Annotated in this window: 48 protein-coding genes and 1 tRNA gene (1 of these 49 only partly in view); 24 read left to right on the top strand and 25 right to left on the bottom strand. The window is 71.0% G+C overall.

The annotated features are described in order from the left end of the window. Nucleotides 1-1,077, bottom strand: partial view of a metallophosphoesterase gene (locus tag ACWDYJ_RS00745; protein WP_451563355.1) — the 5' portion only. Its footprint begins 240 nt before the window's first position; the window shows 1,077 of its 1,317 coding nt (coding positions 1-1,077); it begins with the start codon at nucleotides 1,075-1,077; its stop codon lies off the left edge, out of view. Between the two features lie 216 nt (nucleotides 1,078-1,293). After that, a complete protein-coding gene (locus ACWDYJ_RS00750) occupies nucleotides 1,294-2,409 on the bottom strand; it encodes a LacI family DNA-binding transcriptional regulator (RefSeq protein WP_451563253.1) in 1,116 nt (371 codons plus the stop codon). Between the two features lie 361 nt (nucleotides 2,410-2,770). On the opposite strand from ACWDYJ_RS00750, the gene hisC reads away from it, so the two are divergent. Beyond that, nucleotides 2,771-3,853: a histidinol-phosphate transaminase gene (hisC, locus tag ACWDYJ_RS00755; RefSeq protein WP_451563254.1), complete on the top strand. Its 1,083-nt coding sequence runs from the start codon at nucleotides 2,771-2,773 to the stop codon at nucleotides 3,851-3,853. Nucleotides 3,854-3,940: 87 nt separating this feature from the next. Here the strand turns inward: hisC and ACWDYJ_RS00760 are convergent, their stop codons facing one another. Then, nucleotides 3,941-4,309, bottom strand: coding sequence for a cyclophilin-like fold protein (locus ACWDYJ_RS00760; protein WP_451563255.1), 369 nt, complete (start codon nucleotides 4,307-4,309; stop codon nucleotides 3,941-3,943). 189 nt (nucleotides 4,310-4,498) lie between these two features. On the opposite strand from ACWDYJ_RS00760, the gene ACWDYJ_RS00765 reads away from it, so the two are divergent. The 4 genes from ACWDYJ_RS00765 (at nucleotide 4,499) to ACWDYJ_RS00780 (ending at nucleotide 12,465) form a co-directional block, all read left to right on the top strand. Beyond that, on the top strand, nucleotides 4,499-6,004 hold the full coding sequence (locus ACWDYJ_RS00765) for a cytochrome ubiquinol oxidase subunit I (protein ID WP_451563256.1): 1,506 nt from the start codon (nucleotides 4,499-4,501) through the stop codon (nucleotides 6,002-6,004). A gap of 18 nt (nucleotides 6,005-6,022) precedes the next feature. Beyond that, nucleotides 6,023-7,024 carry a cytochrome d ubiquinol oxidase subunit II gene (cydB, locus tag ACWDYJ_RS00770; protein ID WP_451563257.1) on the top strand — a complete coding sequence of 334 codons (1,002 nt, stop codon included), beginning with the start codon at nucleotides 6,023-6,025 and terminating at the stop codon, nucleotides 7,022-7,024. A gap of 80 nt (nucleotides 7,025-7,104) precedes the next feature. Then, on the top strand, nucleotides 7,105-10,704 hold the full coding sequence (gene cydD, locus ACWDYJ_RS00775) for a thiol reductant ABC exporter subunit CydD (protein WP_451563258.1): 3,600 nt from the start codon (nucleotides 7,105-7,107) through the stop codon (nucleotides 10,702-10,704). A gap of 24 nt (nucleotides 10,705-10,728) precedes the next feature. Beyond that, nucleotides 10,729-12,465 carry a GAF domain-containing sensor histidine kinase gene (locus ACWDYJ_RS00780; RefSeq protein ID WP_451563259.1) on the top strand — a complete coding sequence of 579 codons (1,737 nt, stop codon included), beginning with the start codon at nucleotides 10,729-10,731 and terminating at the stop codon, nucleotides 12,463-12,465. A gap of 37 nt (nucleotides 12,466-12,502) precedes the next feature. Here ACWDYJ_RS00780 and ACWDYJ_RS00785 read toward each other — a convergent pair whose 3' ends face one another. Further along, nucleotides 12,503-13,387, bottom strand: a complete 885-nt coding sequence (locus tag ACWDYJ_RS00785; RefSeq protein WP_451563260.1) for a Cof-type HAD-IIB family hydrolase — start codon at nucleotides 13,385-13,387, stop codon at nucleotides 12,503-12,505. Nucleotides 13,388-13,515: 128 nt separating this feature from the next. On the opposite strand from ACWDYJ_RS00785, the gene ACWDYJ_RS00790 reads away from it, so the two are divergent. Continuing rightward, entirely contained in the window at nucleotides 13,516-14,421 is a 906-nt protein-coding gene (locus ACWDYJ_RS00790) for an LLM class flavin-dependent oxidoreductase (protein WP_451563261.1), read from the top strand. Nucleotides 14,422-14,500: 79 nt separating this feature from the next. On the opposite strand, the gene ACWDYJ_RS00795 is transcribed toward ACWDYJ_RS00790, so the two are convergent. The 3 genes from ACWDYJ_RS00795 to ACWDYJ_RS00805 form a co-directional block, all read right to left on the bottom strand. Continuing rightward, entirely contained in the window at nucleotides 14,501-17,506 is a 3,006-nt protein-coding gene (locus tag ACWDYJ_RS00795) for a tetratricopeptide repeat protein (RefSeq protein WP_451563262.1), read from the bottom strand. Next, nucleotides 17,503-19,449 carry an HSP90 family protein gene (locus ACWDYJ_RS00800; protein WP_451563263.1) on the bottom strand — a complete coding sequence of 649 codons (1,947 nt, stop codon included), beginning with the start codon at nucleotides 19,447-19,449 and terminating at the stop codon, nucleotides 17,503-17,505. Before ACWDYJ_RS00800 ends, ACWDYJ_RS00795 begins: the two co-directional genes overlap by 4 nt. A 137-nt stretch (nucleotides 19,450-19,586) precedes the next feature. Then, nucleotides 19,587-20,126 (bottom strand): RNA 2'-phosphotransferase, encoded by a 540-nt coding sequence (locus tag ACWDYJ_RS00805; RefSeq protein WP_451563264.1) that lies wholly within the window; start codon nucleotides 20,124-20,126, stop codon nucleotides 19,587-19,589. A gap of 131 nt (nucleotides 20,127-20,257) precedes the next feature. Here ACWDYJ_RS00805 and ACWDYJ_RS00810 point away from each other — a divergent pair, with 131 nt between their 5' ends. Continuing rightward, on the top strand, nucleotides 20,258-21,046 hold the full coding sequence (locus tag ACWDYJ_RS00810; protein ID WP_451563265.1) for an aquaporin: 789 nt from the start codon (nucleotides 20,258-20,260) through the stop codon (nucleotides 21,044-21,046). A 104-nt stretch (nucleotides 21,047-21,150) separates the two neighbouring features. On the opposite strand, the gene ACWDYJ_RS00815 is transcribed toward ACWDYJ_RS00810, so the two are convergent. Genes ACWDYJ_RS00815 through ACWDYJ_RS00830 form a run of 4 tightly spaced genes read right to left on the bottom strand, consistent with a single transcriptional unit; the run spans nucleotide 21,151 to nucleotide 25,640 of the window. After that, a complete protein-coding gene (locus tag ACWDYJ_RS00815; RefSeq protein WP_451563266.1) occupies nucleotides 21,151-22,065 on the bottom strand; it encodes a MerR family transcriptional regulator in 915 nt (304 codons plus the stop codon). A 10-nt stretch (nucleotides 22,066-22,075) separates the two neighbouring features. Further along, entirely contained in the window at nucleotides 22,076-22,993 is a 918-nt protein-coding gene (locus tag ACWDYJ_RS00820; protein WP_451563267.1) for a metal-dependent hydrolase, read from the bottom strand. Next, nucleotides 22,990-24,765 (bottom strand): SDR family oxidoreductase, encoded by a 1,776-nt coding sequence (locus ACWDYJ_RS00825; protein WP_451563356.1) that lies wholly within the window; start codon nucleotides 24,763-24,765, stop codon nucleotides 22,990-22,992. Before ACWDYJ_RS00825 ends, ACWDYJ_RS00820 begins: the two co-directional genes overlap by 4 nt. Before the next feature lie 5 nt (nucleotides 24,766-24,770). Continuing rightward, nucleotides 24,771-25,640 (bottom strand): M24 family metallopeptidase, encoded by an 870-nt coding sequence (locus tag ACWDYJ_RS00830; protein ID WP_451563268.1) that lies wholly within the window; start codon nucleotides 25,638-25,640, stop codon nucleotides 24,771-24,773. 216 nt (nucleotides 25,641-25,856) lie between these two features. Between ACWDYJ_RS00830 and ACWDYJ_RS00835 the strand changes: the two genes are divergently transcribed. From ACWDYJ_RS00835 to ACWDYJ_RS00855, 5 genes are all read left to right on the top strand, one after another. Beyond that, nucleotides 25,857-26,837 carry an ABC transporter ATP-binding protein gene (locus tag ACWDYJ_RS00835; RefSeq protein ID WP_451563269.1) on the top strand — a complete coding sequence of 327 codons (981 nt, stop codon included), beginning with the start codon at nucleotides 25,857-25,859 and terminating at the stop codon, nucleotides 26,835-26,837. Next, nucleotides 26,827-27,714 carry an ABC transporter permease gene (locus ACWDYJ_RS00840; protein ID WP_451563270.1) on the top strand — a complete coding sequence of 296 codons (888 nt, stop codon included), beginning with the start codon at nucleotides 26,827-26,829 and terminating at the stop codon, nucleotides 27,712-27,714. The genes ACWDYJ_RS00835 and ACWDYJ_RS00840 overlap by 11 nt, the downstream gene beginning before the upstream one ends. After that, nucleotides 27,711-28,622, top strand: coding sequence for an ABC transporter ATP-binding protein (locus tag ACWDYJ_RS00845; RefSeq protein WP_451563271.1), 912 nt, complete (start codon nucleotides 27,711-27,713; stop codon nucleotides 28,620-28,622). The genes ACWDYJ_RS00840 and ACWDYJ_RS00845 overlap by 4 nt, the downstream gene beginning before the upstream one ends. A gap of 14 nt (nucleotides 28,623-28,636) precedes the next feature. Continuing rightward, nucleotides 28,637-29,356 (top strand): ABC transporter permease, encoded by a 720-nt coding sequence (locus tag ACWDYJ_RS00850; RefSeq protein ID WP_451563272.1) that lies wholly within the window; start codon nucleotides 28,637-28,639, stop codon nucleotides 29,354-29,356. A gap of 85 nt (nucleotides 29,357-29,441) precedes the next feature. Then, complete coding sequence (locus ACWDYJ_RS00855) at nucleotides 29,442-30,068, top strand: rhomboid-like protein (protein WP_451563273.1); 627 nt, start codon at nucleotides 29,442-29,444, stop codon at nucleotides 30,066-30,068. A 261-nt stretch (nucleotides 30,069-30,329) separates the two neighbouring features. Here ACWDYJ_RS00855 and ACWDYJ_RS00860 read toward each other — a convergent pair whose 3' ends face one another. The 9 genes from ACWDYJ_RS00860 to ACWDYJ_RS00900 all read right to left on the bottom strand — a co-directional run bounded on the left by ACWDYJ_RS00860 (nucleotide 30,330) and on the right by ACWDYJ_RS00900 (nucleotide 40,129). Then, nucleotides 30,330-31,142, bottom strand: coding sequence for an HAD family hydrolase (locus ACWDYJ_RS00860; RefSeq protein ID WP_451563274.1), 813 nt, complete (start codon nucleotides 31,140-31,142; stop codon nucleotides 30,330-30,332). Then, the gene (gene serS / locus ACWDYJ_RS00865) at nucleotides 31,139-32,416 is read right to left on the bottom strand and encodes a serine--tRNA ligase (protein ID WP_451563275.1); all 1,278 of its coding nucleotides are present in this window, start codon (nucleotides 32,414-32,416) and stop codon (nucleotides 31,139-31,141) included. Before serS ends, ACWDYJ_RS00860 begins: the two co-directional genes overlap by 4 nt. Nucleotides 32,417-32,937: 521 nt before the next feature. Continuing rightward, complete coding sequence (pheA, locus tag ACWDYJ_RS00870; protein ID WP_451563276.1) at nucleotides 32,938-33,873, bottom strand: prephenate dehydratase; 936 nt, start codon at nucleotides 33,871-33,873, stop codon at nucleotides 32,938-32,940. A gap of 42 nt (nucleotides 33,874-33,915) precedes the next feature. After that, entirely contained in the window at nucleotides 33,916-35,199 is a 1,284-nt protein-coding gene (efeB, locus tag ACWDYJ_RS00875; RefSeq protein ID WP_451563277.1) for an iron uptake transporter deferrochelatase/peroxidase subunit, read from the bottom strand. Nucleotides 35,200-35,204: 5 nt separating this feature from the next. Then, complete coding sequence (locus tag ACWDYJ_RS00880; RefSeq protein ID WP_451563278.1) at nucleotides 35,205-37,214, bottom strand: copper resistance CopC/CopD family protein; 2,010 nt, start codon at nucleotides 37,212-37,214, stop codon at nucleotides 35,205-35,207. 22 nt (nucleotides 37,215-37,236) lie between these two features. After that, nucleotides 37,237-37,731 carry a copper chaperone PCu(A)C gene (locus tag ACWDYJ_RS00885; protein ID WP_451563279.1) on the bottom strand — a complete coding sequence of 165 codons (495 nt, stop codon included), beginning with the start codon at nucleotides 37,729-37,731 and terminating at the stop codon, nucleotides 37,237-37,239. Beyond that, nucleotides 37,728-38,384: an SCO family protein gene (locus tag ACWDYJ_RS00890; protein ID WP_451563280.1), complete on the bottom strand. Its 657-nt coding sequence runs from the start codon at nucleotides 38,382-38,384 to the stop codon at nucleotides 37,728-37,730. The genes ACWDYJ_RS00885 and ACWDYJ_RS00890 overlap by 4 nt, the downstream gene beginning before the upstream one ends. 87 nt (nucleotides 38,385-38,471) lie before the next feature. Next, complete coding sequence (locus tag ACWDYJ_RS00895; RefSeq protein ID WP_451563281.1) at nucleotides 38,472-39,206, bottom strand: YcnI family copper-binding membrane protein; 735 nt, start codon at nucleotides 39,204-39,206, stop codon at nucleotides 38,472-38,474. Nucleotides 39,207-39,316: 110 nt separating this feature from the next. Continuing rightward, nucleotides 39,317-40,129, bottom strand: a complete 813-nt coding sequence (locus ACWDYJ_RS00900; RefSeq protein WP_451563282.1) for a hypothetical protein — start codon at nucleotides 40,127-40,129, stop codon at nucleotides 39,317-39,319. Between the two features lie 346 nt (nucleotides 40,130-40,475). Here ACWDYJ_RS00900 and ACWDYJ_RS00905 point away from each other — a divergent pair, with 346 nt between their 5' ends. Next, a complete protein-coding gene (locus ACWDYJ_RS00905) occupies nucleotides 40,476-40,925 on the top strand; it encodes an ATP-binding protein (RefSeq protein ID WP_451563283.1) in 450 nt (149 codons plus the stop codon). A 91-nt stretch (nucleotides 40,926-41,016) separates the two neighbouring features. Here the strand turns inward: ACWDYJ_RS00905 and ACWDYJ_RS00910 are convergent, their stop codons facing one another. Together ACWDYJ_RS00910 and ACWDYJ_RS00915 are read right to left on the bottom strand one after the other, a co-directional pair. Continuing rightward, on the bottom strand, nucleotides 41,017-42,483 hold the full coding sequence (locus ACWDYJ_RS00910; protein WP_451563284.1) for an aminopeptidase P family protein: 1,467 nt from the start codon (nucleotides 42,481-42,483) through the stop codon (nucleotides 41,017-41,019). 183 nt (nucleotides 42,484-42,666) lie between these two features. Continuing rightward, complete coding sequence (locus tag ACWDYJ_RS00915; protein WP_451563285.1) at nucleotides 42,667-44,229, bottom strand: PP2C family protein-serine/threonine phosphatase; 1,563 nt, start codon at nucleotides 44,227-44,229, stop codon at nucleotides 42,667-42,669. Between the two features lie 406 nt (nucleotides 44,230-44,635). Here ACWDYJ_RS00915 and ACWDYJ_RS00920 point away from each other — a divergent pair, with 406 nt between their 5' ends. Both ACWDYJ_RS00920 and ACWDYJ_RS00925 read left to right on the top strand, forming a co-directional pair. Beyond that, nucleotides 44,636-45,355, top strand: a complete 720-nt coding sequence (locus tag ACWDYJ_RS00920; protein WP_451563286.1) for a bifunctional DNA primase/polymerase — start codon at nucleotides 44,636-44,638, stop codon at nucleotides 45,353-45,355. A 224-nt stretch (nucleotides 45,356-45,579) separates the two neighbouring features. Further along, nucleotides 45,580-46,176 carry a hypothetical protein gene (locus ACWDYJ_RS00925; RefSeq protein WP_451563287.1) on the top strand — a complete coding sequence of 199 codons (597 nt, stop codon included), beginning with the start codon at nucleotides 45,580-45,582 and terminating at the stop codon, nucleotides 46,174-46,176. Nucleotides 46,177-46,359: 183 nt separating this feature from the next. Here the strand turns inward: ACWDYJ_RS00925 and ACWDYJ_RS00930 are convergent, their stop codons facing one another. The 3 genes from ACWDYJ_RS00930 to ACWDYJ_RS00940 form a co-directional block, all read right to left on the bottom strand. Next, nucleotides 46,360-47,334, bottom strand: a complete 975-nt coding sequence (locus tag ACWDYJ_RS00930) for a DUF5926 family protein (protein WP_451563288.1) — start codon at nucleotides 47,332-47,334, stop codon at nucleotides 46,360-46,362. A 131-nt stretch (nucleotides 47,335-47,465) separates the two neighbouring features. Beyond that, nucleotides 47,466-48,068, bottom strand: coding sequence for an ATP-binding protein (locus tag ACWDYJ_RS00935; protein WP_451563289.1), 603 nt, complete (start codon nucleotides 48,066-48,068; stop codon nucleotides 47,466-47,468). An 85-nt stretch (nucleotides 48,069-48,153) separates the two neighbouring features. Next, nucleotides 48,154-48,954, bottom strand: a complete 801-nt coding sequence (locus ACWDYJ_RS00940) for a glycerophosphodiester phosphodiesterase (RefSeq protein ID WP_451563290.1) — start codon at nucleotides 48,952-48,954, stop codon at nucleotides 48,154-48,156. Nucleotides 48,955-49,208: 254 nt separating this feature from the next. On the opposite strand from ACWDYJ_RS00940, the gene ACWDYJ_RS00945 reads away from it, so the two are divergent. The 9 genes from ACWDYJ_RS00945 (at nucleotide 49,209) to ACWDYJ_RS00985 (ending at nucleotide 57,049) form a co-directional block, all read left to right on the top strand. Further along, nucleotides 49,209-50,711, top strand: coding sequence for a S1C family serine protease (locus tag ACWDYJ_RS00945; protein ID WP_451563291.1), 1,503 nt, complete (start codon nucleotides 49,209-49,211; stop codon nucleotides 50,709-50,711). An 81-nt stretch (nucleotides 50,712-50,792) separates the two neighbouring features. Beyond that, the gene (locus ACWDYJ_RS00950; RefSeq protein ID WP_451563357.1) at nucleotides 50,793-51,698 is read left to right on the top strand and encodes a LysR family transcriptional regulator; all 906 of its coding nucleotides are present in this window, start codon (nucleotides 50,793-50,795) and stop codon (nucleotides 51,696-51,698) included. Between the two features lie 98 nt (nucleotides 51,699-51,796). Next, on the top strand, nucleotides 51,797-52,357 hold the full coding sequence (locus tag ACWDYJ_RS00955) for a cysteine dioxygenase (RefSeq protein WP_451563292.1): 561 nt from the start codon (nucleotides 51,797-51,799) through the stop codon (nucleotides 52,355-52,357). Then, nucleotides 52,357-53,427, top strand: a complete 1,071-nt coding sequence (locus ACWDYJ_RS00960; RefSeq protein ID WP_451563293.1) for a YeiH family protein — start codon at nucleotides 52,357-52,359, stop codon at nucleotides 53,425-53,427. The genes ACWDYJ_RS00955 and ACWDYJ_RS00960 overlap by 1 nt, the downstream gene beginning before the upstream one ends. A gap of 203 nt (nucleotides 53,428-53,630) precedes the next feature. Then, nucleotides 53,631-54,587: a trypsin-like serine peptidase gene (locus ACWDYJ_RS00965; RefSeq protein WP_451563294.1), complete on the top strand. Its 957-nt coding sequence runs from the start codon at nucleotides 53,631-53,633 to the stop codon at nucleotides 54,585-54,587. A gap of 73 nt (nucleotides 54,588-54,660) precedes the next feature. Next, nucleotides 54,661-54,747, top strand: a tRNA-Ser gene (locus tag ACWDYJ_RS00970). 146 nt (nucleotides 54,748-54,893) lie between these two features. Beyond that, entirely contained in the window at nucleotides 54,894-55,556 is a 663-nt protein-coding gene (locus ACWDYJ_RS00975; RefSeq protein WP_451563295.1) for a histone deacetylase, read from the top strand. Between the two features lie 272 nt (nucleotides 55,557-55,828). Further along, nucleotides 55,829-56,197 carry a DUF6344 domain-containing protein gene (locus tag ACWDYJ_RS00980; RefSeq protein WP_451563296.1) on the top strand — a complete coding sequence of 123 codons (369 nt, stop codon included), beginning with the start codon at nucleotides 55,829-55,831 and terminating at the stop codon, nucleotides 56,195-56,197. 540 nt (nucleotides 56,198-56,737) lie between these two features. Continuing rightward, entirely contained in the window at nucleotides 56,738-57,049 is a 312-nt protein-coding gene (locus ACWDYJ_RS00985; protein WP_451563297.1) for a hypothetical protein, read from the top strand. Nucleotides 57,050-57,185 lie beyond the last annotated feature (136 nt).

Below are 57,185 nucleotides of genomic sequence, written 5' to 3' on the forward strand. Positions count from 1 at the left end.
GCCCTCGTCGCGGAAGGCGAACCGCTTGGTGAACTTGCGGAACAGGTCCCAGGTGATGTCGGCGTCGTTGCGGTTGAGCAGCTCGTGGATGGTGTCGTTGACGTCCTCGATGGAGTCGCCGTAGTCGAGGTAAGCGGTGGTGTCGGAGTGCAGCAGCAGGTGGCCGTCCTCCAGTGTGGCGGCGTCCAGCCTTTGCATCCACTGCAGGTGTACGTCCTTCAGGCGCTCCATGTCGGTGCGCTGGCCGCCGTTGAGCAGCCAGGCGGCCTGGAAGGTGGCGGTGCCCGCGCCGGAGTGCACCGGGGTGTCGCCGAAGCGCTTGGCGCCGATGAGCAGCAGTTCGTGATTGCCCATCAGGGCCTTGCAGTAGCCGCCGGCGGCGGCGGCCTCGGCGGACAGCTGCATGACGAGGTCGATGACGCCGATGCCGTCGGGACCCCGGTCGGTGAAGTCGCCCAGGAACCAGAGGCGGGCGTTGCCGGCGGACCAGTGCCGGTCGGCGTCGATCAGGTGCTGTGCCTGGAGTTCGGTGACGAGCTCGTCCAGGTAGCCGTGGACATCGCCTACGACGTACAGCGGACCGGGGCCCGCGGCCGAGGCCTCCTGGGGGACGTACTGGACCTGGACGGTGTCGCCCGGCCCGCCGCCCGGTGCGGCGCCGCGGCCGATGACGGGCAGGTCGCGCTGCGTGGGGGTGTAGCCGTCGGGGTCGCCGTCGGCGGGCTCGTCGGCGGGGACCTCCTCGTGGGAGGCGGCCGCGCGCTGGTGCGGGACGGCGTCTGCGGCGGGGTACTCGACGGGATGGGCCACGGGGTGCCCGGCCTGTTCCGGGGCGTACGCGGGCCGCGGGGGCGAGGGAGGTGAAGGAGGTGAAGAGGGCGAAGGAGGTGAAGAGGGCAAAGGGGTGCCCTCGCCGTAGTACGCGGGGTACTCGCCGTAGACGGGCGGCTCGCCGGGCAGGCCGACGGACGCCGTGTACGGCGCGCGTTCGCTGACCGGCACCCGGAAGTCCCGCAGCGTGTCCGTCCGCATCGCGGGTCCCTGACCGGCCCCCTGAGTCATCGACCCCTCCACCACCGTCGCGCTGCCGTACACCTGCGGACCTTCCTGACCTCCTGGGCGGAGGGTCCGTGATGTCGTGCGCCCATCATAGGAATGCGGCTCGCGCTCTGTGACGCACCAGGGGTGGTGAATCCTGGCCGGAGCCGATCCTTCCTGCCACTTTCTCCCGATATCGGTGTTGCTGAAATCCTCGGCGGGGCCGTCGGCCCCGCCGAGGTGGTGGTGTGGCGGTCAGTCCTGGGCCGGTGAGCGGGGTGGACTGACGGTGGTCCGGGGCGTCCTGCGCTGCGAGGAGGTACGGATGATGAGTTCGGTCGGGACGACCTGCTCGACCGGGCGTCCGGTGTCGACTCCCTCGATCGCGTCGATCAGCAACTGCACGACGGCGGTGCCGATGCGGCGCGGCTTGAGGGACAGCGTGGTGATGGGCGGTTCGGTGCTGGCGTAGACGGTGGATTCGCTGCAGCACACGAGGAGCAGGTCCTCGGGAACGCGCAGGCCGTACCGCCGGGCGGCGGCGAGGAGGTCGGTGCCGTTGGGGTCGAAGAGTCCGTAGACGGCGTCGGGCCGGTCGGGTCGGGCGAGCAGCCGGTCCGCGGCGACGGCGCCCGCGCACGGGTCGTGGGCGGGGTAGGACTCGTAGACGGGGTCCTGGCCGACGCGCTCGCACCAGCTGAGGTAGGCGGTGGTGGAGAGCCGGGTGTAGGTGTCGGTGGTGGTGCCGGTGAGCAGCCCGATCCGGCGGGCTCCCGCGGCGGCGAGGTGGTCGAGGAGGTTGAGTACGGCGGCCTCGTGGTCGTTGTCGACCCAGGCGGTGACGGGGAGGGTGCCGGCCGGTCGGCCGTCGGAAACCACGGGCAGGCCCTGACGGACCAGCTCGGTGACCACCGGGTCGTGGTCGGAGGGGTCGATGACGACGGTGCCGTCGAGGGCCACGTTGGACCAGACGTCGTGTCGTGAGGTGGCGGGGAGGATGACGAGGGCGTAGCCGCGGGCCAGCGCGGCGGAGGTGGCGGCTCGTGCCATCTCGGCGAAGTATGCGAATTCGGTGAAGGTGAAAGGTTCATCCCCGTACGTCGTCACGGTCAGGCCGATGAGGCCCGACTTGCCGGTACGGAGGGTGCGAGCGGCGGCTGACGGGCGATAGCCCAGCCGGTCGGCGACTTCGCGAACGTGGCGGCGGGTGGCGTCCGGCAACCGTCCCTTGCCATTGAGCGCGTCGGAGACGGTTGTGATGGAGACGCCCGCCGCGGCGGCCACGTCCCTGATGCCGGCCCGGCTCTGTCGGCCGCCGGCCCGCCGGGTGGTCTCGGTCCGGCTCACCTGATGCTTCCCTGCTGCTGTCATGGCGAGCCGATAGTAGGGCTCGCGGGGGTGGGTGGTCCGGGTGCATATGCACGCGTTGACAGGCACGATTCAGCATGCTTCGCCACCCCCAATGACCTTGGAAACGAAAGTTTTTGGTCGCTCTGGGTGAGAGTCCCGGTCGTCGGCGGGTACGAGCATGCCAAAACGAGTCTGTCTCGGGACGGTCTCAACTCACCTGCACGAGGGACGCGCGCCACGGCGCAGGCCACCGGCGCGCGCATATATGCGCGCGCTCTCCCCGTGTTCCTGGCGCCCGCCGTTCTCGGATCGGCGGAATCCTCATAAGGTGAGCAGCATTGAGTCGGCGGAGACGCTGACGGACGGTCGAGGAGGACCTGCTGTGAGCGAGAAGAGCCCGAAGCTGCGCGCCGAGCTGGACGGCATTCCCACCTACAAGCCCGGCAAGCCCGCGGCGACGGGCGGGCCGGTCGCGTTCAAGCTGTCCTCGAACGAGAACCCGTACCCGCCGCTGCCGGGGGTCCTCGAGACCGCCGTCGCGGCGGCCGGCCGGTTCAACCGTTACCCGGACATGGCCTGCACGGGACTGGTGAACGAGCTGGCGGAGCGGTTCGGGGTGCCGGTCGAGCACATCGCCACGGGCACCGGCTCGGTGGGCGTGGCGCAGTCGCTGATCCAGTCGACGGCCGGCCCGGGCGACGAGGTCATCTACGCCTGGCGGTCCTTCGAGGCGTACCCGATCATCACGCAGATCTCGGGTGCGACCTCGGTGCAGGTGCCGCTGACGGACGGGGATGTGCACGACCTCGACGCGATGGCCGCCGCGATCACCGACCGGACCCGCCTGATTTTCGTCTGCAACCCCAACAACCCCACCGGCACCGCGGTGCGCCGCGCCGAGCTGGAGCGGTTCCTGGACCAGGTGCCCTCGGACATCCTGGTGGTGCTGGACGAGGCGTACCGCGAGTTCGTCCGCGACACCGATGTGCCGGACGGCATCGAGATCTACCGCAGCCGCCCCAATGTCGCGGTGCTGCGTACGTTCTCCAAGGCGTACGGGCTGGCCGGCCTGCGGGTCGGCTTCGCGGTGGCGCACGAGCCGGTGGCCGCGGCGCTGCGCAAGACGGCGGTGCCCTTCGGCGTCAGCCAGCTCGCCCAGGACGCGGCGGTCGCCTCGCTGCAGGCGGAGGACGAGCTGATGGGGCGGGTCGGGACGCTGGTGAGCGAGCGCGCGAGGGTGTACGGCACGCTGCTCGCCCAAGGCTGGACGGTCGTCCCGGAGACCCAGGCCAACTTCGTGTGGATGCGGCTGGGGGAGCGGACCGCCGACTTCGCGGCGGCCTGCGAGAAGGCCGGTGTGGTGGTCCGGCCCTTCGCGGGCGAAGGCCTGCGGGTCACGATCGGTGAGACCGAGGCGAACGACCTCTTCCTGCACACGGCGGAGGCGTTCTTCAAGGAGCTGTAGTCCCGGAGGGCCGTGGGCCGTAGTCCCGGACGGCTGTAGTCCCGGAGGGCTGTGGTGCCCGCTGGAGCCGGCGACCCCTTGGTGGGGTTACGCCGGCTCCACGCGGATGGGGTCGCCGTCGCGGACGGTGGCCAGCAGGCGGTGGTCGCCGTCGAAGGAGCCGAGGACGTTGCACGGGCTCGCCAGGCGGCACTCGTCTCCGCGTGAGATGGGCGTCGGGCCGTAGGGCAGCGCCAGGGCGTCGCCGTCGGTCCAGAACGCGACCGTGCCCGGGTCGACGACCTGCTGGGCGTCGGCCTCCAGTGCCACGGAGACGCCGGTGTCGAAGTAGACCTCCTCGCCCCAGGTGTTGGCGGAGGCCGAGATCGGCAGGGCTTCGCCGAGAGCCTTACTGGTCGGTGTGTCGGCGAGGGTCGCTGTGAGCTGGCCGGCGGGCCAGGAGATTCGTATCCGCATGAGCTGTATTCAACAATCTGTTGAAAATATTGGCTAGAGGGCACCCCGCCTGAAAGCCGCCGAAGACGGTCCGCCATAATGCTTGTGAATGTGAACGCGTTCACAAGCGTGTCCCGCTCTTCCTGATCAAAGTGGGACACACTCGGCAAACTGCCCTGTGATCCACCGCGACCCGAAGGAGACGAGGACGTGGACCAAGCTTTGGCGCCGGAATCCCTGGCGCGATGGCAGTTCGGCATCACCACCGTCTACCACTTCCTGTTCGTCCCCCTGACGATCTCGCTCGCCGCGCTCGTCGCGACCCTGCAGACCGCCTGGGTGCGGACCGAGAAGGAGAAGTACCTCAAGGCCACGAAGTTCTGGGGCAAGCTCTTCTTGATCAATATCGCGATGGGCGTGGTCACGGGCATCGTGCAGGAGTTCCAGTTCGGCATGAACTGGTCCGACTACTCGCGGTTCGTCGGTGACGTCTTCGGGGCGCCGCTGGCTTTCGAAGCCCTCATCGCCTTCTTCTTCGAATCGACCTTCATCGGGCTGTGGATCTTCGGCTGGGACAAGCTGCCGAAGAAGATCCACCTGGCCTGCATCTGGATGGTGTCGATCGGCACCGTGCTGTCCGCGTACTTCATCCTCGCGGCCAACTCCTGGATGCAGCACCCGGTCGGGTACCGGCTGAACAAGGAGACCGGGCGGGCCGAGCTGACCGACTTCTGGCTCGTGCTGACCCAGAACACGGCCCTGGCCCAGGTCTTCCACACCCTGACGGCGGCCCTGCTGACCGGTGGCGCGTTCATGGTCGGCATCGCCGCCTTCCACCTGCTGCGCAAGAAGCACATCCCCGTGATGCGCACCTCGCTGCGGCTCGGCCTCATCGCCGTGGTCGTCGGCGGCCTGCTCACCGCGGTCAGCGGAGACACCCTCGCCAAGGTCATGTACAAGCAGCAGCCGATGAAGATGGCCGCGGCCGAGGCGCTGTGGGACGGGGAGAAGGGCGCTCCGTTCTCGGTCTTCGCCGTCGGAGACGTGGACAAGGGCCACAACAAGGTCGCCATAGAGCTCCCAGGTCTGCTGTCGTTCCTCGCCGACAGCACGTTCGACTCCTTCGTGCCCGGCATCAACGACGTGAACAAGGCGGAGCAGGAGAAGTACGGCCCCGGTGACTACCGGCCGGAGATCCCCGTCGCCTACTGGGGTTTCCGCTGGATGATCGGCTTCGGCATGGCGTCCTTCGGCATCGGCGCGCTGGGTCTGTGGCTGACACGGCGCAGGTTCCTGCTGCCGCCGGCCCTGCGGACCGGTGAGGACGAGCGGCCGCACCTGGTGCTGTTCAAGTCGGCACTGAGCCCGCGGCTGACCCGGCTGTACTGGCTCACCGCGATCTGGACACTCGGCTTCCCGCTGATCGCGAACTCCTGGGGCTGGATCTTCACGGAGATGGGGCGCCAGCCGTGGGTCGTCTACGGAGTCCTGCGCACCAAGGACGCCGTCTCGCCCAGCGTCTCGCAGGGCGAGGTGCTCACCTCGATGCTCGTCTTCACGGCGCTCTACGCCGTGCTCGCCGTGATCGAGGTCAAGCTCCTCGTGAAGTACGTCAAGGCCGGCCCGCCCGAACTCACCGAGGCCGACCTCAACCCGCCCACCAAGATCGGCGGGGACGACAAGAACCCCGACCGGCCGATGGCCTTCTCGTACTGAGGCTGAGGAGACCGCACGATGCAACTCCACGACGTCTGGTTCGTACTCATCGCCGTCCTGTGGACCGGCTACTTCTTCCTGGAGGGATTCGACTTCGGAGTCGGCGTCCTGACCAAGCTGCTCGCCCGCGACCGCCGGGAGAAGCGGGTCCTGATCAACACGATCGGGCCGGTCTGGGACGGCAACGAGGTCTGGCTGCTCACCGCGGGCGGCGCGACCTTCGCCGCCTTCCCCGAGTGGTACGCCACCCTCTTCTCCGGCTTCTACCTGCCGCTCCTGCTCATCCTGGTCTGCCTCATCATCCGGGGCGTCGCCTTCGAGTACCGGCACAAGCGGCCCGAGGACCGGTGGCAGACCAACTGGGAACACGCGATCTTCTGGACCTCGCTGATCCCCGCCTTCCTGTGGGGCGTGGCCTTCGCCAACATCGCGCGCGGCGTGAAGATCGACCAGCACAAGGAGTACGTCGGCACCCTCTTCGACCTGCTCAACGTCTACTCCATCCTGGGCGGCCTGGTCACCCTCACCCTGTTCACCTTCCACGGCGCCGTGTTCACCGCGCTCAAGACGGTCGGTGACATCCGGGACCGCGCGCGTACGCTCGCGACCCGGCTGGGTGTGGTGACGGCCGCGCTGGCGCTCGTGTTCGTGATCTGGACCCAGGCCTCGCGCGGCGACGGCTGGAGCCTGATCGCGGCGGTCATCGCCGTGGTGGCGCTGGTCGGGGCCCTGGGCTTGAACGTGATGGGCCGGGAAGGCTGGTCCTTCGCCCTGTCCGGGATCACCATCGCGGCGGCCGTCGCGATGCTCTTCCTGACGCTGTTCCCGAACGTGATGCCGTCCTCGCTGAACGACGCCTGGAGCCTGACGGTCACCAACGCCTCGTCGACCCCGTACACCCTGAAGATCATGACCTGGTGCGCGGGCGTGGCCACGCCGGTGGTCCTGCTCTACCAGGGCTGGACGTACTGGGTGTTCCGCAAGCGGATCGGTACGCAGCACCTCGCCGACGCCCACTGAGCCTGCTCGACCCTGCCGAACCGGCCTGACCCGGCTGGACCCCGCCTGACCCGCCTGACCCTGCCGAGGGGATGTTTCACGTGAAACCGATCGATCCGCGCCTGCTGCGGTACGCCCGTTCCACGCGCCTCTTCCTGGGGGCGGTGGTGGCCCTCGGGCTCGCGGGGGCGGGGCTGGTCGTCGGTCAGGCGATGCTCATCGCCGAGATCGTGGTCGGTGCCTTCGAGGAGGGGCTCGACGGCGGGGCGCTGCAGACGCCGCTGCTGCTGCTCGCGGCGGTGGCGCTGGGGCGCGGCCTGGTCGCCTGGTTCACGGAGCTGGCCGCGCACCGGGCCAGTGCGGCGGTCAAGTCGGAGCTGCGGGGCAGGCTGCTGGACCGGGCCGCCGACCTGGGGCCCGGCTGGCTCAGCGGGCAGAGGACGGGGTCACTGGTGGCCCTGGCCACCCGGGGGGTGGACGCACTCGACGACTACTTCTCCCGCTACCTGCCCCAGCTGGGGCTCGCGGTCGTGGTCCCGGTCGCCGTCCTCGCCCGGATCGTCACCGAGGACTGGGTGTCGGCGGCCATCATCGTGGTCACCCTGCCGCTGATCCCCCTGTTCATGATTCTCATCGGCATGGCGACGCAGTCGCGGATGGACCGCCAGTGGCGGCTGCTGTCCCGGCTGTCGGGGCACTTCCTGGATGTGGTGGCGGGGCTCCCGACGCTGAAGGTCTTCGGTCGGGCCAAGGCGCAGGCCGAATCGATCCGCAAGATCACGGACGAATACCGCCAGGCCACGATGCGCACGCTGCGCATCGCCTTCCTGTCCTCCTTCGCGCTGGAACTGCTCGCCACGCTGTCGGTGGCGCTGGTCGCGGTGACCGTCGGCATGCGGCTCGTGCACGGCGACCTGGACCTCTACACCGGGCTGGTCATCCTGATCCTGGCGCCGGAGGCGTATCTGCCGCTGCGGCAGGTGGGGGCGCAGTATCACGCCGCCGCCGAGGGGCTGGCCGCCGCCGAGGAGATCTTCGAGGTCCTGGAGACGCCGGCCGAGGCGCCGGGCGGCCTGCTCCCCGTACCGGACTCAGGACTGCGCATCGAGCTCGACGGGGTCGAGGTCCAGTACGAGGGCAGGGGCGCCAGTTCGCCCGGGCCCGTTTCGCTCGTCGTCGAGCCCGGGGAGTGCGTGGCCCTCACCGGGCCGAGCGGGGTGGGCAAGTCCACGCTGCTGAACGTGCTGCTGGGCTTTGTGGCACCGACCGCCGGGCGGGTCCGGATCGGGTCCGCGGACCTGGCCGAACTGTCGCGGGACCAGTGGCGGGAGCGGATCGCGTGGGTGCCGCAGCGACCGCACCTGTTCGCGGGGACCATCGCGGAGAACGTACGGCTCGCACGGCCCGGCGCCCCTGACGAGGCGGTGGACGCGGCGTTGCGTGAGGCCGGGGCGTGGGAGTTCGTATCCGCTCTGCCGTTCGGCGTGCGGACCTCGCTCGGCGAGGGCGGCGTCGGGCTCTCCGCCGGACAGCGGCAGCGGCTGGCCCTGGCACGGGCGTTCCTGGCGGACCGGCCGGTGCTCCTCCTGGACGAGCCGACGGCGGCGCTCGACGGGGAGACCGAGGCAGGGGTCGTGGACGCCGTGCGACGCCTCGCGGTGGGACGGACGGTACTGCTCGTCGTGCACCGGCCGGCGCTGCTGGCGCTGGCCGACCGGGTCGTGGCGGTGGGCGAGGGAGCCGGCGGGGTATCCGCATCGGCTTCGTCCCGTGACTCCGGTGCCGTTTCCCCTTCCCCGTCCGCCTCCCCGTCCGCCTCCCCGGCCGCGTCCGCGTCGCGTACGCGGCCAGGGATGGCGGATCCGGGTGAATGGATCCTCGGAGCCGTGCCCGAGCGGGCCGGCGCCGACGGCACGTCCGTCTCCGGCGCCGGAGATCCGCTGCGGCGGGTGCGGGCCGTGGCGGCGGCGTGGCGGGGGAGGTTCCGGCTCGGGCTGCTGCTCGGGGCCCTGGCCGTCGGATGCAGTGTCGGACTGATGGCCGTCTCCGGCTGGCTGATCTCGCGGGCCTCGGAACAGCCGCCGGTGCTGTACCTGATGGTGGCCGTCACCGCCACGCGTGCTTTCGGCATGGGGCGGGCCGTCTTCCGCTACGCCGAGCGTCTCGTGTCGCACGACGCCGTCCTGCGCATGCTCGCCGACCTGCGGGTCTCGGTGTACCGGCGGCTGGAGCGGATCGCTCCCGCCGGGCTGCGCGAGCAGCGGCGCGGGGATCTGCTGTCCCGGCTGGTGGCCGACGCCGACGCACTCCAGGACTACTGGCTGCGGTGGCTGCTGCCGGTCGGCACCGCCGTACTCGTCGGCGCCGGGTCGGTGGCGTTCACCGCCTGGCTGCTGCCCGAGGCCGGGGCCGCGCTCGCGGTGGGACTGCTCGTGGCGGGGATCGTGGTCCCGCTGATCAGCGGGGGCTGCGCGCGGCGTGCCGAGCGGCGGCTGGCGCCCGCCCGGGGAGAGCTGGCGACCCGGGTGGCCGATCTGCTCACCGGGACCGCCGAACTCACCGTCGCCGGGGCGCTGGCCGACCGCAAGGCCCGGGCACGGGAGAGCGACAGCGTGCTGACCTCGATCGCCTCGCGGGGGGCCGCCGCCACCGGGCTCGGCAGCGGACTGTCCGCCCTGGTGTGCGGGCTCACGGTGGTGTTCGCCGCGCTCGCGGGTGCGGGAGCCGTCGCCGACGGACGGCTGTCCGGGGTGGCCATGGCCGTGGTCGTACTGACCCCCCTCGCCGCCTTCGAGGCGGTCACCGGGCTGCCGCTCGCCGTCCAGTACCGCCAGCGGGTACGCCGTAGCGCCGAGCGGGTCTACGAGGTCATCGACGCGCCGGTGCCGGTCGCCGAGCCGGCCGAGGCACAGGAGGCGCCCGCCTCACCCTTCCCCCTGCGGCTGACGGGACTTGCCGCCCGCCACGGCGGCCAGGAGCGGGACGCGCTGCACGGGATCGACCTGACCCTGGAGGCCGGCCGACGCGTTGCCGTCGTCGGTCCCTCGGGTTCGGGCAAGACCACGCTGGCGCAGGTCCTGCTGCGGTTCCTGGACCGGCGGGAAGGCACGTACACCCTGGGCGGGACCGACGTGCGCGGCCTGGACAGCGACGACGTACGCCGTGTCGTGGGCCTGTGCGCCCAGGACGCGCACATCTTCGACAGCTCTCTGCGCGAGAACCTGCGGCTGGCCCGCACCGGGGCGAACGAGGCGCAGTTGCGCGAGGCGCTCGCCGCGGCCCGGCTGCTGGAGTGGGCCGAAGGCCTCCCCGACGGCCTGGACACCCTGGTCGGTGAGCACGGGGAGCGGATCTCCGGCGGTCAGCGGCAGCGGCTGGCGCTGGCCCGGGCGCTGCTCGCGGACTTCCCCGTTCTCGTCCTGGACGAGCCGGCCGAGCATCTGGACCTGGCGACCGCGGACGCGCTCACCGCGGATCTCCTGGCCGCGACCGAGGGCCGGACCACCGTACTGATCACGCACCGGCTCGCCGGGCTGCAGGCCGTGGACGAGGTGCTCGTACTGGACGGGGGAGCAGTCGTACAGCGCGGTACGTACGAGGAGCTGGCGGCGGCCGAGGGACCCCTGCGGAACCTTCTGGACCGGGAACAGGAGGCGGACAGCACCTTGGCCGGCTTCCGGCAGACCGACTTTCCCTCCTAAAGGGCACTAACTAGGCTCAAGGGCATGTCAGTGCAGGAGTCTGAGGAATCACCGGAACCAACGCGGGAGACACCGGACCCGAGGGAGGCCGCCACCCAGGCCGCCCGGAGTCTGCAGGGGCTGTCCACCGAGCTGACCGCTCGGGTGCCGCAACTCCTGGAGGCCATGCGCTCGGTCGGTACCGGCCTTGAACTGCACTCCACACTCGACCGCATCTGCGAGACGGCCGCCGAACTCGCGGACGCCCGCTACGCGGCGATCGGTGTCGTCGACACGGAGGGCCGCGGGCTCTGCGACTTCGTCACCTTCGGCCTCAGTGCCGAGCTGGCGAAAGAGATCGGGCACCGTCCGGACGGGCAGCGGGGCCTGCTCGGCGCGCTGATCTCCCACTCCGGCACGGTGCGGCTCGCCGACCTGACGAAGGATGCGCGATCGGCCGGTTTCCCCGCGCACCACCCGCCCATGAAGACCTTCCTCGGTGTGCCGATCCGGGTGCAGGGAGAGATCTTCGGCAATCTGTACCTCGCCGAGAAGAACGGCGGCGGCGAGTTCAACGACTACGACCTCCACATGGTCCGGGTGCTGGCCACCGAGGCGGGGATCGCCATCGGCAACGCCCGGCTGTACGAGGCCGCCACCCAGCGCGAGCGCTGGATCGACGGTTCGGTGGCCGTCACCACCGCCCTGCTGTCGGGAGGGGACGCGGACGACGCCCTCGCGGTGGTGGCAGAGCAGGCCCGCCGCCTGGCCGCCTCCGCCGCCGGCATCGTCATGCTGCCGACCGAGGAAGGCGGGATGGAGATCGTCGCCGTCTCCGCCGAGAATCCGGCGACCTCGCTCGGTGTGGTGATCCCGGCCGAGAGCCCGGTGGTGCGCAAGCTGCTCCAGGGCGAGCCGGTGTTCGTGGAGGACGCCGCCGGTGACCCTCGCATGGTCAGCAGGCTGACCAGCCAGTACGGGCCCTGCATGATGCTGCCGCTGCACAGCGGTGGGCGGGTGCTGGGCGCGTTGGTCACTCCCAGGGCCCGCGGCGGACGGCCGTTCAGCGAGTCGGAGCGGACCTTGGCCACGCAGTTCGCCTCCCAGGCCGCCCTCGCGCTCATGATGGCCGAGGCGCAGCGCGACCGGGAGCGGCTCGCGGTGTTCGAAGACCGCGACCGGATCGCCCGTGACCTGCACGACCTGGTCATCCAGCGGCTGTTCGCCACCGGGATGATGCTGGAGGGCGCGCAGCGCCGGTCCGTCGTTCCCGAGGTCCGCGAGGGGGTCGGCAAGGCGGTGGACGAGCTGGACGTGACGATCCAGGAGATCCGCACCGCGATCTTCGCGCTCCAGCAGGGTCCGGCGGAGGCCCCGTCGGGACTGCGCACCCGGGTGCTGCGGGAGATCAACATGGCGGCGGTGCCGCTGGGCTTCAAGCCGGCGCACCGGTTCCTCGGCCCCATCGACGCGGTCGTCGGCGAACTGGTGGGCAAGAACCTGATCGCCGCTCTGCGCGAGGCCCTGTCGAACGCGTTCCGGCACGCGGAGGCGTCCCGGATCGAGGTGGTGCTCGACGCCACCGTCACCCTGGCGGACGGGCGGCCCGGCGTGCGGCTGGAGGTCGCCGACGACGGGGTGGGCATCCGGGAGGGCGGGCGGCGCAGTGGCCTGCGCAATCTGCGCCGGCGGGCCGAGTCGCTGGGCGGCGCGAGCTCGTACGGCCCCGGGATCGGAGAGGACGGCGGCGGGACCACTCTGGTGTGGGAGGCCCCGCTCTAGCGTGTGGCCACGGCTACGGCTACGGCTACGGCTACGGCTACGGCTGTCGCGCGGCGCGTTCGGCGAGGATGCGCTCGATGACGACGGCGACCCCGTCCTCGTTGTTGGCGACCGTACGGCCGGACGCGGCCGCGATCACATCCGGATGGGCGTTGCCCATCGCGTACGAGGTGCCCGCCCAGCGCAGCATCTCCACGTCGTTCGGCATGTCCCCGAAGGCGACGACCTCGGCGGGCGAGATGCCACGCTCGGCGCAGCACAGCGCCAGGGTGCTGGCCTTGGACACGCCCAGTCCGCTGATCTCCAGCAGGGAGGTCGGGCTGGAGCGGGTGATCGAGGCGTATGCCCCGGCGGCCGAGCGGGCCAGGACCAGGAACTCGTCCGGGGACAGTTCGGCGTGGTGCGCGAGCAGCTTCAGCACGGGCGCCGAACTGTCGTCGAGCTCCTCGCGCAGCAGCTTCTCGGCGATGGCGACGGCGGCCCCCGGGTCCTGGAAGAACGGCGGGTACGTCGGTTCGTAGTTGATGCCCGTGGTCAGCTCGACCGCGAAGGACGTGCCCGGGGCGACAGCGCGCAGGGTGTCCACGACCGTGAGGGCGGTGGCCCGGGGCAGGGCCCGGACCTGCACGAATTCCGGGTCGGTCCGCAGGTCGACGACGGCGGCGCCGTTCGCGCAGATCGCCAGGCCGTGGCCGTGCACGTGATCGCTGACCACGCCCATCCAACGGGCCGGGCGGCCGGTGACGAAGAAGACCTCCAGCCCGGCCTCCTCGGCGGCGGCGAGCGCGGCGATCGTGCGGAGCGAGACGGATTTGTCGTCGCGCAGCAGGGTGCCGTCGAGATCGGTGGCGATGAGCCGGGGAGCGGGGGCTGGCACGTCCGGGCACTGGGGATCCGAGGTCACGGCTCCATCTTCGCCCATGGGCCCAGGTCGCCGGACCACGGGCGGGCGCCGATGTTTCACGTGAAACATTCCCTGGAGCCCGTGGAGGCGGGCCTCACGATGAGTGATGTGCCGTTGTTCGCACGCGTCGCCGTAGGCTCGAGCGCATGAGTCTGCGTCTGAGCACTGTGATCCTTCCGGTCCGCCCGTGGCACGAAGGGGGCCGCGACCAGTGGCAGCGGGCCGAGCGTCTCGGTTTCGACACCGCGTACACCTACGACCACCTGTCCTGGAGGACCTTCCGCGACGGCCCGTGGTTCGGCGCGCTGCCCACCCTGACCGCCGCGGCCGCTGTCACCGACCGGCTTCGCCTCGGCACCCTGGTCACTTCGCCGAACTTCCGGCACCCGGTGACGTTGGCGAAGGAACTCATCACGCTGGACGACATCTCCGGCGGGCGTGTCACCCTCGGTATCGGCGCGGGCGGCATCGGCTTCGACGCGACGGCGCTGGGGCAGGAGCCGTGGACCCCGCGTGAGCGGGCGGACCGCTTCGGGGAATTCGTACCGCTTCTGGACCGGCTGCTGACCGAGGGCGCACTCACCCACGACGGCACCTTCTACTCCGCCGAGGAGGCCCGCAACATCCCCGGTTGTGCCCAGGACCCGCGCCTGCCGTTCGCCGTCGCCGCGACCGGGCCGCGCGGCCTGAAGATCGCCGCTCGCCACGGCCAGGCCTGGGTGACCACCGGTGACCCGAAGTTGTTCGAGGACGGCACGCCCGAGCAGTCCCTGGAGGCCGTCCGCGGGCAGCTGGGCAAGCTCGACATGGCCCTGGCGGAAGTCGGGCGGGAGCCCGGGACCATCGAGAAGGTCCTGCTGACCGGCTTCACCCCGGAGCGCGGCACCCTCCTGGAGTCCGTGGACGCGTTCGTCGACTTCGCGGGCCGGCATCGCGAGTTGGGCTTCACCGAACTGGTCATCCACGCCCCGGTCCCGGATTCCGACTTCGCCGCCGACGAGACGGTCTTCGAGCGGATCGCCACCGAGGCGCTCGCCCAGCTGGACGGCTGACTCAACGAAGGCGGCGCCGCGGTGCGCGGCCCCGCCCCCGTCGTCCGAAAGGGCCGGGGCGGGACCGGGGCACGCGACTTCAGGACGTCAGGTTCACGATGGTCCGCTCCGCCTGTGGCACCAGCCACTGCGGGACGGTCCCCTCGGGCAGCCCCTTGACCTCCTCGACCAGGGCCGAGATCCGGGCGGCCCCCGCCTCGGGGCGGCCCAGCTCCTGATCCGTCCAGGCGGCGTTGTTCAGACACTGGAAGCGGTCCTGGAGGTGGTCCGGCCCGAGTTCGGCGTACAGGCCGGCGGCCCGGTCCCACAGCAGGATCTCCTCCAGCCGCAGAGCCTCGATCTCCGCCGCGCTCAGCGCACCGGGGACACCGTCGGACGGGGAGTCCTCCTCCCCCTCCTCGTCGGGTTGCCGGGAGCTGACCCAGCGGTCCAGCACCTGCGCCAGCTGGTGCCAGGTCTGGGCCAGCTCGGAGCGCAGCTCCGGATCCTGCGGATCAGCGGCCAGGGCGGCCTCCAGTACGGCAGCCGCCTCGTCCATCCGGATCCGGGCGGCCGCCACCGCCGCGCGGGTGATCTCTTCGCGCAGGCCCAGCCACGCCAGCGAGCGCAGGATCCTGACCTCGGCGATCACGACTTCCCCGGTCTGCCGGTGCAGCTCCAGGGCTCGCTCGTACGCGGCGACGGCCTCCTCGACGAGTCCGGCGTCGGACAGGCAGTCGGCGGCCGACTGCGCGAAGTCCGCCTGCGGACGCGGGTCCTGCCAGTCCTTGACCAGCTCCGCCGCCAGCAGGTACTGCTCCGCCGCCGGACGTGACTCGCGCAACTCCCGCAGCAGGTCGCCCAGGAACTCCCGCGCCGATACCGCCTGGCCCTCGCCGTGCTCCAGCAGGTCGGGCAGGGTCGACTGCAGCACCTCCGCCGCGTCGGCGTTCCGGCCGTCGCGCGCGTAGGCCCGGGCCAGCACCAGCCGGGCCTGTGCCCCGCCGTCGGCGGTCAGAGCGGCCTGGTCGAACCAGTGCGCCGCCGTCAGGGCGTGCTCGGCGGCCTCCTTCGCCGCGTCGCTCCGGCGCAGCAGGATGTCGGCGAGGGTGAGCCGTACGACGCCCTGCTGTTCGGCGTCGGTGGCCTCGCCGGAATGCTCCAGGCCGGAGCGCGCCGCCTCCTCGGCCTCCTCGGGGCGGCCCAGCGACATCAGGACACCGGCCCGCAGCACGAGCGGGTCGACGGCCTGCCACGGCCGGCCCGCCGAGACCGCCCGGGTGGCAGATGCGGTGAGCAGCGGCAGAGCCTGCTCGGTGTCGCCCTGCGAGAGGGCGATCCGGCCCAGCATCTCCTCGGCCTCCGCCACCAGGTCCGGCTGCGTCTCCCCGTACGTGGCGGCGAAGGCGGTGAGCCCGGTCGCCAGTGCCTCGTGGCCGTGGTCGTGGCCGTGGTCGTGGCCGTGCTCCTGGTGGTCGTTCCCGTGCTCGCGTTCCGCCTCGACGGATCGCAGGTACGGCTCCAGGCGGATCGCCGACAGTTCCGCCAGCGCGATCCGGCGGGTCCGCAGCGGTTCGTCCGCGGCCAGCGCCTCGGCGGCCTCGACGGCCGCCGCCAGCAGCGCCCGGGTCTCCCCCGGTTCGGCCCCGGCCTGCGCGGCCGCGCTCGCGAGCCGCAGCTCCGCCAGGGCAGCGCGCTCGACCTGCCCGAGTGCCCGGTAGCCGTCACGGACCGCCGTCAGCAGGTGCGCCGCCTCCTGGGCGCCGGCCCTCGCGGCGGTCAGCGCCCGGTGGTCGGCGACGTCCGCGGAAACCAGCGGGTCCACCTCCGACGCCGGCAGCGCGTCGGCCCGTAGGGCCACCTCGGCCCACAGCGCGTCCGCTGCCGGGTGCCCCAGGTCGCGCGAGCGCCGCGCCCGGTCCACGAGCTCGGTGAACCCGGCGGCGGGGACGGCCACCGGTGCCGGCGCCGGGGTCGCGGCCGCCTTCGGCAGCGCGGCAGTGCGTACGCCCAGCGGCAGTACGCCGACCAGCGGCGCCTGGCCGATCCGGGCCAGGAACCGGTCCGAGACGCGGGTGGTGCCGTTGCGTACGTCGAAGCGCGCGGCGATGTCCACGGCCTCCGCACGCAGGATCCCGTGCAGCTCGTCGACGGTGCGCGCGGAGCCCTCGTAGTGCACCGAAGGGTCCACGCCGTGGCCCAGTTCGGCCAGTCGCCGCAACAGGACGAGGACCCCGCCGTAGAAGTCCATCTGTGTCTTGACGTCCGCCAGCGGCTTGAGGTGCGCGCTGTGCTCGGCGAGGATCTCCACGCCGCGCGCCTCATTGCCGGTGAGGGCGCAGAACTCGATGTGCTCACCGATCGAGCGCAGCAGGCTCTCCTTGCCGCGTGCCATGCGGTATCCCCGCACATGGTGTGCGCGGGCCTCGTCGGCGCGGCCGAGGCGGAGCAGGGGGCGCAGCGAACGGGCGAGCACCCGGTGCGGCTCCTCCATGCAGCTCTGACCGCCCTTCAGTACGGGCTCCCAGACGTCGATCGCCTTGGCGTCCTCGCCCCTGGTCGCCCAGAAGGTGCCCTGGGTGTTCGTCTCGCAGGCATGGCAGTCGCTCATCCGGTCGCGGTCGGCCTCACGCCAGTCGGCCATGGCCCGCTCGGCCCGCTCGTCGTCACCGATGGCGTCCGCGAGGAAGAACTCGGACTGGCGCACGGCGCGCTCGCTGTATCCGGCGACGCGATAGCGCTTCTCCATGTCGTCGAGGTAGCCGGTGACGGCCGCGACGGGGACCTCGGGGGAGTTGATGATCTGGCCGGACACCCACTTGAACCGCCAGAACAGGGAGTGCGTGTCGCCCGCGCCGAAGGCGCCCGGGTCGCGGTCGTACTCCTGGAGCAGGCGGGCGAACGGGACCACCATGCGGCTGCGCTCGGCGCTGTACTCGTAGGCGTCGATCTGGGCGACCAGCGCGCGCCGGAACACGTCCGGGTCGCCGCACACCTCGGCGGCGGCGGTCAGCGCCTCGGCCCGCGCGTTGCGCGCGGCGCCGTGGGGCAGGCCGCGGTTCTCGTGCAGCGCCCGCTGGATCTCTTCGCTCGTCATGGTGCTCACTTGTCGTCCTTCCGGGTCGGGGCGGAGTGGGTCGCCCATTCCAGAAGCCCGAGGAAGGCCCGGTTGAGCAGGGCGGAATCGGCCGGTCGTAGGGGCCGCTGGGACATCAGCAGGGCCTGCCCGTACAGCGACTCGACGGCGGTGCCGGTCAGCGTCTCGTCCGGGAGGCTCGCGATCCGCCGGATCAGCGGGTTGTTGTGGTTGAGGACCAGGCGGGCACGCGGTCCGGATCCGCGCAGTGCGCCGAGGATGCCGCTCCACAGCGAGTCGGCGTTGTCGAGTGCGGCGGTCCGGTCGCGTTCCTGCCGGGCCTGGCGGTCGTCGAGGTAGAGCGCGGGGACGGACACGGGCTGGAAGGCGCGCAGCACCACGTCGCAGGCCTGGGGCTCCAGGCGCGTACGGGCGGTGGACAGGAAGGCGGCGAGGGCGAGTTCGGCATGGGTGGGGACGGGGTCCAGCCGCTCGGTGACGGCGCCGGCGTCGAGCTCGGTGACCTTGAGCTCCGGGCGCACGGAGGGCAGCAGGGCCAGCAGGTCCGCGTCGTAGGTGTAGCCCGCGTTGATCACGCCGAGGCCGTGGGCCGCCGCGATCGGGGCGATCTGGCGGAACTCCTCGACGGTGCGGGTGAAATGGATGTCGCTGTGGGCGGCGGCGAACTCCTCCAGGCTCATCGATCCGTCACTGGTTTCGAACGGCAGCCACGGAAGCATCAGCCCGAGCAGTTCGGCGTCATGGCGGGCCAGGGATTTCACACCCAGGTGATGGACGCTCAGGAAGGCGGCCAGGCGCTCGGGGTCACTGGCGGCGAGCTCGGCCAGCCAGGACCTGATGCGGGTACCGAGTGCTTCCCGTACGGCGGCCAGCGTCTCGTCGTCGTACAGGTTCTCTCGGGAGGCCGTGGGCCGCAGTGTGTCGGTGTCCAGCACGGCGCGGACGAAGAACGCCCAGTCGGGCAGCAGGTTGTCGGCCTGGTCCGTGAGCAGCATGCCCTTGAGGTGGACGCGGTGTCCGGCCCGGTGGGCGGGGCTGGTCGGCTCCGGCAGGACGTACGCGACGCCGCGCACGCCGGCGACCGGAAGATCGAGGTCGATGCTGTCGAGCGGGGCGAAACCGAAGAGCTGCGTACAGTGCCCGGCGAGCGCGACGCGGCGGGCGGCCGGGGTGGGGAAGGAGCGGTCCCACACGGCGGGCCGGTCGGTGACCGGGCGCGGCGCGTCGCCCTGGCCGTCGTCGAAGGTGATCTCGTACGGGAGCAGTGAGCCGTAGTCGCGGGCGAGCCGCTCGACCTTGGCGGGCTCGGTCCACTCCTCGGCGCCGGGACGGGCTTCGAGGTGGACGGTGGTGCCGGGTTCCGGGCGGGCCTCGTGGGGGAGTTCGCGGACGGTGTACGAGCCGTCGTCCGTGGCCAGCCATTCGACGGGGGCGGCCTGGGGGTCTCGGGCGGACCGGGTGACGACACGGATCTGCCGGGCGACGACGAAGCAGGCGAGCAGGCCGATGCCGAACTGGCCGAGGAACTCCTGGCGGGTGGTCTCGAGGCCACGGATCTTCTCGACGGCACTGTCCCCGCCGCGCTTGGAGCTGCGGCCGATGGTGGCCAGGAGGGAGTGGGCCTCGGCGGCGGTCAGGCCGATGCCGGAGTCCTCGATGGTGACCCGGCCGCCGGACGCGGACAGGCGGATGTGGACCTGTGCGCCCGGTTCGTGGGCGTGCCGGGCGGTGACGGCGTCCACGGCGTTCTGCAGCAGCTCGCGGACGTAGACGCGCGGGCTGGAGTAGAGGTGGTGGGAGAGCAGGTCGACCAGGCCGCGCAGATCGACCTGGAAGCTGTTGACCGCGGTCTCGTCCTGTACCTCGGCCTCGTTCGCGCTACCGGAACCGGAACCGGAACCGGAAGGGGAAGGGGAAGGGGAAGGGGAAGGGGAAGGCGATGTGGGCGTCATGAGGTGACCTCGCTTGCTCGCATGGGTTGTTCGGCGATCGCGAGGTACCCCCCTCACGTCTCCCGGAGTGAGCAACAGAGTAGGGGGATGATCCGACAATCTCGCGGAGAATTCCGAGCCCTATCCGGCCGCCGCCCCTACCGGAAGCGCAGGAATCGCGGCGGCACGGCGTCCACCAGCCACACCCCGTTGGCGCTGATCCGGAACACGTGCCCGGCGGCCCGCATCGCCCCGGCGTCCACGGCGAGCACGACGGGGCGGCCCCTGCGCGCCCCCACCCGGGTCGCGGTCTCCCGGTCCGGCGACAAGTGCACATGGTGGCGCGCCATCGGGCGCAGGCCCTCGGCGCGGATCGCGTCCAGGGCGGCGGCGACGGTGCCGTGGTAGAGGTACGCGGGCGGTTCGGCCTCCGGCAGGGCCAGGTCCACCTCGACCGTGTGGCCTTGGCTGGCCCGGATGCGGGTGCCGTCGACGGCGAAGCGCTGCTTGTCGTTGGAGGCGACCACGTGGTCGAGCTCCGCCCGGCTGAAAGGAAATCCGTGGGCCTCGGCCGCGCGGAGCAGGTCCTCGATCTCCACCCAGCCCTGGGGATCGAGCGCCAGTCCGATCCGTTCCGGCTGATGTCGCAGGTGTTTCGAGACGTATTTGGACACCTTCACGGTGCGCTTGTCGTCCATGTCCCCAGCGTGCCGGGTCGAGGGGGTCTCCGGCAGGGATTTTTCGCTCCCCTCATGGGGTGGACACCTCTATCGCTCTTCCAAGATACGGAATACATTTTCCGCTGGACTGCTGCTCAGAGGGAGAAACCATGACACATGAGGCTTCACTGCTACGGCGTGCGGCTGCTGAACTCATCGGCACCGCGGGCCTGCTCGTGGTGGTGATCGGCTCCGGTATCCAGGCCTCGGCCCTCAGCCGCGACACCGGTGTCGCCCTCGTCGCCAATTCGCTCGCCACCGCCATCGGCCTCGCACTGATCATCACCCTTTTCGGGCCGCTGTCCGGTGCCCACCTCAACCCGGTCGTCACCCTCACCACCTGGTGGGCCCGCCGTACCGGCGGCGAGGGACTAGGCGGCCGTGAGGCCCTCGCCTACATGGCCGCCCAGGTCACCGGGGCCATCGGCGGAGCCGTCGTCGCCGAGGCGATGTTCGGCCGGACCCCGGGGACCTTCTCCACCCAGGTCCGCGACGGGGGTCACCTGCTGGTCGGTGAGATGGTCGCCACCGCCGGGCTGGTCCTGGTCATCCAGGGGCTCGGCCGCATCGGCCGTCCGAAGCTGATCCCGGCCGCGGTCGCCGCGTACATCGCCGCCGCGATCTGGTTCACCTCGTCCGGCTCCTTCGCCAACCCGGCGGGTACGGTCGGGCGTGCCTTCAGTGACTCCTTCACCGGCATCGCCCCCCAGTCGCTGCCCGGTTTCGTCGCGGCGCAGCTGCTCGGGGGCGTCCTCGGCCTCGTCCTCGCCACCCTCCTCTACGGCCGCGAGCGCCGCGCCCGGGTGGCGCAGAGGCCGCAGGACGGGCCGGCGGTCGGGACCGAGATCGCGATGGCCGATATGCCGCGTACCGGTCCCGAGTACGAGGCCATCGTCTGAGGCTTCCACCGGGTTGCCCACAGGCGAGCCGGACTTGTCCACAGCCGTTTCGGTGGGTTTCGGCGACAAGTGTGCGATTCGCCCTGTGGACTACTGATCGAGCACTACCGGCCGCCGCGGCGGGCCAGATCGTTCATCGTCCGGGCCTGGAGCTCCCGCTCCGTCGCGGCCCGGACGAACTCCGCCACATGGTCAGGACCCACCAGCTCCCGCACCGCCCGCACCGTCTCGGCCGGCAGGGCCACCGGCGAGGGTCCCGACAACCGCGCCGCGCCGGGGCCTCCCAGGTGCTCCTGCAGATGCCGGGTCGCGAACAGCCGCATGGCCCGCGCCAGCTCCGCGTCCACCGTCTGCTGGGCGAGCGGCCGCAGTCGCCGGACCATCGTCGCCGCCTCGGCCGCGTCCGCGTCGGTCGGCGGCACGTGCCCGAGGTAGCGGGCGAAGACGTGCTCGGTGGTGAACTCCAGGAAGCGCGAGGCGATGTGCTCCACCTGCCCGCGCAGCTCGCGCAGATGCCCGGTGATCGCTGACAGGGGCACCCCGGCCGCGTACAGCTCGGCCGCCACGGCCAGCTCCTGCGGGGAGGGCACCAGGAACTCGTCCGGGCGACCCGGAATCCGCTCCAGCACCCCCAGCTCGCAGGCCTCGTCCACCGCGTCGTCGTCGGGCCTGCCGCCGAACCGCTCGTTCAGTTCGGCCCGGTTGATCCGGGCCGCCTCCTCGTCGGTCCACGGCCCGTGCACCTCGGCGACCAGGCCCAGTACGCCGCCCAGCCCGCGCCCCGCGTCCCACGCCTCCAGCAACTCCTTGATGGAGGCCAGGGTGTAGCCGCGGTCCAGGAGGTCCGCGATCTGGCGCAGCCGCGCCAGGTGCGTGTCCCGGTAGACATTGGACCGCCCCCGGCGCTCCGGCTTCGGCAGCAGACCGCGGTCCTGGTACGCCCGGATCGTGCGTACCGTCGCTCCGCTGTGATGCGCCAGATCCTCGATCCGGTATTCGGCTACCGCCTGATCGGACAATCCCGGCTCCCTACGACATGGCGGCTCGGCCGACCGCGCCCGCGGCCACCCGGGCGGCAGGAGACGCCGCCAGGTACTCGACCGCCTTGCGCAGCGAGCCCTCCTGCGAGGGATGGTACGACCGGCGGAAGTAGCGGGGTATGGCCGTGCCGAGCTCTCTCCACGTCGGCAGCAGTCCCTTGGCCACCGCCCGGTTGTGCCCGCGCAGCGAATAGCGCAGCCGCCCGGCCAGTTCCGGGTCGTTGCGCATGAGGTACGAGGCCCCCCACAGCCACAGCCAAGCCAGCACCGGGGCCACCACGAGCATCCCCTCGACGCGTCGCGCGTACCGCAGGGGCCCGGAGCCCCCGCAGTGCTGGTACATGTCGAAGGCGACGGAGCGGTGCTCCACCTCTTCGGCCCCGTGCCAGCGCAGCAGATCCAGCATGATCTCGTCCGCGCCGGCCCGGTCGAGCCCCTCGGCGCGGAGCACCCAGTCGCCCAGGACCGCCGTGAACTGCTCGATCGCGGCGACCAGCGAGAGCCGGAAGCGCAGCCACTCCTGGGCGCTGACGGGCGCCCCGAAGGGCGGGGTCTCCCCCAGCAGCTTCTCGAAGAGGAAGTCCACGTACTTCGTGTACGCCTCGGTCGGCAGCCGCTGTTCGGCGAGGTGGTCCAGGACGTAGGAGTGCTGCACGCTGTGCGTGGCCTCCTGCCCCATGAACCCCTTGACGTCCTGGCGCAGCCGCGCGTCGGTGACCAGCGGCAGGCCCTCTTTGAAGACCTTGACGAACCATCGTTCGCCGGCGGGCAGCAGCAGGTGCAGCACGTTGATGACGTGGGTGGCGGTGGCCTCGCCGGGTATCCAGTGCAGCGGGGTGGTCTGCCAGTCGAAGGCCACCCGGCGCGGGGTGATCGGGTACGCGCCCGCCGCGCCGGCCGGGCTCACAGCCTCGGCTCCAGCTTCGCGAACGCCCGCAGGGTGCGCGGAGCGAAGCGGGACATCCACAGGGCGCCCTTCGACTCCGGAGTCACGGGCACCACGGCCTGGTTCTTCACCACGGCCAGCAGGATGGCGTCCGCCACCTTCTCCGGCGGGAAGTTGCGCAGCCCGTACAGCCGTGAGGAGCGATCCTGGCGGCGCTTCTCCTCGGTCGCGTCCACCCCGGCGAACCGGGACGTGGCAGTGATGTTGGTGTTGACGATGCCCGGGCAGATCGCCGACACGCCGATCGACTTCGCCGCCAGCTCCGCGCGCAGGCACTGGCTCAGCATCAGCACCGCCGCCTTCGAGGTGCTGTACGCGGGCAGGGTCTTGGAGGGCAGGTACGCGGCGGCCGAGGCCGTGTTGACGATGTGGCCGCCCTGACCGCGCTCCGCCATCTGCTTGCCGAAGATCCGGCAACCGTGGATGACACCCCACAGGTTGACGTCGAGGACCTTCTGCCAGTCCTCGGTGGTGGTCTCCAGGAAGGGCCCCGAGAGCCCGATGCCGGCGTTGTTGACCAGCACGTCCACGATCCCGTACTCGGCGGCGACCTTCACCGCGAGCTTCTCCATCGCCTGCTCGTCGCTGACGTCGACGCACTCGCTCCAGGCGTCGGCCGCCCCGACGAGCCGGGCCAACTCGGCGGTGCGCGCCGCGCCCTCCGCATCCCGGTCCACGGCCACCACCCGGGCGCCGGCCTCGGCGAACGCGAAGGCCGTGGCCCGGCCGATACCGCTGGCGGCGCCGGTGACCAGGACGAGCCGGCCGCCGAACCGGTCGGCGTACTTGCCCGGAGCCTTCCGCTCGGGCGCCCGCGTGGCGGGTTCCTCACGGGAGGTGACGAACTCGCCTATCCAGGCGGCCAGCTGGTCGGGCCGGGTCCGGGGCACCCAGTGCTTCGCGTCCAGGGTCCGCCGTACCAGGTCCGGAGCCCACAGCTCCAGCTCGTCGTAGAGCCGCTCGGACAGGAAGGCGTCCCCGGTCGGTGTGATCAGCTGGACCGGTACGTGCGCGTACGCGTCGGCGCGCGGCCTGCCCAGCCGGGCCCGTACGTTGTCGCGGTAGAGCCAGGCGCCGTGCGCCGCGTCGGAGGGCAGCGAGGCGGTCGGGTAGGAGGGGTCGGCGGGGACCTTCTCCAGGCGCTGGAGGATCGTCGGCCACTGCCTGCCGAGCGGCCCGCGCCAAGCGAGTTCCGGCAGTACGGGCGTGTGCAGCATGTAGACGTACCAGGACTTCGCACCCTGACCGAGCAGCTGGGCGGCGCGGCGCGGGGTCGGCCGTGCCATCCGCTTCTTGATCCAGTGTCCGAAGTGGTCGAGCGAGGGTCCCGACACGGAGGTGAAGGACGCGATCCGGCCCTCGGTACGGGCGACCGTCGCGAACTCCCAGCCCTGTACGGAACCCCAGTCGTGGCCGACCAGGTGAACCGGCCGGTCCGGGCAGACCGCGTCGGCCACGGCCAGGAAGTCGTCCGTCAGCTTCTCCAAGGTGAAGCCGCCGCGCAGTGGCGCCGGAGCCGTGGACCGCCCGTGGCCCCGTACGTCGTACAGCACCACGTGGAAGCGGGACGCGAGCCGCTCGGCGACCTCCGACCAGACTTCCTTGCTGTCCGGGTAGCCGTGCACCAGCACCACGGTCGGCCGGTCCGTCTCACCGAGCTCGACGACGCACAGCTCGATCCCGCCGGTGCTCACCCAGCGCTCACGCGCGCCCGCCAGTGCCGTACCGCTCATCGCGCTCATACCGCCTTCTCCTCAGCCCAGCGCCGCACGTGCGGCAGGTCGTCGTCCAGCCAGAACGCGCTCTCGTCCGGGTCCCGGGAGTCGGTGACCACCAGGATCTCCTCGAACTTGGCGCCCGTGCCGCGGAAGCCCAGGTGCGGTTCCACCGCCCACAGGCCGGGCTGCGGCGGGTGGTCGGAGAAGTGGTAGGGGCTCCACAGCGGGGACCAGCCCTCACGGTGCCCGTGCAGGGCGTCGGACGCCAGGCCCTTGAGGGACTGCGTGCCGAATCCGAACGCGGTCGGGGACCAGCGCCGCTCCTTGACCCGGTCCACCTTGTGCGCGATCACGCCGAAGGGGTAGGCCCGGTGCCTGTTGGCGTACCCCTGGCGGGTCATCAGCCGCTCGACGTTCTCGTAGATCTCGCGCAGGGAGCGGCGCTCGCGCACCTGCTCCAGGATCAGGTCGCGGTGCGGCCGCAGGTCCGACATCAGCCGGTCCTGCACCGGATTGAGGCCGAGGCTGCCGGAGTACCCGATGTCGGCCGCGTACCCCCGGTGGACCGGCGCCATGTCGAGGATGAAGGGCATCCCCGGCTCCAGCCTCCGGCCGGTCGGGAAGAACTGGAGGGGAATCCTGAAGTTCGCGAACGCGGTGCGGTCCCCGAACCAGGCGAAGGGCAGGTGGAACCAGTCCCGCACCCCCCGCTCGCGCAGCCAGTCGCGCTGCATGCGCGCCGCCTCGCGCTCGGTCACTCCCGGCCGCAGCTGAGCGGCCACGGTCTCCGCGCACTCGTACGCGAGGCGCTGCACCTCCCGGAAGCCGCTCAGCTCGGCGGCGAGCCGCGCGGGGTCGTGCGCGGTGCGTTGCTTGGTGTCCCCAGCCATGCCAGCCGTCCCTTGTAGCCGTACGCGCCCGTAAGTTGACACTGATGAATGTGACAATGACCGGAGATCACGTCAAGGCCCCTGCACGGACCTGTGGACAAACATGGTGTCCCCTCCGCATCAGCCTTGCGTCAGGGTCTGTAGTCCTCAAGGCGGAGACACGATGCCGCTCCAGGTCTGACGATCCGCGGCGTCTTCGCCATTAACGTCGACCGCGTGACTGTCATCGCGACCGAAAGCCTGAGCAAGCGGTATCCCCGAGTGACCGCCCTCGACCGGCTCTCCCTGGACATCGGGCCCGGCGTAACCGGGCTCGTGGGCGCCAACGGAGCCGGTAAGTCCACGCTGATCAAGATTCTGCTCGGACTGTCCCCCGCCACCGAGGGCCGCGCCGCCGTGCTCGGGCTCGACGTCGCCACGCATGGCAGCGCCATCCGTGAACGCGTCGGCTACATGCCCGAACACGACTGCCTGCCACCCGACGTATCCGCCACAGAGTTCGTCGTCCACATGGCGCGCATGTCCGGCCTGCCGCCGACCGCCGCCCGCGAGCGGACCGCCGACACCCTGCGCCACGTAGGCCTGTACGAGGAGCGCTACCGCCCCATCGGTGGCTACTCCACCGGCATGAAGCAGCGCGTCAAGCTGGCGCAGGCGCTCGTCCACGACCCCCAGCTGGTGCTTCTCGACGAGCCGACCAACGGCCTCGACCCGGTCGGCCGTGACGAGATGCTCGCCTTGATCCGCCGCGTCCACACCGACTTCGGCATCTCCGTCCTGGTCACCTCCCACCTCCTCGGCGAGCTGGAGCGGACCTGCGACCACGTGGTCGTCGTCGACGGCGGCAAACTGCTGCGTTCCAGCTCCACCAGCGACTTCACCCAGACCACCACCACCCTCGCGGTGGAGGTCACCGACTCCGACGCGCACCCGGACGGCACCGCCGCGCTGCGCAAGGCGCTCACCGAGGCGGGTGTGACCCTCCATCCCGGCGAGGAGCAGGGCCTGCCCGGCGCCGGCCACATCCTCCTGATCGAGGCCACCGGCGAGGACACGTACGACACGGTCCGCGACACCGTCGCCGACCTCGGTATCGGCCTGGTCCGCATGGAGCAGCGCCGCCACCACATCGCGGAGGTCTTCCGCGACCACGACCAGTCCGTCCAGCAGAAGGGAGCCGGTTCCGATGGCGCCTGACACCTCGACCCAGATCCACAACATCGGCTACCGGTCCTACACGGGCCCCCGGCTCGGCCGCTCCTACGCCCGCACCTCGCTGTTCTCGCAGTCCCTGCGCGGCGCGTACGGGCTCGGACGCTCGGCCAAGTCCAAGGTCCTGCCGATGATCCTCTTCGCGGTGATGTGCGTCCCGGCGCTGATCATCGTCGCGGTGGCCATCGCCATTCCCGGATCCACCGATCTGCCGATCAAGTACACGACGTACGCCCTGACCACCCAGGTGATCATCGGGCTCTACCTCGCCTCCCAGGCGCCCCAGTCGGTCTCCCGGGACCTGCGCTTCAAGACCGTGCCGCTCTACTTCTCGCGCCCCATCGAGCGGGTCGACTACGTCGTGGCCAAGTACGCGGCCATGGCCTCGGCCCTGTTCGTCCTCACCGCCACACCGCTGCTGATCATGTGGATCGGCTCGCTCCTGGCGAAGTTCGACTTCGGCGACCAGACCAAGGGATTCGGGCAGGGACTGGTGTCCGTACTGCTGCTGTCCCTGCTCTTCGCGGGCCTCGGCCTCGTCATGGCCGCGCTCACCCCTCGCCGCGGCTTCGGCGTGGCCGCGATCATCGCCCTGCTCCTGATCCCGTACGGCGCGGTCACCGCGGTCCAGGGCATCGCCTACAGCACCGGGTCCACCGGTGCCATCGAGTGGATGGGCCTGTTCTCCCCGATCACCCTGATCGACGGCGTGCAGTCCGCGTTCCTCGACGCCACCTCCGCCTTCCCCGGGGGCGAGGGCCCCACGGCCGCTGTCGGTGTCGTCTACCTGCTCGTCGTCCTCGGCCTCATCGCCGGCTCCTACGCCGCGCTGATGGCCCGCTACCGGAAGGCCGGGCTGTGACCATCATCGACATCGACCACACCTCACGCTGGTTCGGGAACGTCGTCGCCGTCAACGACGTGACCATGCGCATCGGCCCCGGTGTGACCGGACTCCTCGGCCCCAACGGCGCCGGGAAGTCCACCCTCATCAACATGATGGGCGGCTTCCTCGCCCCCTCCACGGGCACCGTCACCCTCGACGGCGTGCCGATCTGGCGCAACGAGCAGGTCTACCGGCAGATCGGCGTCGTACCGGAGCGTGAGGCCATGTACGACTTCCTCACCGGCCGGGAGTTCGTCGTCGCCAACGCCGAACTCCACGGACTCGACGACGCGGACGCCCGGCGCGCGCTCGCCACCGTCGAGATGGAGTACGCCCAGGACCGCAAGATCTCCACGTACTCCAAGGGCATGCGCCAGCGCGTGAAGATGGCTTCGGCCCTCGTCCACGACCCCTCCGTGCTGCTCCTCGACGAGCCGTTCAACGGCATGGACCCGCGCCAGCGCATGCAGCTCATGGAACTGCTGCGGCGGATGGGCGACGAAGGCCGCACCGTCCTGTTCTCCTCCCACATCCTGGAGGAGGTCGAGCAGCTCGCCTCCCACATCGAGGTGGTCGTCGCCGGCCGGCACGCCGCCTCGGGTGACTTCCGCAGGATCCGCCGCCTGATGACGGACCGCCCACACCGCTACCTGGTCCGCTCCTCCGACGACCGGGCCCTCGCCGCGGCGCTGATCGCCGACCCGTCCACGGCCGGCATCGAGGTCGACCTCAAGGAGGGCGCCCTGCGCATCCAGGCCGTCGACTTCGGACGCTTCACCGAGCTGCTCCCGCGGGTCGCCCGGGCGCACGGCATCCGGCTCCAGACCGTCTCGCCCTCCGACGAGTCCCTCGAGTCGGTCTTCTCCTACCTCGTCACGGCCTGAAGGAGCTGGCACCCATGTACAACCCCACCGTCGCCCGGCTCACCTACCGGGCCCTGCTCGGCCGCCGCCGCGCGCTGATCCTCTTCACGCTGCCCGCCCTGCTGATCGTCATCTCGATCGCCGTCCGCACCTTCACCGGGCTGGACGACAAGGTCGCCGCCGACCTGCTCGGCGGCTTCGCCCTCGCGACGATGGTTCCACTGATCGGTGTCATCGCCGGCACCGGAGCCATCGGCCCCGAGATCGACGACGGCTCGATCGTCTACCTGCTGTCCAAGCCGGTGAAGCGCCCGACGATCATCATGACCAAGCTGATCGTCGCGATCGCCGTCACGATGGCCTTCTCCGCGATCCCCACTCTGATCGCCGGGTTCATCCTCAACGGCAACGGCCAGCAGATCGCCGTCGCCTACACCGTCGCCGCCCTCGTCGCCTCGATCGCCTACAGCGCGCTGTTCCTGCTGCTGGGCACCGTCAGCCGGCACGCGGTCGTCTTCGGTCTCGTCTACGCCCTGATCTGGGAGTCCCTCTTCGGCAGCCTGGTCTCCGGGGCCAAGACCCTCAGCGTCCAGCAGTGGGCCCTGACCCTGGCCGAGAAGGTGGCCGCGCCCGGGTACGTCGACGCTGCGGTGGGCATGCCCACGGCCGTGATCCTGCTCCTGGTGGTCACCGTCGGCGCCACCGTCTACGCGGGCCAGAAGCTGCGCCGCCTGACCCTCGCCGGCGAGGAGTAGACGCCCGCCGCCACGGCCGCGAACTCCGTGCCCCGCCCGGCCCACCGGCCAGGCGGGGCACAGCTTCGCGCGCCATCATCGGTGCATGATCGAGCCCACCGAGCCGTCCAGGCCCCTGCGGTCCTGGATACGTTCCTCGCCCGGCACGCACATCTGGCTACTGATCATCGCCCTCACCAGCCTCGTCGTCGTGATCGCCCCCGACCGGGTCGAGCACGTTCTGCTCCACCGCAACAGCAGCAACATCCACGAGCTGGTCGAACATCCTGTCCGGGCCCTGCTCAGCAGTGCGTTCTGGATCGAGAACCCGGCCTCGCTCGCTCTCTACGCGGTGCTCTTCGAGTTCTTCCACGCCCCTGTCGAGCGCTGGCTCGGCACCCCACGCTGGATCCTGATCGTGGCGACCGCCCACATCACGGCCACGCTGATCAGCCAGAAGATCCTCCTGACGGCCATCCAGGACCACCGCGCGCCACAGAGCATGACCCACGTCGTCGACATCGGCGTCAGTTACGGGCTTGCGGCCTCGGTCGGCGTGCTGACCTACCGGCTACCGGGTCTGTGGAGATGGCTCTACCTCGCCGGAGCCGTGACCTTCTTCGGGGTCCCGCTCGTCACGGGTGGCACCTTCACCGACCTCGGTCACGCCATCGCGCTCGCCGTCGGCCTGCTCGCCTGGCCGCTGACTCTGACCCGGGATCAGCACGGGTGACTCTGACCCGGGATCAGCACGGGCGCCGCACTCGCCCGGATGTTTCACGTGAAACATGACCCCGACACCCCTCGGCGGTGGCCGTCTCGTACGGCGAAAATTCGCTGGTACGGGACGTGCGGCAGGGGCAGAGTGAGCGGTGCGGGGAGCAACAAAAGGTCCGGGGCAGCCACTTCGAGCGCGCCGTTCGGCGCGGGCTGCCCCGGACCTCTCGTACGTCCTGTACCTGGCGTACGTGGTGCTACACCTGCGTACGTGGTGCTACGCGGCGCCCAGCAGGCGTTCCAGCACCACGGCGATGCCGTCCTCCTGGTTGGAGGTCGTCACCTCGTCGGCCACGGCCTTCAGCTCCGCATGGGCGTTGGCCATCGCCACACCGTGCGCGGACCAGCCGAACATGGGGATGTCGTTGGGCATGTCGCCGAAGGCGATCGTCTGCGCCGCCTTCACGCCCAGCCGCCGGGCGGCGAGCGACAGACCGGTGGCCTTGCTCAGCCCCAGCGGCAGGATCTCCACGATGCCCGGACCTGCCATCACGATGTCGACGAGGCTGCCGACGACCGACCGGGCCACCTTCACTAGCTCGTCCTCGCCCATCCCGGGATGCTGGATGTAGAGCTTGTTCAGCGGGGCGGTCCAGAGGGCCGAGGTGTCCTCCAGGTAGAGCGCCGGAAGGCCCTCCTGCACCTGGTATCCGGGGCCGAACAGCACTTCGCCGTCCACCCCGTCCCGGCTGGCGGCCAGTGCCAGCGGACCCACCTCGGCCTCAAGCTTCGCCAGCGCCAGGCCGGCCAGCTGCCGGTCCAGCGTCACCGATGTCAGCAGCCGGTGCGCACCGGCGTCGTAGACCTGCGCGCCCTGGCCGCAGACCGCGATCCCCTTGTAGCCGAGATCGTCCAGCACGTGCCGGGTCCAGGGCACGGCACGGCCGGTGACGACGATGTGTGCCGCGCCCGCCGCGGTGGCCGCGGCGAGCGCTTCACGCGTGCGCTCCGAGACGGTGCCGTCGTCACGCAGCAACGTGCCGTCGAGGTCCGTCGCGACGAGCTTGTACGGGAAAGGGGCCGGACTCACTTGGTGATCGGCTCCAGGACCTCACGGCCGCCCAGGTACGGACGGAGCACCGGGGGAACCCGGACCGTACCGTCTGCCTGCTGGTGGTTCTCCAGGATCGCGACGATGGTGCGCGGGACTGCGCACAGCGTGCCGTTCAGCGTCGACAGCGGCGCGGTCTTCTTGCCCTCGCGGTAGCGGATCGACAGGCGGCGGGCCTGGAAACCGTCGCAGTTCGAGGCGGAGGTCAGCTCGCGGTACTTGCCCTGGGTGGGGATCCAGGCCTCGCAGTCGAACTTGCGGGAGGCGGAGGAGCCCAAGTCGCCGGTCGCGACGTCGATGACCTGGAACGGCAGCTCAAGGCTGGTCAGCCACTGCTTCTCCCAGTCGAGGAGCCGCTTGTGCTCGGCCTCGGCCTCCTCCGGTGCGACGTACGAGAACATCTCGACCTTGTCGAACTGGTGGACGCGGAAGATGCCGCGGGTGTCCTTGCCGTACGTACCGGCCTCGCGGCGGAAGCACGGCGAGAAGCCGGCGTACCGCAGCGGAAGCTTGTCGGCGTCGATGATCTCGTCCATGTGGTACGCCGCGAGCGGGACCTCGGAGGTACCGACCAGGTAGAAGTCGTCCTTCTCCAGGTGGTAGACGTTCTCCGCGGCCTGGCCGAGGAAGCCGGTGCCCTCCATGGCGCGCGGACGGACCAGCGCGGGCGTCAGCATCGGGATGAAGCCGGCCTCGGTGGCCTGCGCGATCGCCGCGTTGACCAGGGCGAGCTCCAGGAGCGCGCCGACGCCGGTCAGGTAGTAGAAGCGCGAGCCCGATACCTTGGCGCCGCGCTCGACGTCGATGGCGCCCAGCGATTCGCCGAGCTCCAGGTGGTCCTTGGGCGCGAAGCCCTCGGCGGCGAAGTCGCGGATCGTGCCGTGCGTCTCGAGGACGGTGAAGTCCTCCTCGCCGCCGACCGGGACATCGCTGTGGACGATGTTGCCGAGCTGGAGCAGGAGCTGCCTGGCAGCCTCGTCCGCCTCGTTCTGCTCGGCCTCGGCCGCCTTGACGTCCTGCTTGAGCTGCTCGGCCTTGGTCAGCAGCTCGGCCCGCTCCTCCGGGGAGGCCTTGGGGATGAGCTTGCCGAGCGACTTCTGTTCGCCCCGCAGTTCGTCGAAGCGCATGCCGGAGGCCCTGCGGCGCTCGTCGGCGGAGAGCAGCGCGTCGACGAGGCCGACGTCCTCTCCACGGGCGCGCTGCGAGGCGCGGACACGGTCAGGGTCTTCACGGAGCAGCCGGAGGTCAATCACCCCTCCAGGCTACCGGGCGGGGCTTCCTGGGATCACACCGATATCACGCTGCGTGTCGCTATGCCCCAATTGCTCCGAATGTAAATCCCTTGTCCGGTGGCCGGACGCGATCGCTCCGGGGGTCGATAAACGTGGCGCCATTCCCCAAAGGGCACGAGGCGACGCCGCTGGAGGGCCTGAGCAGCGCCGCAGGCGGCTGTCTTGTCCACAGGAATTCGCCCTGGGCCACTCTTATCCACAGGCTGTGTGTCGGATCTGTGGACACGGAATTAGATCAATAGGGATCCTTGAGCGGTCGGGGCCGATCAGGGTTCAAACCACCCTCACACACTCATTCGGGTGGGAATGGCTCGCTCCAAAGAGTTGATCCGCGATACAGAGGTGACGCCGTTCACCTGCCGCTCGCCAGCGCGAAACCTGGACCCGGTGCCGATTTGTCGACCTTGTCGCACCGCCCTGTCGACTTGTCCCCAGGCCCGGGTCCCGGCCTGTGGATAACTCTGTGGACAGGGGGCGAGGCCCTACGAGCGACCGTCGAGGCAACGCGCCAGCCAGTCGGAGGCCTCGGTGAAGTCGCTGTCGGACGTACCGGGGCGCGCGGCGCGCACCTCACTCAGCGCGACTCCGGCGCGCGGATAGGAACCGAGGAAGCGGACCTGCGGGCAGGTCCGCTTGAGACCCATGAGGGCCTCACTGACCCGGCGGTCGGAAATGTGGCCCTCGGCGTCGACGGCGAAGCAGTAGTTGCCGATGCCCTCACCGGTCGGCCGGGACTGGATCAGCATCAGGTTCACGCCCCGGACGGCGAACTCCTGGAGGAGCTCCAGCAGCGCACCGGGGTGGTCGTCGCCGAGCCACAGCACGACAGAGGTCTTGTCGGCGCCGGTGGGAGCGGCCGGCCGGGCGGGCCGCCCGACGAGCACGAACCGGGTCTCGGCGTTCTCCGCGTCGTGGATCTCGGTGACCAGCGCCTCAAGGCCGTACGTGACGGCGGCGAACTCACCCGCGAAGGCGGCGTCGAAGCGGCCCTCCTGGACCAGCCGGGCGCCATCGGCGTTGGAGGCGGCCGACTCCCACACCGCGTCGGGCAGGTGGGTCCGCAGCCAGTTGCGGACCTGCGGCTGGGCCACGGGGTGCCCGGTCACGGTCTTGACGTCCGACAGCTTGGTCCCGGGCCGCACGAGCAGCGCGAACGCGATGGGCAACAGCACTTCGCGGTAGATCATCAGCGGCTCGCCGGAAGCCAGCTCGTCGAGCGTGGCGGTGACCCCGCCCTCCACCGAGTTCTCGATCGGCACCAGCGCTGCCGCGGCCTCACCGTTGCGTACGGCGTCCAGAGCGGCCGGGACCGACACCATCGGGACGAGCTCCCGGGTGGCGGCTTCCGGCAGCGTGCGCAGGGCGGCTTCGGTGAAAGTGCCCTCGGGACCGAGATACGTGAAGCGGGTTGCCGACATGCGATCAGCCTAATGCCGTGGCCCCCGCCCACGTGGGCCTGTTCATCCCTCGAGCAGCCGCTGTCCGACGTACTCCCCGGCCCGCGGACCGGGCGGGACGGCGTACAGACCGCTGGACTCGTGCCGGATGAACTGCGACAGCGCGTCACCGCGGTCGAGCTTGCGCTGGACCGGGACGAAACCACGCAGAGGATCGGCCTGCCAGCAGATGAAGAGCAGCCCGGCGTCGGGGGTGCCGTCCGGGGCGATCCCGTCGTGGTAGGAGAAGGGCCGCCGGAGCATGGCCGCCCCGCCGTTCTGTTCCGGGGCGGAGATCCGGGCATGGGCGTTGGCCGCGATGACGGGCTTGCCGTCGGCGCCGAGCTTGTCCAGGGCCGGCTCCGTGGTCTCTCCGCCACCCGTCAGGGGGGCTCCCGTGGCCTTGGTCCGGCCTATGACCTGCTCCTGCTGGGCGAGGGACTGCCGGTCCCAGTCGTCGAGCAGCATGCGGATCCGCCGGACGACGGCGTACGAGCCCCCGGCCATCCAGGAGTGCTCGGCGGGCCCGGGCCCGCCGGCCTGCACGAAGATCCGCTGGTCGAAGTCGGGCTCCGCGGGCTTGGGGTTCCCGGTGCCGTCCACCTGGCCCATCAGGTTGCGGGCGGTCATGGGGGTGCTGGTGGCGCCGGGGGACCGGTTGAAGCCGTTCATCTGCCAGCGGACCCGGGCGGCGTCCCCGGCGTCCTTCTGTACGGCGCGCAGCGCATGGAAGGCGACGAGCCCGTCGTCGGCGCCGATCTGGACCCACAGGTCACCGTTGCTGCGCTGGGCGTCGAGCCGGTCGGAGGAGAAGTCTGGCAACGGGTCGAGAGCGACCGGACGGTGGGCCGTCAGGCCGGTGCGCTCGAAGAAGGAGTGGCCGAAGCCGAACGTGAGGGTGAGGGAGGACGGCCCGGCGTCGAGAGCGATCCCGCTGTCGGCGGTCGGGGCGGTCTCGCCCGCCATGAGCCGCCGGGCGGTGTCGGACCAGCGGCGCAGCAGCGCGGCGGCCTCCTTGCGGCCGGCGCCCGCGGCCAGGTCGAAGGCGAGCACGTGACCCTTGGCCTGGAGGGGGGTGGTGATTCCGGCCTGGTGAGCGCCGTGGAAGGCGACCTGGGTGGCCCCGAGGGAGCCCAGGGACCCGGCGGCCGGTGTGGCGCCGGCCGGAGAGTCGCCGAGGGCCGAGTGCACGAGGGCGCCGCCCGTGGCGCCGAGTGCGAGCCCGGCGGCGCCTGCGGCGCCGACGGTGCCCAGCAGTCGGCGCCGGGAGATCTCAAGGTCGCGGTTGCCCGCGGTGCTGTCGGTCACGCTGTTCAGCCGATCTTCACGTTCTTCTGGACGGACGTCTGGTCGATGTCGGAGGTACGGACGGTCACGTCGATGCGCCATTCACCCGCGAGCGGCAGTTGGACCCCGGACGCGGTCCAGTGTCCGGGACCGGCCCGGTCCGGAGCGAGCGGCAGGGGGCCGATCTCCTTGGCCGGAAGCGTGAAGGAGACCTTCAGCTCGGGGAGGTCGACGGGCTTGCCGTCGGCGCCGTCCGCCCACAGGTGGAAGGTGTTGGCGCCGACCCGGCCCGGATCGAGCTCCAGTCGGACGCTGCCCTTGCCGTTCTGGCCGCCGGTGTCGTACGGCAGCGTGATCTTGACGGGGCGGTTGGGTACGGCCGTCGCGGCGGAGCCGCCGCGATCGGCCTCCTGCTCCACGGTGCGCCCTGGCTCGGTGCTGGTCAGGACGGTGGTCACGGCCAGCAGGGCGACGGCCACACCGGCTTCGGCGAGTACGGAGCGGCGCAGCCCCGCGCGGACCGGATCGGCGTCACGGACCTGGTTCTCGCGGGCCTTCTCGCGGGCGGCGCGCTGCCGGGCGAGCTGAGCGGCACGCTGGGGGTCCGCGCTGTCCTGAGGGCCTGCCGCATCCGATGTTTCACGTGAAACATCGCCGGCCGTGAGCACCTCGGCCGGCTCCTCGGCCGGCTCCGTGGCGGTCTCCAAGGACCGGCTCTCCGCGAGCAGGGCCGTCCACTTCCGGGAGAGGTAGGCGATGGCGATGAGCACGGCGACCAGGCCGACCTTGATGAGGAGGAGTCGCCCGTAGCTGGTGCCGGTGAGGGCGGACCAGCTGCCGATCTGGCGCCAGGACTGGTAGACGCCGGTGACGGCGATGACCAGGACGCTGACGAAGGCCACCTTGGAGAAGCGCTGGACGGCTTCCCGCTCGATGTCCGGCATCTTGTGGAGGGCGACCAGCAGGGCGGCGAGACCGCCGAGCCACGTGGCCACGGCCAGCAGGTGAAGGATGTCGGCCGGCATCGCGATGCCGGGCTGGAGGCCGGTGGAGGCGTGCTCCGAAAGGGCCCAGGTGGCTGCGATACCGCCGGCCACGACGGTTCCGCCGATGCCGAGCCCGAAGGCGAGGTCGCTCGTCTCCTTGCTCTCCTCGGCGGTCGGACCGGCGACGTCCGTCCGCAGCGAGCCGGCCCCCGTCCCGGAGCCCTTCTGGCGGCGTGCGTAGGCACCGAAGAGCACGGCGATGAACAGCGCGGCGGCGCCGAGCAGCAGCAGCCGGGAGACGAAGGAGGCGCCGGTCTTGGTTTCGAGGACGCCCTTGAGTCCTGCGAGGTCGAAGGCGTCGGCGAACTCCCCGGAGCCGGTGTACGGGTTGCGGAGCACCAGCATCGCCAGCGTGGCGGCGGTGAGGGTGACCCAGCCGCGCAGCACCAGCTTCTGCAGCGGCCGCTCGGCGGAACCGCGGCGCCAGCACAGCAGGATGAAGGCGGCGCCACCGACGAGGACGGTGAACCCGGCGTAGGCGGCGTAACGGGCGATCCCGTAGGCGATGCCGACGGGTCCCCCTCCCGCCTGCTGGGTGGGGACGATGACGCTCGTCGCCGAGGGGGCGCCGATGGAGAAGGTGAAGGCGCCGGAGATCGGATGGCTGTCGGCGGAGACGGCCTGCCAGGCGACGGTGTAGGTGCCGTCCGGCAGACCGGAGTGCAGGGCGGCGCCGTAGCGGATGAGCGATCCGCTGCACATGTTGCGCAGTTCACCGGTGTCGACGCGTTTGCCCTGCGGGTCCATGACGCGGATGGAGTTGTCGTCCATGGCGACCTGCTCCGAGAAGGACAGCGTGACCTGGGCGGGTGCCGTGGCGACCACCGCCCCGTCCTGGGGGTCGCTCGCGGTGAGTGCGGCGTGTGCCGTGGCCGGGGTGGCCGCGGTGAACAGGGCTGCCAGCAGGGCTGCGAGGACGAGCACGAGCCGGGGCAGGAATGTCCTGGCGCGGGCTCGGGCCGTGGAGGGGGCGGGGGCGGTGGCCGTCATGGCGTGTCAGTTCCTCGGTCCGTCAGTGGGCGTTGGAGTTCTGTGCGTTGTACGTCCGTTCCTTGACTTCCAGCTCGACCTTGACCGGATCGGCCTTCTCGAAACGCAGTTCGACGCTGATCTTGTCCCCGACGCCGGGCTTGCTCTTGAGCCCCACGAACATGACGTGGTCGCCACCACGCCGCAGCCGCAGCTCGCCGTTCGCGGGCACGTCCAGCGACTGGACCTGTCGCATCTTCTGGTCCTTGGTCTCGTGGATCTGCAGATCGTCCGAGAGCGGGCTGGTGACGCCGGTCAGCTTGTCGGCGCTCTTCGAGCTGTTCTTGATGACCATGAACGCGCCGGCCATCTTGTCGTTCACCGGCTCGGGCATGTAAGCCCCGCTGACCGTCAGCTCGGGCTTGGCCGCCCCGTCCTTGGCGGAGCCGGAGCCGGAGTCGGACGAACAGCCGGATATGACGAGAGCGACCGTCAGGGAGAGGGCGGCGGCGAGGGTTCGGGTGGTGCGGCGGTTCACGGGTTCTCCCCCTTGACGATCTTCGGCAGGTCCCTGGTGTAGTCGTCGACGGTGGTGCCTTCGCCATACAGGACGTAGCCCTCGTCGGTCTTGGGCGAGAACGCGATGACCTGGGCGCCGTGCATGGAGACGACGCTGCCGTCGGTCTCCTTCTTGGCGGCCTCGATACCGATGCCGAGTGAGCGGGCGGCGGCCTGGATGGTGGCGAAGTCCCCGGTCAGTCCGACGAACGACGGATCCTGCATCTTGATCCACGCGCCGAGGGAGTCGGGAGTGTCCCGTTCGGGGTCGGTGGTGACGAAGACGACCTGGAGCTTGTCCTGGTCCTCCTTGGGCAGTGCCTTCTTGGCGACGGCGATGTTGCTCATCGTCAGCGGGCACACGTCGGGGCAGTTGGTGTAGCCGAAGTAGATGAGCGTCGGCCGCCCCTTGGTCTGCTCGCGCAGGTTCCACGGCTTGCCGGTGGTGTCCGTGAGGACGACTTCCGGTTTGCCGAAGGGGCGGTCCAGGACGGTCGCGGCCCCGGTCTTGTTCTGGCCGGTGATCTGCGTGACCGAACCGTTGTTGTCCTTGGCCGCCTCGCCGCCACAGGCGGTGAGGGTGAGGGCGGCCGCCGCCGCGAGGGCGGCGACCGTCACACGTGTGGTGCGCATGGAGAGATGTCCCTGGGATCGGGGATGGTACGGAGTTTTCGAACGACAGGCCTACGAGAGGCCCGGCGGGTCAGGACCCGCGGACAGTCAGGAGGTGCGGCGGCGCGAGGCGATGCCGAAGGCGACGCCACCGAGCCCGATCACGATGCCCGCGATGCCGAGAGCACGGGCGGTCGTGTCGGAGTGCTTGGCTGCGGCCTTGTCGTGGTGGCCGTGGTCGGCTCCCTTGCCGCCCTTCTTGTCGGCGTTCTTCGCGTCCGTCTTCTTGTCGCCGCTGTCGTGGTGATCGGAGTCCTTGGCGGCGGTCAGCTTCAGGACGGGCGCCGGGGTCTGCGGTTCCGCAGCCCCCTCCTTGGCCTCCTCGATCCAGCGGACGACCTCGTTGTTGTCGTACGTCTGGATCGCCTTGAAGACCATCTGGTCGGCGTCCTCGGGAAGCTTGCCGACGGAGACCGGGAACTGCTGGAACTTGCCGGCCTCGATCTTGCCGCCGGACCAGGTCACCTTGGTGACGACCTCGTTGATCTGCTTGCCGTGCACGGTGAGGGGCTTGTCGAGCTTGGTCTTCTCGACTGTGGACGTCCAGCCGGGGATGTCCTGCGGCATGACGGACGTCAGCGGCTGGTCGATCGGGAAGTTGACCTCGAGCTGCGTGGTCGAGGCGTTGTCACGCTCGTTTGGGACCTTGAAGTTGATCGTCGCGTAGCCGCCCTTGGCGGCCTCGCCGGGCTGCACGCTGACGTGCGCGAAGGCGGGACCGGACAGGATGAGGACGGCGCCGGCGGCGAGGGCGGCGGCGAAGGAGACACGAGAGGTCTTCACGGCAGAAACACTCCACGGAAGCAGTGGTGACGGCTGGCTCCGCGCACGGACGCGCGCGGAGGTCGCGGCACGGTGCTCCCGCCGTACGTGCTGGGGAGTGGGGTGCCGCGTCAGGCTGCGAGGGCGAGCGCCGTGGGCGGCCCGCGCCTGATCACCGTGTGCTGGAGTGCGCCCCGGCCGGTCGCGGCGGCGGGCGCCGCGGCGGTCCGCCGGACCCGACGGGTACGGGCGGGCGCGCTCGGGAGTCCTGCGGCGAGGGCGCGTACGAAGGCCAGCGCGGTGCGGAGCGGACGTACGGGAGCGGCCTCGGTGGAGAGCCGGGACAGTTCGACGAGCCGGAACAGCGCGCTGTCGCCCCGTCCCAGGAGCCAGCCGGCCGCGAGTGCGGCCAGCAGGTGGCCCAGCAGCATGGCCGGGCTGAACAGCCCGATCGCCGGCTGGCCGGTGGCCTCCGCCAGCTGCGCGTGGGCCATGTGGCTCTGCGCGGCGGCCTGTCCGGCCAGCGCGGCCGGGTCCAGTCCGGCGCTCTCCAGGACGCGCCGGGCATCGGCCGGGCTGAGCGGTACGGAGTTGCCCCCGCAAACCAGCTGGGCGGCGAGCGCCGCCAGCGAGGTGTCGGGATCGGCGGACGGCGCGGGCGGAGCTGCGGCGCTGTGCTGGCCGAGGCCGAACAGCGTGTGCAGTCCGAGCTGGCCGAAACCGAGCCCGGCGGCTATGCCGGGCAGTGAACGCCGGCGCCCCGCCAGCGGGGCCGCGACCGCGAAGACGGCGGCGAAGGCAAGGGCCAGGGCCCACCACGGCACGGTGGCGCAGGAGGCCACGGCGTGACCGACCGCGGACAGCACGACGCAGACCGCGGTGAACACCGCGGCCCGGGTGGTCCGGAGGCAGGCTCCGGCAGCTGTCGCTTGGGGGGCAGTCATGGCCGGGCCATCATCGCACTGCGCTTAGCCTCTGCATACGGCAGGTAGGGGAGGGACTCGTCGGTTCCGCCGCTCGGTCAGAGCCGGGTCAGCGCGATCAGGCCCGGGTCAGCGCGAGGTGGCCGCGCGGTGCGTACGTGATCAGTCCACGGTCAACGCGAGGTCGCCGAGGCCAGTACGGAGTCAGGAGGCGGCCGTAATCCGCACGAGCCGACGGAGCCGACGCCCACCCGGTTCGCCCCGACGGCCGCATACACCGTGTCCCGGGAGTGCCGCATCGGCCGAATGAGGGCTCTGGCAGCCGTTGGGCGCTTACGGTCCACCATGGGCGGCAATACGTAACCGTATGAGCATCTGGTGGTCTCTCCACTTGAGGCGCGAAGCCGCGAGCGTGCCGCTCGCCAGGCGACTGCTGCTGGGGACGATGGAGACCGCGGGGGTGGACCCGGACATCTCCTTCGATCTGTCGGTAGCACTGAGCGAGGCCTGCGCGAACGCGGTCGAGCACGGCGGAGCCGTCGGCGGCGACTTCCTGGACGAGACCGAGGCGTACCGCGTCACGGCCTATCTGGACGGGGACCGCTGCCGGATCGAAGTGACCGACTTCGGGCCCGGCTTCCCGCCCGCGACGGTGGCCCGCCGCAGACCCTCCCTGGCCGAGGCAGGCCGGGGACTGCACCTGATCGCCGAACTCGCCGACCACGTCCGCTTCCACAACCGGCCCGGCCGGGGAGCCGTCGTGAGCTTCGACAAGATGCTGAAGTGGCGTGACGACGCGCTGCTGAAGGCGTCCTAGACACGCCGAGGGGCGGGATCCCAAGCACCGGGATCCTGCCCCTCGTCATGCGGCCCACGCTCAGGTCAGGCCCACGCCCGCGCGGTGGCCGTCAGCCCTTGAGCCGCGCCATCCAGGCCTCGACCTCGTCCGAGGTGCGGGGCAGTCCGGCGGACATGTTCCGGTTGCCGTCCTCTGTGACGAGGATGTCGTCCTCGATCCGGACGCCGATGCCCCGGTACTCCTCGGGCACGGTCAGGTCGTCGGCCTGGAAGTACAGACCGGGCTCGACGGTCAGGCACATGCCCGGCTCCAACGTGCCGTCGACGTACGCCTCGGTGCGCGCGGCGGCGCAGTCGTGGACGTCCATGCCGAGCATGTGGCCGGTGCCGTGCAGGGTCCAGCGGCGCTGGAGGCCGAGCTCCAGTACCCGCTCGACCGGGCCCTCCAGCAGACCCCACTCGACGAGCTTCTCGGCCAGCACGTGCTGCGAGGCGTCGTGGAAGTCGCGGAACTTCGCGCCCGGCTTGACGGCGGCGATGCCGGCTTCCTGGGACGCGTAGACGGCGTCGTAGATCTTGCGCTGGATGTCGGTGTACGCGCCGTTGATCGGCAGCGTGCGGGTGACGTCGGCGGTGTAGAGGGAGTGGGTCTCCACGCCCGCGTCGAGGAGCAGCAGGTCGCCGGAGCGGACGTCGCCGTCGTTGCGGACCCAGTGGAGGGTGCAGGCGTGCGGACCGGCGGCGCAGATGGAGCCGTAGCCGACGTCGTTGCCCTCGACGCGGGCGCGCAGGAAGAAGGTGCCCTCGATGTAGCGCTCGGAGGTGGCCTCCGCCTTGTCGAGGACCTTCACGACGTCCTCGAAGCCGCGGACGGTGGAGTCGACGGCCTTCTGCAGTTCGCCGATCTCGAAGGCGTCCTTCACGGCGCGGGCCTCGGAGAGGTAGACGCGCAGTTCCTCGTCGCGCTCCTTGGTCACCTTGTCGGTGAGGGCGGACTCGATGAGGGAGTCGTGGCCGCGTACGACGCGGACGGGTCCCTCGGCCTCGGTGAGGGCCTCGGCGAGTTCGCGGACGTCCTTGGCGGGAATGCCCAGGAGCTGCTCGGCCTCGGTGAGCGAGTGGCGGCGGCCGACCCACAGCTCGCCCTGGCCGGACAGCCAGAACTCGCCGTTCTCACGGTTGGAGCGGGGCAGCAGGTAGACCGTGGCGGTGTGGCCGGCCGGGCCCGTGGGCTCCAGGACCAGGACGCCGTTCTCGGTCTGGTCACCGGTGAGGTACGCGTACTCGGTCGACGCGCGGAAGGGGTACTCCGTGTTGTTGGAGCGGGTCTTCAGCCGGCCCGCCGGTACGACGAGGCGCTCGCCGGGGAAGCGCGCGGACAGTGCGGCGCGGCGGTCCGCCGTGTGCCCGGCCTGGGCGATCGGTGTCAGGCCGTGCAGCTCGGTGTCGGCCCAGCCGGTGCGCATGCTCTCCGCGAGTTCATCGCTGACGCCCGGGTACAGCCCGTTCTTGCGCTGCTTGTGCTTCTTCTGGGGCTGCTCTTCTTCCGGGGTCTCCGGGGTGAGCTCGTCAGCCACGTCTTCTCCTCAGCTGCTACGTCGGGCGCGGACCTGGTAGGACCTCATCCATCGTAGGTGCGAGGGGAGGGCGCCTGTGGAGGCGTGTGACATATCAGTCAAATCGGGCGGCGCGTCGCCGCCGGTGTGCGTCGCCGCCGGTGTGCGTCACCGGCGAGCCGCGGCGTACGTCGGCCTTCTGCGTCAGTCGAACCGCGCCGCGAGGAGCACGATGTCCTCCGCGGGGTCCACGGCCGCGGCGGCCAGTTCCTCCCCCGGCAGCACGGTCCGCAGGATGTGGTCGCAGATGGCCCCCGGGTCGTCCCGGGCGCTACGGGGAACCCCCGCGGCCGCCGCGTGCAGCCGGGCGTACGCGCGGTCCATCGGGTCGCCGGTGCGCCGCAGCAGCCCGTCGGTGTAGAGCAGCACCGTTTCTCCGGGAGCGGGTTCGATCTCCACGCTCGGCGCCTCCCAGCAGGCCAGCATCCCCAGCGGTGCGGAGAGCGAGGTCTCCACGTACTCGGTGCGCCGCTCGCCGATCAGCAGCGGCGGGGTGTGTCCGGCCCCGGCCAGGATGACCTTCCGGGCGGCGGGCTCGCAGTAGGCGAAGAGGGCGGTCGCCGAACGCGCGGGCTCGGTCAGCCGCAGGAGCAGCTCCAGGTCGGACAGGACCGCCACGGGGTCCTCGCCTTCCATGACGGCGTACGCGCGCAGCGAGGCCCGCAGCCGTCCCATGGCCGCGACGGCGCTCGGGCCGGAGCCCGTGACGGATCCCACGGCCAGCCCCATGGCGCCCTCGGGCAGGGGCAGCGCGTCGTACCAGTCGCCGCCGCCGCGCGGGCCGGTGTGGTGCCGGGCCGCGAGCTGTACTCCGGCGATCCGGGGCAGCCGGCTGGGCAGCAGCTCCTCGGAGACGGTGGCCAGCCGGGTCCGGGAGCGGTCCACCTCCAGCATCCGGGCCAGGTGCTCGGCGGCGTGCCGGACGTAGAGCCCCACGAGGTCGCGCTGGCGCTCGCTCGGCTCGGCCGGCTCGTCGTAGAGCCAGACGGCCGCGCCGAGACGGCCGGTGGTTTCGGCGGTCAGCGGCAGCGTGTAGCTGGCGGCGTAGCCGAGCCGGGCCGCGACCTCGCGGTGGCGCGGATCGACGGGGGGTTCGTAGCCCGCGGAGCCGGGGACCCCGGGGGTCGTCTCCGGTTCCGGGAGGACCTCGGAGCCGCCGTGGGCGTCCGGGAGTCCGTCGAGGATGCGGCCGTACGAGGTGGCGCTGCGCGGCACCGTCTCGATGTGGCCGAGGTCCGCGCGGCCCAGACCGAGGCCGATCGTGGTGCTGGGGCCGAGGCCGTCGGAGGGCTCCAGGGCGACCAGGCCCCGGCGGGCTCCGACGAGTGTGGCTCCGGCGCGCAGGAATTCCTGGAGGGAGGAGTCGAGATCACTGGCCCGGGCGAGGCGCTCGGTGAGCTCGTGGAGGGTCGTGAGGTCGGAGACCATGCCCGCCAGCCGGTCCTGGATGACGCTGCTCGCGGCAGGCGGTGGGGCCTGGGCGGGGGCGGTTCGTGCGGGCGTGGAAGCGGGCGTGGGCGCCGCAGTGTGCGCTGACGCTGTAACTGCTGGATCGATTCCAGCCACTTTCGGCAGATGCGGGGCGCTCATGGCGTCCGCCTTTCCACCTGGTGCGATTCGCCATATAGCATCGCAAACCCCCAGATCGTGCTGCGCCGCCATCAATGGATCCACATCTACACGCACACGAGGAGCGATGTCCAGCATTGCCCAAGTGGGAATCCTGGTGTCCGTGAGACGGCAACTCACTGTCCAGCCAAGGCTAAAACTTGGCCGGAAAAAGTGGGAAGCGGACGTTTTTTACGATCGACTGGGCGGTGGCACAAGGGCTCCGGGTACCTAATCGGTGGTGACCGGGGCCAGTTGATGCCTCCCGGCACCGCCGGGAACCGCCCGGCAGCGCGCCGTCGTCCTTAACGGCGGCAGCCGGTCTCGGCACCGGTCCGGGTCGCGATCAGCCCCGCCGGACGTTTGATGGACCCGTAAGAAAACTGCACGAACCGTGTGAACCTGCTTCTGGCGGACAGTGACGCGAAACGTGTACGTGTGGTGAAACACCGCTTACATGGTGTGATGTGGCCCCTCGGCGTTCAACGGAAAGGAACGAGCGCTCATGCGCGAGATCCTCGGAAGGCGTCTCCAGCGGCTCCGCGATCGATGGAAATCCCCGCGCGCCGTCTCCCGCCCCGCCTCGGCGGCCGCGGACGTCGCGGCCGCGTCCCTGCTCGAGGGGGCGCTCACCTGCGCCACGGTCCGGCAGTGGCCCGTGCTGCCGGGCGTGGGCCGGGCCGGCGCGGACAGCACGCGCTGCGCCTGCCCCGACCCCGACTGCGTGGTACCCGGCGCGCATCCCTTCGATCCCGGGCTGCTCGCCGCCACGACCGACGCCCGGATGGTGGCCTGGTGGTGGGCCAGGAGGCCCACGGCCCCGGTCCTGCTGGCCACCGGCGGGGCCGCGCCGTGCGCGGTGAGCCTGCCGGCCGCCGCGGCCGCGCGTGCCGTCGTACGCCTGGACGCGCAGGGCGTGCGGCTCGGGCCCATCGTCGCCACGCCCACCCGCTGGTCCCTGCTGGTCGCCCCGTACTCGCTGGAGCGGCTCGGCGAACTCCTCTACGCCAAGGATCACGTGCCCTCCTCGCTGCGCTTCCACGGCGAGGGCGGTTACCTGCTGCTGCCGCCGTCCGCGGCGTCCGGCGGCGGGCAGGTCTGCTGGGAGCGGGAACCGGCGGCCGGGCCGTACGGGCTCTGGCTGCCGGATGTGGAGGCGGTCGTGGACGCGCTCGTGGAGGCGAGCAGCGGGGCTCCGGGCGGCGGCAGCCGGCTCGCGTACTGACCGTCGGGCTTGATCGTCAGGCCGACATCAGGCCGCCGCCAGGCCGACATCAGGCCGACATCAGGCCGACCGTCAGGCTGACCGTCAGGAAGGGAACGTCCAGCGCGGCGCCGACGATCCCGGTGGCCGCAGCGTCACTCGTACGGGTGCCAGCGGGACGAGTTTCCAAGGGAATTGGGCGCGGGGATCTCCGCGCCCCTTTCCCGCCTCGCTATCTTCGGCGAATGAATCTCCGCCTGATCGGTATCGGCGCCGGTGTGCTGATCATCTTGTCGCTTCCCCTAGCCGGAGCGATGGCCGGGCCGGATTTCGCCGGTCAGGACGACGGAAAGGGCGGGGGGTTGCTCTCCTCGCTCGGCTTTTCGGACACTCCCCGTACGTCGGACTCCTCTCGCGCCCCGGAGTCCTCCCGTACGTCCACCGCGGCGGACCCGGTCGCCCCTCCCGCGCAGCCCGGACCGGTCGAGCAGCCCCGTACGGAATCCCGGTGCGGCCCCGAACTCTCCTCGCCGTACGGCGTGGAGGCGCAGACCTGCGTCCTGGCGGGCGAGGGCCGGACCTGGGGCCGCAGCTACTACCGCAACACCAGCGGTCACGCGCTGGACGCCGTACTGACCGTGATGGGACCGGCGGGACGCACGGTGCAGATCCGCTGCGCGGTGGGCGCGGGCGACGAGCCGGGGCTGTGCGAGACGCCACGCGGGGAGTCGGTGGGGAAGCCGGACGACTACTCGGCCGTAGCGGAGTTTGCAGTTCCGGATGATGAAGGGCGGCTGTTGCTGCGCTCCGGGAGCAACGCACCGGAGTCGAGCGACGGTTGAGTACCGCACGAAATGGAAGGGCCCGGTCGCTGGCGACGGGGGATGCACCAGCGACCGGGCTACAAGAACGGTAACAAGAGATCGCCTGTTCGCAAATTCGATCTCTGATATTCAGACACTGATTTGCAGGCGATTAGCGGGAGTTGCGGCCCAGGTCACCGGTTCCCGCTCCCCGCGCGGACGTCAGCTGAGCGTGACTTGGCGGTTGGTGAGTCCGCCGCGGGCCCGGCGCTCCTCCGTGGTCAGCGGGGCGTCCGCGGCCAGCGCCTCGGCCAGCCGCTCCGCGAACTCGCCCGCGGGCTTCTCCACGTCATTGGCCGAAACACCGGTGGGCAGGTCCCAGACGGGCACCATGAGGCCGTGCGCCCGGAAGGAACCGACGAGCTTGGTGCCCTCGCCGAGCGAGGAGGTACCCGCCGCGTGCAGCCGCGCGAGGGCGTCGAGCAGCTTCTCCTCGGGGTGCGGCATGACCCAGCGCAGGTGGTTCTTCTCCGGGGTCTCGCACCAGTAGGACGCGTCCACGCCGGCCAGCTTGACGGTCGGGATGGCGGCGGCGTTCGCGCGCTCGAGCGAAGCGGCGATCTCCGGGGAGGCGTTCTGGGCCGCTTCGGTTTCCGGAATCCAGAATTCGAAGCCGCTGTGCACAACCGGCTCGAAAACGCCGTCCGGGTCCAGGAGATCCTGAAGTCGGGTGCCCTCGGCCGGAACCCGGCGGGCCGCGATCGGCGTCCCCGGCTCCGCCACGAGCGCGCGCTCCAGGGTGTCGGCCATGTCGCGGGACAGGTCGCCGGTGGTCGAGTCGTTCTGCAGGCCCAGCAGGACGGAGCCGTCCTCGCGGCGCAGGGCCGGCCAGGCCATGGGCAGAACGGTCACCAGCGTGACGGAGGGGACGCCCTCGGGCAGGCCGCCCTTCAGGGGCAGCGGGACGGTGGCCGCGGGCACGAGCTCACGCAGCGCGACCCAGTCGCACTCGCCCGGCAGGCCCTCGAAGGGGCGCTGCACGTGCTCGGTGACGGCGTGCGCGGCGGCGGCGCCGTGGCAGGCCTTGTAGCGGCGCCCGGAGCCGCAGGGGCAGGGCTCGCGCGCGCCCACCACCGGGACTTCCCCATTGTTGAGCTGCGGCTTCGCGGTCTTCGCGGCGGGGCGCTTCTTGGCCATCGTGGGTGTCTCCCGGTTGCGGCGGTACGGCGGTGTCTCTGGTCGCGAGCCTAGCCGTTCGTACCGCCACAACCGGTGGGGTGCGGCCGGGAGCACGGTCGGCGTGCACTCCCGGCGTACAAGGATCCGGTTCACGGATCGAGATCGTCGAATGCCGATGTGAAGTCGATCGCCGGGGCAGTGACGCGCGTAGCGAAATCGTCGTGCCGGGGCCCCCGGGCGACGATCACCCATACGGTGACCTCACCCGCCGCTCCGTCCCGGACACCCCAGTCCTGGGCGAGGGCGCTGATGATGTTCAGCCCCCGGCCGCCGCGCGCGGTGACCGAGGGCGTGGCTGGAACGGGGCGCGTGGGACCGCCCCCGTCCGTGACCTCGACCGTCAGTCGCCCCGCCTTGTCGACGCACCATGCGGCGCGTATCTCCCCGTCCCCGACTTCCGGCGAACCCAACGGCCGGCCGTGTCGGCAGGCATTGCTGAGCAGTTCGGAAAGGATCAGTACGGCATCGTCCACGACCGATTCGGACAGGCCGCTGATGCGCAGTTGTTCGCGCATCCGGCGTCTCGCCTCGCCCACGCCCGCAGGACCATGGCGTACATCCACGCACGACGACGTGGGCACTTCTTGTGCCATCACCAACGCCACCCCCGGAACCTCCTTAGCCCCACGCCATGGTCTGGATGCCCCCTTGGCCTGGACCGGAAACCGCCATGGCGAGGCCCTCTGACGCATTCATGGCCCATGACTGCGCAGCGGATGCGCCGGAGCACACGCCGTCACGAGTGCGTTGCGTGGGGCGGGTGGGCAAAAGGGGACGTCAGCGCCCGAGTTGTGACAGAACTTGGCGCGGCCTGTTCGTGATGATCGCTTCTACGCCCAGATCAGCGCACAGCTGAACGTCTTCGGGATCGTTCACCGTCCATACGTGTACGGAGTGCCCGGCGGCTTGAAGCCTGCGGACGAAGCCGGGGTGGTTGCGCACGATCCGGACCCCCGGCCCGGCGATCCGCACTCCGGCGGGCAGCCGCCCGTCGCGCATCCGGGGCGAGATGAACTGCATCAGGTACACGGTCGGAACCGTCGGCGCCACCGCCCGCACCCGGTGGAGGGAGCGGGCGGAGAAGCTCATGACCCGGACGGGGTGCGGGCCCTCGGCCGGCGGGGCGTCCAGGCCGAAGCGCTTGAGGAGGTGCAGGAGGCGTTCCTCCACCTGTCCGGCCCAGCGGGTGGGGTGCTTCGTCTCGATCGCGAGCTGCACCGGCCGGCCGGCGTCGGACACCAGCTCCAGCAGTCGCTCCAGGGTGAGCACGGAGGTGCGCTCGGGGTCCGCGTCCCAGTCGGGGGACTCCTCGCGGTCCTTCCAGGAGCCGAAGTCGAGGGCGGCGAGATCGGCCAGTTCCAGGGCGGACACGGCGCCGCGGCCGTTGGAGGTGCGGTTGACCCGGCGGTCGTGGACCAGGACCAGGTGGCCGTCGGCGGTCAGCCGGACATCGCATTCGAGGGCGTCGGCGCCGTCCTCGATGGCTTTGCGGTAGGCGGCCAGGGTGTGCTCGGGGGCATCCTCCGAGGCGCCGCGGTGGGCGACGACCTGGATGGGGCGCGGCGTTGCGTGGGTCACCCGGTCATGGTGCCACCGAGGAGCCGTGGCGTGGCGGGGCGGGTCCTGCGGATGCGTCCGAAATGCCGGAGATAAAGGATGGGGGTAGACGCACAGGTCCGGCTTACAGTGCTCTGACGGGTCATGGGAAAAGCTTTGTCTGGAACTTGTGCGGCACGTCGAACGTTCAGTCGGACCGATATCACCAGATATTTCCAGCAGCTGTATAAGCCGTGTAAGTCGTATAAGCCGTGTTGTGACGAGGAGAGAGCGCTGTGAGCACCGAGAACGAGGGAACCGCGGCCCAGACGCCCCCCGCGGCCCCGTCCGCACCCCCTGTGCCGGCACCCGTCTCTGGTTCCGCCGCCCAGGCTCCCGTGCCGGGCGCCGAGCAGACCCAGCAGCTTCCGCCCACCCCGGCTTCGCCTCCGGTGGCCGCGCCCACGCCCGCCCAGGCGCCGGAGCCGGCGTACGGCTCGGCTCCGGCTCCGGCGTATGCGCAGGCCCCCGGTCCCGTCCCCGCACCCGGTCCGGCGGCGCACGGCGCCCACGGCTGGCCTCCGCCGCCGCCCACCGTCCCCGCGTACGGGGCGAACGGCGGTCACGGAGGCGGCGCCTGGGGCGCCCCGTTCACCACCGAGGGCAACCCGCCGCCCAAGCCCAAGGGCAAGGGCGGCCTCGTCGCGGCCGTCGTCGCGGCGGCCCTCCTCGCGGGCGGCGTCGGCGGCGGCGTCGGCTACTGGGCCGCCGAACGCAGCAACGACGGCTCCGGCTCGACCACGATCAGCGCGGGCAACACACCGAAGGACCTCAAGCGGGAGGCCGGCTCGATCGCGGGCCTCGCCGCCACCGCGCTGCCCAGCGTCGTCACCATCGAGGCCTCGGCCGGAGACGGTGAGGGCGGCACCGGTACCGGCTTCGTCTACGACCAGCAGGGCCACATCCTGACCAACAACCACGTGGTGGCCTCCGCGGCGAACGGCGGCAAGCTCTTCGCGACCTTCTCCGACGGCAAGAAGTACGACGCCGAGGTGATCGGCCGGGCCCAGGGCTACGACGTGGCCGTGCTCAAGCTGAAGAACCCGCCGGCGGGCCTCAAGCCGCTGCCGCTCGGCGACTCCGACAAGGTCGCGGTGGGCGACGCGACCATCGCGATCGGTGCCCCGTTCGGCCTGTCCAACACGGTCACCACCGGCATCGTCAGCGCCAAGAACCGTCCGGTGGCCTCCGGTGACGGCTCCAGCGGCAAGAACTCGTACATGAGCGCGTTGCAGACGGACGCCTCGATCAACCCGGGCAACTCCGGCGGTCCGCTGCTCGACGGCCGGGGTGCGGTCATCGGCATCAACTCGGCGATCCAGTCCGCCGGCAACGGCGGTTTCGGTGGCGGCCAGGCCGGTTCGATCGGCCTGGGCTTCGCCATCCCGATCAACCAGGCCAAGAACGTCGCCGAGTCGCTGATCAAGACGGGCAAGCCCGTCTACCCGGTGATCTCCGTCTCCGTGGACCTCCAGGCCAAGGTCGACGGCGCCAAGATCTCCGAGCAGGGTGCGCCCGGCAACGAGCTGGTCGACCCGAACGGCCCGGCCGGCAAGGCGGGCCTGAGGCCCGGCGACATCATCACCGAGTTCGGCGGCAAGCCGGTCGACAGCGGCCCGAGCCTGATCAGCATGATCTGGACGTACAAGCCGGGCGACACGGTGAAGCTGACCTACCTGCGCGACGGAAAGCCGACCACGGTCGACATCACGCTCGGCTCACGCGTCGGGGACAAGTAGCCGGTGCCGGTGGCTTGATGGAGAGGGCCGTGGGCGGGATTCCGCCTACGGCCCCTCCCAATATCTGCTTATGCTTCGATGGTGTTCGATTCACGGCACATACGGACATTCCACGAAGTGGTCGCCGCGGGGTCATACTCGGCGGCCGCTCGCGTCCTGGGGTACACCCAGCCCGCCATCACCCAACAGATGAAGGCGCTCGAACGCGCCGTCGGCACCCCGCTGTTCACCCGCGTGGGCCGGAAGATGAAGCTCACCGAGGCCGGCGAGTCCCTGGCCCGGCATGCCGAATCCATCCTGGGGAGCCTCTCGGCCGCCGAAGCCCAGCTCAAGGCGTACACGCGTCTGCGTACCGGGCGCGTTCGGGTCTGCGGATTTCCCAGCGCCAATGTCACCCTCGTCCCGGAAGCGCTCAGCGGTCTGGCCAAGGGCCACCCCGGTGTCCAGGTCGAACTGCTCGAAGGAGAGCCCCCGGAGTCGCTGCGCCGGCTCCAGCGCGGGGAGTGCGACATCACCCTCGCCTTCACCTATCCCGGCCTGCACGAGGAGATCCCCGAGGAGGTCGCCGAGGTCAGGCTGCTGGAGGACCAGCTGACCGTGCTGCTGCCGAACGGCCATCCGCTGGCCCGGCGCCGGGCGGTGCACCTGGCCGACCTCGCCGAGGAGCGGTGGATCGCGGGCTGCCCGCGCTGCCGGGCGAACCTGCTGCACGAGTGCGCGGAGCTGGGCTTCGTGCCCGACATCCGCTTCGCGACCGACGACAACCTGGTGGTCCAGAGCCTGGTCGCGCAGGGCCTGGGCGTGGCGATGATGCCCGCACTCGTGCTGCCCTCGCTCTCCCTCAACCGGGTCTGCGGGCGAGTGCTCGAACCGGCCGCGCGCCGTCACATCGCCGCCTACGTGTACCGCGACCACCTGCGGATCCCGGCGACGGCCGTGGTGCTGGACGAGCTGAAGCGGGTCGCCTCGAACCGGATCGGCTGCTGACCTCGGCGATCTTCGCTCACCCGTCCATAAGCGGAGCTTGGGTTTTCAGGGCAGAACTGTCGTTGGACGTGATGGATGGGCCGACGGACGCTGCTGGTATGACCACCACCACGCCGGCCCGTACGACCACGAGGATGGCCGCCCTCGTCAGTGAGATCCGCAGGGTCGTGGACCGGGGGCTGGCACCCGACCTGACCGCCTACTTGGTCGGCGAGCGCGTCGCCCCGCATCTGGGCACGCCCGATCTGCTCACCCCCGGTCAGCGCGAGGGGCACCCGGACCGGTACCGGCAGCACATCCTGCACACCGAGCCGGACGGCAGCTTCTCGGTGGTGGCGCTGGTCTGGCTGCCCGGACAGGAGACCTCCATCCACGACCACGTCTCCTGGTGTGTGGCCGGAGTGCACGAGGGCGCGGAGAGGGAGATCCGCTACCGGCTGGCCCCCTCCACGGCCCCGGAGGGCGGCCCCGCCCGTCTCGTGGCAACCGAGGAAGTGGTCAACGGCCAGGGCGACGTCTGCGGGTTCGCTCCTCCCGGTGACATCCACAAGGTGCGCAACTCCTGTCGTACGACGGCGATATCCCTGCATGTCTACGGCGCCGACGTGGCCCGTCTGGGCAGCAGCGTCCGCCGCGTCTACCCGGAACCGACCGGCTGATGGCCCTGCTGAACCGCACCGCCGACCGGCCGACCCGGGCGCGGATGCGGATGCGGATGGGGCATGTTTCACGTGAAACCTCCAGCTCCTGGCCGGGGTTGGGACTGGCCGCAGCCGGGGCCCTGGTGGCCTGGTGCGTGCACCTGCTGGTCCCGACGGTGCCGATGCTCACCGCCTCGGTGGTTCTCGGCATCGCGGTGGCCCACCTTCCGGGCCTACGAGCCGTCGTACGCGGCCCCGCACGCCCGGGTCTGTCCCTGGCCGGGCGGCGGCTGATGCGGATCGGCATCGTCCTGCTGGGTCTCGGCCTGGGCCTGGACCAGGTGGTCCGGCTGGGCTGGGCGACGGTGGCCATGGTGACCGGTGTGGTCGCGGCCACCTTCTTCGGCACGCTCTGGCTGGGCCGTCGCCTCGGACTCCCGGGGGACCAGCCCCTGTTGATCGCCACGGGGTACTCGATCTGCGGGGCATCGGCGATCGGCGCGGTCAGCCAGGTGTCCGGCAGCGACGAGGAGGACGTGGCCGCCTCGGTCGCACTGGTCACGCTGTGCGGGACGCTGGCCATAGCGGTACTCCCGCTGTTCCAAGGACCGTTGGGGCTCTCCGACCCGTCGTTCGGGCGATGGGTGGGAGCGAGCGTCCACGATGTCGGCCAGGTGGTGGCGACCGCCCAGACCGCGGGGCCCGGTGCGCTCGGCGAGGCGGTGCTGGTCAAGCTGATGCGGGTGGCGCTGCTGGCCCCGCTGGTCGCAGCCGTGGCCTTCTCGGTACGGGCCCGGAGGCTCGGCGTGCGCTCCTCCTCCGGGCGGCGGCCGGCGCCGGTGCCGCTGTTCGTGGCGGGATTCCTGGCCGCGGCCGCGCTGCGTGCCACGGGCGCGCTGCCCGACGTAGCGCTGGAGTGGGCGCACACGGCGCAGGAGGCTCTGCTGGCGGCGGCCCTGTTCGGTTTGGGAAGCGCGGTGCACCTGCCGACGCTGGCCCGTACCGGGGGGCGCGCGGCGCTGCTGGGGCTCGGGGCATGGGTGATGGTCGCCGGAGCCTCGTACGTGGGGGTGCTGCTCACCGTATGAGGCGTCAGGTGGGGTGCGTTGGCCAATTCCTGGCCGGAACCGACCGAACGTTCCGACTGCCCCCTGACATCTCGCGGCCCTCGTGCGACTCTGCCCCCGCAACCCGAACAGCCGAACAGTCGAACAGCCGATCCGCACCGACAGCTCTTCACCCCCACCCTGCCCGGCTCCGACCGGACCGGGCACGGCAGAAGGAGTCCTGCGTGAATCGTCATCGCACGGCGGCATCCGTCCTCCTCGCCGCGAGCGCCCTGATCGCCGGGGCCCTGACGGCGGCCACCCCCTCGACCGCCGCGGAGTCGCCCGCTTCGTTCCGTCAGCAGCACGACCCGGGCTTCTGGACCGCCGAGCGGATGCGCCAGGCCACCCCCCTCGATGTGACGGCGGCCCCCGGAAGCGGCCGTACGGTGCCCGCTCAGTCGGCCCGCCCCACCCTGGTCGCCCCCACAGCCGCCTCCGCCCCGGCGTCCCCCACGGCATTCCCGCAGGCCGGTGGCGCCTGGACGGCCGGCGGGGCGGTGGTGAAGACCTCGGGCCGCGTCTTCTTCACGATGGGCGACCGGACCGCCTCCTGCTCCGGCGACTCGGTCACGAGCGCCAACGGCAGCACGGTCGTCACCGCCGGCCACTGCGTGAAGTACCAGGGCGCCTGGCACACCAACTGGGTGTTCGTCCCGGCGTACGCCAACGGCAACGCGCCCTACGGCCAGTGGTCGGCCACCAAGACCTTCGCCACGGACCAGTGGGCGGCCAGCGAGGACATGAACATGGACGTCGGCCTCGCCGTCGTCGCCCCGCTGAACGGCCAGAAGCTCAGCCAGGTCGTCGGAGCCCAGGGCATCCTCTTCAACGGCGGCTACAGCAAGAAGATGTACTCCTTCGGCTTCCCCGCGGCCTCCCCCTACGACGGCACCAAGCTCGTCTACTGCAGCGGGAACAGCGGCAGGGACTTCCTGCTGACCAAGGACCACAGCCTGGCCTGCAACATGACGGGCGGCTCCAGCGGCGGCCCCTGGTTCCAGGACTTCAACGAGGCGACCGGCCTCGGCACCCAGGTCTCGGTGAACAGCTTCGGCTACACCTTCCTGCCGAACCGGATGTTCGGCCCGTACTTCGGCAACGAAGCCAAGGCGGCCTACGACAAGGCCCAGACCGCCTGACCCACCCCCACCCCTCCACCACCCGGAACACCCACCCCACCCACCCCCACATCCCGGTACTCTGTACCGGCCAGGTGGGTTGCCCGAGCGGCCTAAGGGAACGGTCTTGAAAACCGTCGTGGCAGCGATGTCACCGTGGGTTCAAATCCCACACCCACCGCCGCACCTCAGCGCACGCGCTGATCAGAAGGGGCGCCCCTCATCAGGGGCGCCCCTTCTTCGTGGGCCGGGTGGTGGCCCAGGGGGGGGCTGGCACTCCCTGGCGTCGCCTTCGGCTCCTAGTGTCTGGACGTCTACGCTCCCACGATGAACGTCGTGCACACGGTGGAAGCGGCCCGTACCGACGGAGCCGCGCCTGAGCTGGTCTGGTACGCGTCCTACGGCTCGAACATGCATATGGACCGTCTGAGCTTCTACCTGGCCGGGGGCACCCCGCCGGGTGCCTTCCGCAGCTATCCGGGATGTCGAGATCACCGCGCGCCGGCCCGGTCGCTACCGGTCGAGCTGCCGGGGCGCCTGTACTTCGCCACGGAGTCCACGGTCTGGACGGGTGGCAGGGGCTTCTACGACCCGGCGGTGCCGGGCCGCACGCGGGGGCGTGCCCATCTGGTGACAGCGCAGCAGTTCTCCGACATCGCCGCTCAGGAGATGTACCGGGAGCCGGGGACGGATGTGGACCTGAGGGCGGTCCTGCGGTCGGGGCGGGACGAGTTGGGGCCCGGCCGGTACGAGACGCTGATCTGCTCCGGCGTGCTGGAAGGCGTCCCCGTGCTGACCTTCACGGCTCCCTGGGCCATGCGCGAAGTGGACTGGGTCAAGCCTTCCGCCGCGTACGTGAAGTACCTGGCGGCAGGCCTGCTGGAGTCCGGGCCCTGGGACGAGCGGTCCATTGCCGGCTATCTCGCGCAGTGCCCCGGCGCTGCCGGCCACTGGAGCGCGGACGAGATCGTGGACCTCCTGACCTCCTGACCTCCTGACCTCCGCCTGAAGGTCTGGCGGACGGGGGTAGGCCGAAGCCGGCCATTTCCTTCTCCTCGTAGGAGAGGAAGCCGAGCTCGCGGTAGAAGGCGTGGCTGGTCCTGCCGGACCCTGATCGGCGGCCTTGGGCCTTCCGAGTGGTGTTTGTCGGAAGAACGGCGCGGGTCGTGGGGGCGGTGCGGTTGCGGCCACATCATGACGAATGTATGCAGATCCGCCCGTCGGAACATCCCGTCGGGACATCGCGAAACGAGGCACTCGTCATGGCTCACCGCAACAGCATCACGTCGATCTGGACCGCTGTCCTCACCGCGCTCGTGGCCCTTCTGGCCGCCCTCGGCCTGGCCGGAAAGGCGGCCCCGGTCGCCGCCGCCGACGCGGTCACCGCTTCCGGCGTCCCCGCCGCGCGGCGCCGGCCGACCGTGGTGGCGCGGCGGACGTGGCGGGCCATGATGCGCGGTGGCTCGCTCCCGCCGACCATCAAGCAGCGGATCCGTGCCGAGGCACATGGCAAGAGCCCGTCCGTCCGACGCTCGACCACCGCCGCCGCTCTCGCGGCAGGCGATGTCATGCTGACCCCGCGTGCCGGGAACGCCGCTCCGGTCCGGGACCGGCTGGCCCTCGCCGTGTAGCAGGCGCATGAGTAGCAGTCGCAGCAGCAGCAGGGGCGAGGGGCGGACGTAGCCGCAGGTGTTGCAGGTGTAGAAGACGTACGAAAGCAGACGCTGGAGCCCGGTCGGTCATCGGCCGTGGATCGCGCTGCGAAGCGCCCCGGGGCGTGGGGCGCACAGGGATGCCCCGGCGGTCATCGGGGGCGTGCAGGGGGCGTGAAGCTTGGTATCGCAGGGCCGCAGGCCTGGAGACGGTGACGTTTCCGGATGGCGCGGCCCTTTTCGGCATGTCCGGGGCGTGCCGGTCTGGCGGAACGGTTCGCCTCTTGTGGGGCAGGCGTTGCAGGGGGTGTCGGGGCGCGGACCTGGGGCGGCAGGGATGCGAATGAGGTTTATCCGATGTTGGTCATGCTTGCGGGGGAATCAGAGGCCATGGGGTGGTTCGCCGGGGATTCGGTGGGCAACTCTGATCTCGCGACGTCGTCACCACACGGAACGACCGAGGCGGTCGGCCAACTGCCTTGGAGAACACCCCACTTCGGTTTCCTGGAGGATTCAGACATGGCAAGCATCCGTACCGCCCGCGTCATCGCCGCCGTCGCCGCTCTCCCCCTCGCCGTCGCCCTCTTCGGAGGGGTGGCCTCGGCCGACAACGGTTCCTTCGCGAACGACGGATCGAATGCGAGCGTCGCCAGCATCATCGGCAGTGGTGTGGGCGGCGACAACCACGGCAACTCCTCCACCTCGCAGCAGGTGGCCACCGGCTCCGGCGCGTCGAACCAGAACAACACCGCGCAGGTCAACGGGTCGGCCTTCACGGCGATCCACCAGGCCAACTCGAACGTCTCGGTGAACTTCTACCCCTGGTGGTAGGCGCTGACTGAGCCGCGCTGACCACTGAGGGCGCCCGTGCGACCGGACCGGCTGGGGTCCGGTAGCGCGGGCGTCCTCGCGCGTCCGCGACGATCGGCGACCTTGACATCCCCACCGAAACTGACGGACAGTCAGA

This window comes from Streptomyces sp. NPDC003042 (genome assembly GCF_053591315.1).

Bases quoted from the DNA above. Each gene is read 5' to 3' on its own strand.
- ACWDYJ_RS00750 (WP_451563253.1), bottom strand. From the start codon at position 2,409: ATGACAGCAGCAGGGAAGCATCAGGTGAGCCGGACCGAGACCACCCGG.
- ACWDYJ_RS00760 (WP_451563255.1), bottom strand. From the start codon at position 4,309: ATGCGGATACGAATCTCCTGGCCCGCCGGCCAGCTCACAGCGACCCTC.
- cydB (WP_451563257.1), top strand. From the start codon at position 6,023: ATGCAACTCCACGACGTCTGGTTCGTACTCATCGCCGTCCTGTGGACC.
- ACWDYJ_RS00780 (WP_451563259.1), top strand. From the start codon at position 10,729: ATGTCAGTGCAGGAGTCTGAGGAATCACCGGAACCAACGCGGGAGACA.
- ACWDYJ_RS00785 (WP_451563260.1), bottom strand. From the start codon at position 13,387: ATGGGCGAAGATGGAGCCGTGACCTCGGATCCCCAGTGCCCGGACGTG.
- ACWDYJ_RS00790 (WP_451563261.1), top strand. From the start codon at position 13,516: ATGAGTCTGCGTCTGAGCACTGTGATCCTTCCGGTCCGCCCGTGGCAC.
- ACWDYJ_RS00800 (WP_451563263.1), bottom strand. From the start codon at position 19,449: ATGACGCCCACATCGCCTTCCCCTTCCCCTTCCCCTTCCCCTTCCCCT.
- ACWDYJ_RS00805 (WP_451563264.1), bottom strand. From the start codon at position 20,126: ATGGACGACAAGCGCACCGTGAAGGTGTCCAAATACGTCTCGAAACAC.
- ACWDYJ_RS00810 (WP_451563265.1), top strand. From the start codon at position 20,258: ATGACACATGAGGCTTCACTGCTACGGCGTGCGGCTGCTGAACTCATC.
- ACWDYJ_RS00825 (WP_451563356.1), bottom strand. From the start codon at position 24,765: ATGAGCGGTACGGCACTGGCGGGCGCGCGTGAGCGCTGGGTGAGCACC.
- ACWDYJ_RS00830 (WP_451563268.1), bottom strand. From the start codon at position 25,640: ATGGCTGGGGACACCAAGCAACGCACCGCGCACGACCCCGCGCGGCTC.
- ACWDYJ_RS00840 (WP_451563270.1), top strand. From the start codon at position 26,827: ATGGCGCCTGACACCTCGACCCAGATCCACAACATCGGCTACCGGTCC.
- ACWDYJ_RS00850 (WP_451563272.1), top strand. From the start codon at position 28,637: ATGTACAACCCCACCGTCGCCCGGCTCACCTACCGGGCCCTGCTCGGC.
- ACWDYJ_RS00855 (WP_451563273.1), top strand. From the start codon at position 29,442: ATGATCGAGCCCACCGAGCCGTCCAGGCCCCTGCGGTCCTGGATACGT.
- pheA (WP_451563276.1), bottom strand. From the start codon at position 33,873: ATGTCGGCAACCCGCTTCACGTATCTCGGTCCCGAGGGCACTTTCACC.
- ACWDYJ_RS00880 (WP_451563278.1), bottom strand. From the start codon at position 37,214: ATGACGGCCACCGCCCCCGCCCCCTCCACGGCCCGAGCCCGCGCCAGG.
- ACWDYJ_RS00890 (WP_451563280.1), bottom strand. From the start codon at position 38,384: ATGCGCACCACACGTGTGACGGTCGCCGCCCTCGCGGCGGCGGCCGCC.
- ACWDYJ_RS00900 (WP_451563282.1), bottom strand. From the start codon at position 40,129: ATGACTGCCCCCCAAGCGACAGCTGCCGGAGCCTGCCTCCGGACCACC.
- ACWDYJ_RS00905 (WP_451563283.1), top strand. From the start codon at position 40,476: ATGAGCATCTGGTGGTCTCTCCACTTGAGGCGCGAAGCCGCGAGCGTG.
- ACWDYJ_RS00915 (WP_451563285.1), bottom strand. From the start codon at position 44,229: ATGCTGGACATCGCTCCTCGTGTGCGTGTAGATGTGGATCCATTGATG.
- ACWDYJ_RS00920 (WP_451563286.1), top strand. From the start codon at position 44,636: ATGCGCGAGATCCTCGGAAGGCGTCTCCAGCGGCTCCGCGATCGATGG.
- ACWDYJ_RS00925 (WP_451563287.1), top strand. From the start codon at position 45,580: ATGAATCTCCGCCTGATCGGTATCGGCGCCGGTGTGCTGATCATCTTG.
- ACWDYJ_RS00930 (WP_451563288.1), bottom strand. From the start codon at position 47,334: ATGGCCAAGAAGCGCCCCGCCGCGAAGACCGCGAAGCCGCAGCTCAAC.
- ACWDYJ_RS00935 (WP_451563289.1), bottom strand. From the start codon at position 48,068: ATGCGTCAGAGGGCCTCGCCATGGCGGTTTCCGGTCCAGGCCAAGGGG.
- ACWDYJ_RS00955 (WP_451563292.1), top strand. From the start codon at position 51,797: ATGACCACCACCACGCCGGCCCGTACGACCACGAGGATGGCCGCCCTC.
- ACWDYJ_RS00960 (WP_451563293.1), top strand. From the start codon at position 52,357: ATGGCCCTGCTGAACCGCACCGCCGACCGGCCGACCCGGGCGCGGATG.
- ACWDYJ_RS00975 (WP_451563295.1), top strand. From the start codon at position 54,894: ATGAACGTCGTGCACACGGTGGAAGCGGCCCGTACCGACGGAGCCGCG.
- ACWDYJ_RS00980 (WP_451563296.1), top strand. From the start codon at position 55,829: ATGGCTCACCGCAACAGCATCACGTCGATCTGGACCGCTGTCCTCACC.
- ACWDYJ_RS00985 (WP_451563297.1), top strand. From the start codon at position 56,738: ATGGCAAGCATCCGTACCGCCCGCGTCATCGCCGCCGTCGCCGCTCTC.